Origin of the sequence: Planococcus ruber (genome assembly GCF_022819085.1) — a bacterium.
Taxonomy (GTDB): domain Bacteria; phylum Bacillota; class Bacilli; order Bacillales_A; family Planococcaceae; genus Planococcus; species Planococcus ruber.
Genome location: NZ_JALHAG010000001.1, coordinates 1,404,720 through 1,462,390, shown reverse-complemented (window position 1 = coordinate 1,462,390; position 57,671 = coordinate 1,404,720). Strand labels below are relative to the sequence as shown.

Below are 57,671 nucleotides of genomic sequence, written 5' to 3'. Positions count from 1 at the left end.
TTCCCAATTCTTTCGCTAACTCTTTATAGGCTTTGAAAATATACAGCTGGCCATTGAGCACCGCCTCGTTGTTCGTCGAAATGCGCTCTCCCGAATGTTGGAAGAACAAGACCATCGAATCCTTTACAAAATCAAAATTTGTAATCTGCGACAAACGAAGATACAAATCCCAATCTTGGCAGCTGGGCAAAGAGGATTCAAACCCGTTAATTTCATGGAGCAATTCTGTTTTGACCAGAACCGAAGAAGTCGTATCAATGCAATTGGATTCCATAAGCATCGGCAAAATGTTGCCCCGGTAGCGGGGAACAATTTCCTTCAGTGTCTGGCTGTCATTGACCAATTTGACTCCGGTGTAGACGGCGCCGACTTCCGGATTGCTGCGAAATATCGCTAATTGCTTTTGCAATTTATCAGGAAGCCACTGATCATCGGAATCCAAAAAACCGACGTAATTTCCTTTAGCCAGCTTAATGCCTGTATTCCGGGCTTCGGAACCCCCTCTATTGATTTGGTGCCGAATGTACTTGATGCGCGGATCCTGCATTTCTTTCACTACCGCTTCTGTATCATCGGTTGAACAATCATCCACAATGATGATTTCCAAATTTTGATGCCGCTGGTGCTGGAGGCTATAGACGGCTTTCTTCAATAATTCAGAACGATTATAGGTAGGGATTACGACACTTACTTTTTCACTTGTTTTTCCCAATCGAGTCCACTCCTTAGCGTCTGTCTCCTCTTATAAATTGAACATACAATTTTTGGGTTTTTTATTGCACATTTAACTCTGATGCAGGATTAAGACAGAATTTGACTCGACAGCAGCCGTACAGTTCTTGTCTGTAATCTGATTTCTTAGTTGTCTGAAAATAGAGAATACTTTATATGGTGAAAAAGATGCAGAGCCCTCTTCCAGCAGCTCCGCATTTTACCTTAAAACTCTTTTGTGCTATATGCTTCTTGCTTTTCCTTGCCCAATAAACGCAAATCGTTTTTAACCATAATCTCAACCAATTCCTCAAACGGCGTTGCCGTAGGATTCCAGTTCAACAGGCGTTTCGCTTTTGACGGATCGCCGAGTAATTGTTCCACTTCGGCTAAGCGGAAGTAATCCGGATTCACTTCAACAACCACTTCTCCGGTACGTTTATTGATTCCTTTCTCTTCGACCCCTTCGCCTTGCCATTCGATTTCGATGCCCGCATGCAGAAAAGCGAGAGTCGCAAATTCACGCACCGTATGCATTTCTCCTGTCGCAATCACGAAATCTTCCGGCGTGTCGTGCTGCAAAATCAGCCACATGCACTCGACGTAATCTTTTGCATATCCCCAGTCCCGGCGGGCATCCAAATTCCCAAGCGACAGCTTTTGCTGTTTACCGCTGGCAATCCGGGCAGCGGCCATGGTAATTTTGCGGGTTACAAACGTTTCTCCCCGGCGTTCTGATTCATGGTTAAACAGAATGCCGTTCACCGCAAACATCCCATACGATTCCCTGTAATTTTTGGTAATCCAAAAACCGTATAATTTGGCCACTCCATATGGCGAGCGCGGATAAAATGGCGTCGTTTCTTTTTGCGGCACCTCCTGGACTTTTCCAAATAATTCGGAAGTAGAGGCTTGGTAAATCCGCGTTTTCTGCTGCAAGCCAAGGATCCGTACAGCTTCCAAAATTCGGAGCGTGCCGATGCCATCTACATCTGCTGTATATTCCGGCGTCTCAAACGACACTTTTACATGGGACATCGCAGCCAAATTGTAAATTTCATCCGGCTTAATTTCGCTGATCAACCGAATCACATTGGAAGTATCGGTCATGTCACCATAATGGATAAAGAAGTTTTCACTTGTTTTCAATTCTTCGATATAAAGGTGCTCAATTCTTTCTGTATTGAAACTCGAGCTTCGCCGAATAATCCCATGAACCTCGTAGCCTTTCTCTAAAAGAAAATCTGCTAAAAACGATCCGTCCTGGCCAGTGATCCCTGTTATCAATGCTTTTCTCATCGAATCCCCCATTATTTAACCGTAATAGTTTCATTGCTGATATTTTCCAAAAACCATTCATAAGCCAATTTCAGCCCATCGTCCAATGACGTCTGGGCTTTCCAGCCAAGATTGTGGAGCTTGCTCACATCTACGAGTTTTCGCGGCGTCCCATCCGGTTTCGATGTATTAAATCTGATTTCGCCTTCGTAGCCCGTAATGTTCTTGATTTTTTCAGCTAATTCCTTAATGGAAATATCCTTGCCGACACCGATATTCACCAGTTCGCTTTTGCTGTAAGTGTTCATTAAATACACAGCTGCATTCGCCAGATCGTCCGAGTAAAGAAATTCTCTCCTCGGCGTTCCGGTCCCCCAAACTTCAACGGTCGGCGAAGAATTTACTTTCGCTTCATGGAACTTGCGAATCAAAGCAGGCAGCACATGGGAGCTGTTTAAATCAAAATTGTCATTAGGGCCAAATAAATTGGTCGGCATGATGGAAATAAATTCAGTTCCGTACTGCTTATTGTAATACTCGCACATTTTGATTCCGGCTATTTTCGCAATCGCATAGGGCTCATTTGTCGGCTCCAGTTCTCCAGTCAATAACGAATCTTCCCTCATCGGCTGCGGCGTGTATTTTGGATAAATGCATGTGCTTCCTAAAAACAGAAGCTTTTTTACTCCATTCTTATGGGAGGCATCAATTACATTCGTTTGAATCATCAAATTGTCTCGAATGAAATCAGCAGGATAATCGTTATTGGCTACAATCCCCCCTACTTTTGCAGCAGCTAAAAATACATATTCCGGCTTTTCTAAGTTGAAGAATGCGTCAACTTGGCTGCGGTCTGTCAAATCTAATTCGCAATGATTGCGAAAGACAAGATTATGATAGCCATTCTTTTTTAAATCTCTGACAATAGCGGATCCTACTAGGCCCCGATGCCCTGCTACATATATCTTTGATGACACATCCATTTAAACCCCATCCTTTTCTATGGTCTCTGAAGAGAAGGCTTCCTTACTTGCATGCTGGCAAAGAGCCGACGCTGCCGTAATGCTGTTCTTGAAAAATAAGGCTTTTTAGACCCTCTAAAATTATTCCTGCATTTTTGTACATATTTACCAATACTAAATGCTTATCGTATGCCTTATTTTTATCATTTTAGCATACTTTAGACTTAATAAAACAGATTATTTAGATTATTTTATAAATTTGAGTATTTTTCTTTAAGCCAGCCTTTTCTCTGCCTTCTGGATAAAGAAACTTTTGACTTCCAGCAATAATTTTTTCTGGAACATCATCATTAAAAACCCATAGATGAGCAGGCCTGCACAAAAACTGATCAGAATGATGGCAATGTCATTTGTTTTTGCCAAGATGCCGATCAATCCCTGGAGCAACAAAATCATTACAACTGAATGAAAAATTGGAACAAAGATAGATTTCATCAATTCATTGAAGCTGTTTCCAATGATCAACCGGATTCTGCTGAAATAATTGATGAAGAATAAAACAAACCGCAAGAGGCCCATAGCCAATGCCACCATTGCCAGTTCACCAGTTAAACTTGAGAAATAGACAACGACCGGAACTATAAACAGCAGCCCCAACTGCCAGTAAAAGCTCCAGCGCACTTTCCCAACAGCAGTGAACAAGCTTCCGCTTGGATTTCCCAAGGCCCGGAACAAGGCATAGAAGCAAAGAATTTGAACAATCATTATTGCCTCTGTCCATTCTTTTCCTAGAAGAAGCGGCACAAGAAAAGGTGCTAACACAATAAGACCGGAAAAAAATGGTGCATTTAACGTCATAATCAGTTGAATGATAAAGAGGTAAGCTTTTTGCAGCCGCTTTTGATCCTGTTGAATTTTAGCGAAAACCGGAAATGAAACCCGGGTAATCATCGGGTTCAATTTCTGGATCGGCTGCATGATCAAGTTCATGGCCATGCTGTAAATCCCGAGAATTTGCGGCCCCATTAAAATTCCAATGATAATTTGGTCGATTTTCGTATTGAAGTAATTGGCCGTTGTCGTTCCGAGGCGATACAATCCGAAAACAATCAATTCTGTGATGCTTTTCCAAGAAAACACCAGTGCCGGCCGTGTTTCCGGATTTCTAAAACCGGCAACTGCCCAAGGCACCGTCCGCACAAGCGAACTGGCGATGTGGCCAAAAACAAGCGACCAAGCTCCCGCTGCCATAAAAGCTGCCAAGAAGATGGTCAGAGAAACCCCGATGAAAGAAGCGGCGATTTCATTCTTCGTAATTTGGCTGAACTCCAGATTTTTGCTGGCAATCGTTTGGAACTGCAACCCAAAAGGGATAATGACAAAGCTGATGCCCACTACTTGAATCATCCCTTTTAGTTCTGCATGGTCAAATAAGCTGGCGAGAAGCGGTGCCGCAAAAAAGAGAAGAATAAAGATTCCGATCCCCGTAAAAATTGAAACCCAGTAAAGGCTCGATAATTGAATTTTGCTGATTTTCTCCTTCTGAATGATGGCATCTGTCAATCCCATATCCATATACATTTGGGCAAATTGGATAACGATCTGCACGAGCGCCAAAATGCCATAGACGGCAGGGCCGAGAATGCGTCCCAGAACCACTAACTGGACAATCTGCAGAAGGCTCGTGATTAGCATGGAGAGTGATGTGAGTTTCATGCTGGCGGCCACTTTCTTTTTTAAGGACGACATCGCTTCAACTCACTCCCATCTCAATAAAGGATTTTTTTCCACAGATCTTTTCGGCTTTTCAGATCGATGCCATACGGGATGTCCGCCATGAAATTATCGGGATATCCGATAAAATCAAAAGATTCATCAATTGTTTTCGGCTTGTGATCGTATTTATACAAGAACTCAAAATCGATGATCCGCGGCCCTTCTTTGGTCATTAAAATATTTCCGGGATGGAAATCGATCAACGCAAAACCTTTTTCATAGAAAAAACGGCTAATGCCCAATATTTCTTCTTTGTATTTTTTCAGCATCCATTTCTTCACCCGTTTGTTCTCGGCAATTTTCAAGGTATCCAGCAACGGAACAATCAAGTAGTTATCGCCGCTGTCGAGGAGTTTCGGGATAAACTCGCATTCTTTGCTAAGTTCTCCGTACACATAGACTTCACGTTTCAGAAAACGTTCTTTTCCTGCCTGATAGGTTTTTTTGACTGCTTTTTTGCCTCGGTATTCAATCACTTCTACCTTTGCCCGCCGCCGGTTGCCGGACAAATCTTTATAGACTTTCTCTTTCGTGACATAGGCTTTATCCCATTCCCTGATAGTATCTCGGACATAGGACATGATTTCTGGAACAACCATATTGATGTAATCCAGCGCTTCAATTTCATCGTCCGAACTATGGATCGGATTTGTCTTTTCCTCGGGCTCAAGATTTGAATTGATTTCTCTCCGGACTTCTTCTTTAAAGAGATAATGTTCGTTCGACACATGCGGATATTTCTTTTTAAATTTTTCTTTTAGAGGATTTGGATGATAATCATACATGACTAGCAAAACAGCAGGCTCTCCTCCATTTACCGGCCAAGGCCCCTGCCCCCAATTTCCTCCGCGCAGCCGTTGGGATGCCTGCCTTTTTTGTTCGCGATTCAATTCGATGGCTTTCACCAGATTCAATCCGCTTTTTTCCAGCCAATTGATGATAAATCCTGTCAGCCCTCTTTTATAAGCCCAATCCCTTATGACGAATACCATCACTTCTCCTGATTTTTCAAAGTCATCGGAGGAACGGGCAATGGTTTCTTTCAGCCAAGACGCATTCTCATCCGGCAGCTTTCGAATCGTATCGGTCGCCGGTGCCCAGCCTTCTGCTGCCAATAAGTGATGGAAGTACATGAGATTAAGCTCTTTTAGTTCCATTTCATTTTTCTTAGCCAATGCTTGTAAAATATTCAAATATTCATGATCCGCTAATTCCTGTCGGGCGAAGCTTCCGTCTCGAACCGGAATTCCGGACTTTATCCCTTTATGGTAAACCGCGTGATAAAGAAGGCTTAAAAAGTAATGGCGTTTATCCGGAACAAAGAACCGATTTTCCCAAAGGGTCCTGGCAGACAGGATTTTTTCAGCCAAATTCGGCGGATAATAGGCCATATTTTTGAAGCTGCTCCCAGGCAAGCCGCTCACGCTATAAAGGTCAAAAGGCAGAATGCCTACTTTTTCATTTAATGCTTGTTGGACTTTATGGATGTCTTCGTCGGCTACCAGGAGATCGACATCTTCCTGAATGTCCGAGAATGGAATTTTATCAAACCATCGAAGGACGACGTATCTTAACCGTTGCTCATTAAAGCGCTTGAAAAGCGAGTCAATGGGTGTCTCTGGAGATAGATAATGGCGTGCTTTCTTTTCTTTTTTATATTGGCGTTTAAATAAGATGCCTCTACTGAATTTCCCGTTTTCTTCAGCGAACACCTTAAAGCTCATTTCCCATCTTCGCTTCCGGGCATATTTATATGCCCACACGGCCAAAAAACTGAAATTATTCACTAAGTTGCTTGGTTTAAAGACAATCAATTCTGCTGAAGAATTGAACGCTTTTTTAATATCATCGAATCCTGCTTTCCCCAAAATCAGGACATCTGCGTTGTTTTTATAAATGACATCATTGCCGTTTACCGGATAAGCATACCCGCCGAAAGAATGGGAAATATCTGAAACGACTGCTAAATAATTATCATAACCCGCTGCAGCGAGCTCCATTTTCAATCGGTCGTCTTCTGCGTTGTAATGCAGGATTTTCACTTTTTTCTTATCGCTGTTAAGTTCTCTCAAATAATCGCTGACGCGCATACTATTCTCCATTACTGCACCTCCCCGCTTTTCATAAACTGCTGTATAAATCAAAACAGAAGAGCCCCATCCAATTGTCTTCTAAAGGATGATGCCCTTTGAAACGATATGGCTTTCTTTTTCCTTATTTGCTGATGGGCTCCAAATCCGGTTTCGGCTGGCGCTGCCGTTTTAGGATATGTTCCCACCAATCCCGGTTCTCCAAATACCATTGAACGGTTTGCTGTATGCCGCTGTCGAAACGATACATCGGCTTCCAGCCCAGCTTTTCTAATTTGGAAGGATCGATGGCATAGCGCCGATCGTGGCCAAGGCGGTCGGGTACGTATTGGATTAATTCTTCGGTTTTTCCTAACGCGTTGAGAATCGTCCGCACCACGTCTAAATTGGATTGTTCATTATGGCCGCCGATATTATAGACTTCTCCAAGTTCCCCTTTATGCAGAACCAGATCAATTGCGGAACAATGATCCGCCACATGCAGCCAATCCCGAATATTTTTGCCATCTCCGTAAACCGGCACCGGCTGGTCTTTCAAAACATGGGAAATGGCCAAGGGAATCAATTTTTCCGGAAAATGATAAGGGCCGTAGTTATTGGAACAGCGTGTAATATTGACCGGCAAGCCGAAGGTTTCAAAATACGAACGGACCAGTAAATCCGAAGATGCTTTGCTTGCACTATACGGGCTATTCGGCTGGAGCGGCGTCTCTTCTGTAAAAAACGTAGAAGGGTCAAAATCCAACTCTCCGTAAACTTCGTCAGTAGAAATATGGACAAACTTTTGGACCCCAATGCGTTTTGCCGCTTCCAAAAGAATTTGCGTGCCAAGTATATTGGTCGTGATAAACACTTCCGGCTCCCGGATTGACCGGTCAACATGGCTTTCCGCAGCAAAATGGACCACATAATCAAACTGTTCCTTTTCAAAAAGCTTATGGATTTCCAGACTTTTCGTAATGTCTGTATGAACGAACGTATAATTGCGCCTCTTTTCAATTTCCCGGTGTTTCGTTAAATCTCCGGCATAAGTTAAAGCATCCAGATTAAAAATATGGTATTCTGGATACTTTTCAACCATATATTGAACGAAATTACCGCCGATAAACCCGGCTCCACCCGTAACCAACACTTTTTTCATCAGCAAGACCTCTATTCTCAATTGTTTAATTGAAAGGATTTTTCTGCTGCAATATCAAGCAGATATTTTCCGTAATCGGTTTTGATCAATGGCTCTGCCAACTCCATTAATTGCGCGCGGGAAATATAGCCCCGGCGGTAGGCAATCTCTTCGATGCAAGATACGTATAATCCCTGTCTTTTTTGGATGGCTTCGACAAAATTGGCCGCCTGCAGCAAGGCTTCATGGGTTCCGGTATCCAACCAGGCGAGCCCGCGTCCCATAAGGTTGACGGTCAATTCACCTCTTTGCAGATAGACATCGATAATCGAAGTGATTTCCAGCTCTCCCCGCTCGGAAGGCTCTATGCTTTTGGCGATTTCAATCACCTGATTATCAAAAAAATACAAACCTGGAACTGCAAAAGAGGATTTTGGTTCTTTCGGCTTTTCTTCAATTGAAAGGACTCGGTTGTCATCTCCAACTTCCACTACGCCGTACGCTCGCGGATCAGCAACATGGCAGCCAAAAATAATGCAGCCCTGCTCCAGTTCAGATGACTCGATTAAGCGGCTCCCAAAATCCGAGCCGTAAAAGATGTTATCCCCGAGAACCAGGGCCACTGGCGAGTCCCCGATAAAACTTTCCCCAATGGTAAAAGCTTCTGCTAATCCTTTTGGCTCTTCCTGAATGGCATATTCCAATTTGATGCCAAGTTTTTGCCCATTGCCCAGAAGGCTTAAAAATCCGGCAACGTCCCGTGGAGTTGAAATGATCAAAATTTCTTTAATGCCCGCAAGCATCAATACCGAAAGCGGATAGTAAATCATCGGCTTATCATAAACCGGCAGCATCTGTTTCGAAATGGATTTTGTCAATGGATAAAGGCGCGTCCCGGATCCTCCGGCTAAAATGATCCCTTTCATAACCAATCCCTCTTTTCTTAGATTCGAGTCAAAGCCTTTGAGCTTTGCTGAAGCTCTTTGATCAACTGGCAAATTTGATTGACGGCTTCAAGCGGCAATTTGCCGTAATACGGCATAGATAAAACTTCCTTCACTGCTTTTTGGGCCTTCGGCAAATTTTCCGGTTTGGCAGATTCAAGCTGCCGATACCATTCAAAATCACTGCATAGCGGATAAAAGTATTTGCGGGTATAGACATTGTATTTCTCCAATTCCCGGTGCAGCCAGTCCCTCGAAAAGCCGAATTCCTGTTCATCCACTTCGATGACAAAATACTGATAGCTGCTCTCTTCCCCTTCGAGAACCGTAATCGGACGGATGCCTGGAATTTCCGCCAAGTTGTGCTCGTAAAGCTTCATCAATTGATGCCTTTTCGAGCGTTCTTCTTCTACAAGTTTGAGGACTTCGATGCCGATTCCCGCCTGGACTTCGTTCATTTTGGCGTTCAGTCCTGAAAGCACCACTTCTTCGGGATTTAAGATTCCAAAGTTTTTCAAAAGATTGAGCTTCTTCAGCACGTCTTCACTTTTGACTGATAGAGCGCCGCCTTCGATCGTATTGAATAATTTGGTCGCATGGAAACTGAACATTGTCATGTCTCCAAAGTCGCTGATTGGCCGGCCATTTAGTTTTGCACCAAACACATGCGCTCCGTCGTAGATAACTTTCAGCTTATATTTTTCGGCAATCTTTCCAATCTGTTCTACATCGCACGGATTTCCGAAAACGTGAACCGCTAGAATAGCGCTGGTCCTTTCTGTAATTAATGATTCAATTTTTGACGCATCGATATTCAAAGTAATCGGGTCAATATCGCAAAAAACAGGTGTCAGGCCGTTCCAATCCAACGCTTGAACGGTAGCCGGAAAAGTAAAAGGCGTCGTAATAACTTCCCCTGTGAGGCCAAGCGCCTTTAAGCCAAGCAATAGCGCCAATGTCCCGTTGTTGAACAACGAAAGATGCGGGGCTTGCAAATAGGCTTCCAACTGTTCGGTCAATTCTTTGTGCTGTTTCCCGTTATTCGTTATTTGGCCGCTTTCCCAAATTTCACTGATTTTATTCGCTGCATCTTCTGCATTCGGAAGCAATGGACTGGTAATATAGATCGGTTTTTCAAACGGATTTGCCATATTCTTCATCCCCCACGATCACACTTTTTTTATATCGCTTGATTTGGCAAAGCTGATTTTCTTTAGCATCGGCTTTAGCAGATCGAAAATAATCGTTAATTCCTGGATTCTTAAAAGCTTGCTGATTGCGATGTATAAGGCAATGCCCAAACTGATTTGGAACAGCAGTTTCCATAAATCGCTTTCAAATAGGTATTCGCCGGCCATGTAAACAGCGAAGCCCATTGCAAGGGAAACGAGATACATCGGCAGCAAGTCTTTTATCTGCTCTTTTATGGAATAGGAAATTTCACGGGCAGAAAAGTAAGTATTGAAATACAGAGCCACATACGAATCGAGGACGATGACCCCGACAAGCCCCATAATGCCAAGTTTGAACCAAATCGCTAAAAAGATGAGAAGCGACAAGACCACCATTTTGGCTATTTCCAAGTACAGAAACAAATCCGAGCGACCGCGTACTTGAAGGATATTTAAATTCAAGGCGTGGATGGGATAAAGCATTCCAGCAATGCACAGCAGCTGAAAATAGATCACCATCCCTGCCCATTGCTCTCCCAGCACCAAATGGATGAGCGGCCCGGCTATGGCAGCAATTCCTGCCATGATCGGGAAAATAATAAAACCGGATAATTTTATAATTTTACGGAATGCTTGCTTGATCCGATTCTCATCCTCTTGCAGGCTGCTGAGGACCGGATACGTCACTCGCTGCAAGGTGGCTGTCAAAGTCTGGGCAGCGACATCACTGAATTTGGAAGCGTTCGTGTAAAATCCAAGGCTTCTGGCGGAATATTGTTTCCCGATGATCAAGAAGAAAATATTGTTGTAAATCGTATCGATTAATCCTGAAACCAATAATTTCCACCCGAATCCGAATAATCGCTTAAATGACTTCCAGCTAAATGCAAGGGAAGGCAGCCATTTTCTTGACAGAGACAAAAAAAGCGATTGCACTGCATTCATCGTCAATTGCCGGATGACCAAGCTCCAAACGCCCAGTCCGGCAAAAGCCGCTCCTACCGCCAGGACTCCCGATGCGACACTCGCAGTTAAATTCACTTTTGCCTGGACTTTGAAATTCACTTCTTTCGTGAACATCGCCCTTGGGATGATGGCAAAAGAATTGATGATGACCCCAATCGAAAGCACCCGGATCAGCATAGTCAACTCAGGCTGGCTATAAAAAGAGCTGATGGCTGGCGCTGCCAAATACAGGACGGCATAGATAAACAGCGAAACGGCGATATTGAAGTAGAAGACCGTGGAATAATCCGTTTGCGTCACTTTCTGCTCCCGGATCAGTGCCTGGGTAAATCCGCTGTCGGTGATGGAATTGGAGATGGCCACAAAAATCAAAATCATGCCAATCAGCCCAAAGTCTTCCGGCAGCAGCATCCGGGCCAATACAATTTGGATGATAAACTGTCCCCCTTGGTTCCCCACCAAGTCGCCAAAGCTCCAAAGCAAACCGCTTATTGTCTTTTTCTTTAAGGAATTTTGCTTTTCCATAAGCTGGCTCCAATCAAAATAAAGTGGTGTCCCTCTTATTTACGTAATCAGCTTCCATTTCACAGCCTTTAACACACGGGCAATCCGCGGAAATGAATGCTTCACTTTCAAGGCAGTTATTCTTTTCAACCCTAATTCCTTGTAAAGCTCGCTGTATTCCGGTTTTTTCACTTCTTCTTTTTCACCCATTTCAATCAACAGGCAAAGATGGTTTTTCCTCTTTGTCCGGTTGATTACCTTATCGTATTGAAAATGGGTGTAGGCATTGATTTCGTCCAGCATCGATGCAATATCATAAACATGCTGTGTTTTTTTGCTCAACGTGCCGAGCTCCCTGTCTGTCCAAGAACCATTTACACCGATGCGGTAGGCGGACATGATTTCGTCTATATAATAGACACTGCCTTTAAGGGCCGCGTAAATCACTAGAGGGTAGTCGCCCACTACGGCATTCAAGTAGAACTGCGGCATTTCCCCTACCTTTTCACGGGCAATCATGATTGAATTGGTCGCAACAAAGTCGCCTCCGCCTTCAATCAATTCTTCTACGGTAAAAATTCTGCTTTCCGTGCTCGGCCGCACCTTCGCTACTGCCTTTTTCCGGCTCGATGATACTTTGTAGGCCGCGTGCACACACATGCTGCACTCCGGGTGGGCTTCCATATAATCCACTTGCTTCTGGAGCTTGAACGGATCCGTCCAGTAATCGTCGCCTTCACAAGTGGCTGAATATTTTCCTTTGGCCCGGCTCGTATTGATCAGTTCAACATTGACACCTTTTGAATATTGATTCTCTGTTTGGTAGATCGGCTTTATAATGTCTGGATATTTCCTCTCATACTCTTTAATGATTTCTGCCGTTCGATCAGTTGAAGCGTCATCATGAACAAGGATTTCAAACGGAAAATCCGTTTTTTGCATGAGAAAACTTTCAAGTGCATCTGCTATATATTTTTCATGGTTATAGGCTTCACAGGTAATGCTCACCATTATCTCTTTTTCCATCCTTATATGGCTCCTCTTCAATTAAATTCTTTCTAGTAAGAGATCGCTTCTATCAGGCCATTTTCTTTCTGGCAATTTGATAAATGCTTTTATCATTCTTCCTTTCATCTAAAATCCACTGCAGCTATTAAGAGCCATTAGTAACGGCTTTGTTAAAATAATCCTTTTTGTTCGGAATAATACTAATACTTTCTACTTAAGTGATTCTATTTAATTTTCATTCTATCATAGAATGCACCATAAGTAACAGATTATTTAGATTATTTTATTTATTTAGAAAACTAAAACCCTTTTCTTCCTGTATGTCTAATTTGTTTATCCTACGGAGGAATCTCTTACTTCCTCTTTATTTTTCTGAATAATCTGTTTTATTATTCACTTTTCCTTTCCCTCTTGCTATAATAAATTTTAAGATTCCCTGATTCAGGAATTTTTAGGAGGTTTTTAGTGTCATTCGATTCGCTTTCTTTGAAAACAATAAAGATAAAATAAATGGATTGAGGTGTATGCATTCGTGGATATATACTATAAGAAAAATTACGGGCTCTTGTATGAACAGATTGAAAACGGCACATGTGAAGTATTTGATTTTAAGAGTTCCACTGGTTCAGTCAGGCATCTGTTCATCAAGAAAGAAATTCCCCTTCTGCTAAACGGCAGCCAATACTTTGATATTTCTTCCCCGTACGGCTACGGAGGACCGCTGATCACATCATGCCAAGAAGGAAAAAGAAATTTACTTGCCAAAGAGTTTGAGGCAGCATTTTCCTCCTACTGCGAAGAGCAGCAAATCGTCAGCGAGTTCGTACGGTTCCATCCTCTATTCTCCAATGCCCGGGATTTTTCAGCCTGCTATGAACTTGCTTTCAAAAGTTTCACTACCGGCACGGCATTAGCCCCTTATCAAGACCCGATCCAACATGAATTTTCAAAATCCACCAGAAAAACAATACGCAAAGCGCTGAAAGCCGGCGTCACCTATCGAATTACAAAAAATCCCGATAGCCTGGCTCCATTCCGAACTATGTACGTGGAAACCATGAAAAGAATCGGTGCCCACGACATCTATTTTTTTGATGATAAGTATTTTGCCAAATGCCTGGAATATTTCGGCGATCAAATCATCCTGGCCGAAGCCATGTACGAAGGAAAAGTGATCGGCATGGAACTTCATTTCCATTTCAATAAGTGGATCCACACCCACCTCTCGGCCACGATAGAAGAATTCCATCATCTCGCTCCCGTATACGTCCTGACCTATGCCATTGCAGAATGGGGCAAATCGAACGACGCCGAATTGATCCATTCTGGAGGCGGCAAAACGAGCGATCCGGATGATAGCCTCTACCTCTTTAAGAAAAAGTTCGGGCAGAATACGCAATTTGAATACTATACCGGCACGAGGATCTGGAACGAAAAAATCTATAGCCGCCTATGTGATGAAAATGGTTCGATGGAAAGTGATTTTTTTCCCGCATACCGCAGCCCTGCCGGAACCATTTCCACTGTTTAATCAATTTAATAAAGCTAAAAAGCTGCCAGCCCTACAAAGGGACGGCAGCTTTTCACTTTTATCGTTCGACGGCGATTGAATCATTCAGCTCTTTCTTTAATAGACCCGCCATGTATTCCATATCTTCCAAACTGTAGCGTTGGTCGCATGGAAGCGGCAGGATATTGGCTGTGTAGCGGTTCTCGACAGACGTTTCCTCCGTATCCGCCAAAACATTCGGCCATAGCGTCGGAATGTAAATTTTTTGCCCAGCTAAAAGCTTTCTAATTTCAGGTCCGTTTTCGCAATAGAACGGGTAGGCAAATGCACCGTCTGGAGAAGAGATATTTAAAGGATTCCATTCCTGAAATTCATTTGCCAAATAACTGAAATTGCGGCTGCGCGCTTCTCTCGCTTTTTCATAATCGACAGCGCCCATGATATTCTGCGTCAGTTTCGACATATGCTTCAACGGCTCCAGATCAAATAATTCGTTGACTTCATGGTATTCCTTATAATAATCCGAAGCTTTCCCTTCAAATCGCCCTAACATGTATGGATACCGGTCTTTAGAAGCGTCCATAGCCAGTTCTTCATCCAAAACCGCATCCGTCGAAAGGTAAGCGCCATCCGGCACACCAAAAAACTTTCGGCAGGAGTAAATGGTATCGATTCCCGGGAGCGGCGGCTGAAAAAAAGCATGGGTATTGTCGACAATAAGAGGGCCGTACAGCGACTCAAATTTTTTGATTGTGTCATTTGAATGCTGGCCATAATGATTGACAATGTATAGGTAAGCCCCGTTTTCCAGCTGATGATCGATTTTCGGCATAAAATCCTGGTCGATGTGGTAATAGCTGAAATCGTATTGGTGATTTTGCAACGTATCCCGTATGCACTCGCATAAATAATAAGGAATGTATATTTTTTTGATTTTTCTCGCTTTCATGACATATAACAAAGCATTCCGCGCACTGTTCAAAGCCAATAAATCCGGATAAAATTCATGCTGCACTAAATTCTCAAGCTCAAAATATCCCCCGATTTCCTTCACACCAACACCCCTTCATCTCTTTGCCTACTTTTCATTAAAGTCAATCCACATAAAAATTTTGCTTTTCATATTTCGCAAACATGTCTGAATCTGAGATGATTAAATTTCCTTTGTTTACGGTATTGCCTGTAATGACATGCCCTTCTCCGATATCGACGAAAATCCCGAAATGCGAGTCGCCTCGCGGGTTGGTCGCAAAATTATTGGTGATGACAATGTCATGGCTTGGCGTCAAAAGGTTTTCGCCGCCGTCTCCCGGGCGGATTGCGATATTGTATTCGTTGTCAAAAACGTTATTGGAAGTGATGATATTCCATTCAGCGCCATTTTTGATATCAATGCCATAATAAAACCCGTTGACGGTATTGTTTTCAATGCGGCTGTTTTTTTCGCTTTCGACTGTAATCCCTTGTTCAATTGTGTGGTCCGGCCGGTCTTCCGTGACTACGCAATTGACTACGGTATTGTTTTCGCCGACCCCATACAAGGAAAGATGGCCATCGCTTGAATTCCTTACCGTGCAGGAATCAATGATGTTATTGTTGGATGAGAAATTAATAATGCCGGAGCCGTAGTTGTATTCCGAAGTGACGTTTCGGATTAAATTATTGTCCGCATCATGCAAATGGATTCCTTGCGAGTGGTTTTTCGTGTACGTATTTTCAATCGTACTGTTTTGTGTTTCATGCAAGAGCACCGCGATATTCGAAGTCAATTCGGCATCATGCGGAAATTTATCCCCGATGAGCGCGCCCCCCTTCAAATGGACATCCGCCGTATCATGGATCCAAAAGATCCCGTATCGCCCGTCCGTTTCCGATTGGATTGTCACTTCATCCATTTCAATTGTGAGAGGCTGGGTGATTTCAAGTGCAAAGTGGCTTTCCCCGTATCCCGTGACAGCCTTTAAAGCTGGATTCCGGCTCACTTTATAGGTGCCAGCAGGCAATTTCAGCGTCCCTCCCGGCGGCACAGCATCAATGGCTGCTTGCAGCGCCGCAGTATCATCCGCTATACCATCTCCTACTAAACCGTTCTTATCCGCCACCGCCTTTTCATCCTCCGGTTCCTCCGTACCTTCCGAATTATTCAAGTTCATATAAAGCAAATAACTAACTCCCATAATTCCCAAAAAAACGACCATCCACCTCAACCATTTTGCATTCTCCAATTGGATCCTCCTTCGGCTTTGAATAAATGATGTTCTTTAGAACAGTTGCCATTTTGTTTTAGGAGAATTCCCACGCCCCTCTTAGTAAATATCATATATTTAATATTATCAGAGAAATGCATAATTTAAAATATATTATTTGAATTTTCTAATATTTAAAGGCAATAGAAAAGCCGTTTGCCAAAGGAGGTGGATTTCCTTCCAGCTGCGGCTTCCTACGGCTTTTAATATTGATAATAATAAGTTTCTTTCGTTGGAGTAAAATTATTAAGGACGATTCCCAGAAGTTTGCTGCTTGTCATTTCAATCATTTCCTTCGCTTTCAGCGCGCCGCGTTTTTCAGTGGTGCCCGAATTGATGATTAAAACCGTGCCTTCACAATGGTCCGCAATCAATTTCCCATCCGCTACGGATAAAATCGGGGGCGAATCAAAGATGACCAAATCGTAGGATTTCCCTAAATGCTGAATCAGCTGAGCCATCGTTTCTGAAGCCAGCAGCTCAGCCGGATTAGGAGGAATCGGTCCGCATGTCAGTAAATGCAAGCCGCTGATCGGCCCTTTTTTAATCGCTGCCTCCACCGGCAAGCGGCGAGTCAATACGCTTGAGAGTCCGACGGTATTGCGGATTTCAAACGTATGATGCATCGTGGGTTTTCGCATGTCGCCGTCGATCAAGAGAACTTTCTTGCCTTCCTGTGCAAAAACGACGGCCAAGTTGGCGGCAGCGGTGGACTTGCCTTCTCCCGGAGCTGCGGAAGTAATCGCAAGCGACCGGATTTCTTTGTCCGGCGTTGAAAAATGAATATTCGTCCGGACATTCCGGAATTGTTCTGAAACGAAGCTTTTCGGCATCGTATACGCTACAAGCTTTCTGCCAGTCCGATCTACTTTCTTTTTCGATTTGCTCATGCTCTAAACGCCTCCTTTTCCTTAAGAGATATTTGTTCAATCTTTCGGACTTTATGGCTGTCATTCATCGGAGATACGACGCCAAGTATCGGCAGTCCGAGCAATTCCTCCACATCTTCCTCGCTTTTCACCGTAGTGTCTAAAAAGGCCAATAAGAAAGCGATGCCGAGGCCGAGGACAAGCCCGCCTGCAGCGGCTGCTGCAATATTCATCACCAGATTAGGCTCAACCGGTTCCGGATTTTCACTCAGTGTAGCAGTTGAAAGAATATTGACATTGTCTACATTCATCAATTCTTCGATTTCCGCCTGGAAAACCGTCGCAATCATATTTGCGATTCTGACGCCTTCGGCCGCATTCGCATCTCTTACTGAGATATCGATGACTTGAGACTCGGATGCGGAATTCACGGTTATTTTATTTGTCAATTCTTCCGCTGTCACCGTTAAGCCCAAGCGTTCGATGACCTGGTCCAATATAAAAGGCGTTTTAATGATGACGCTGTACGTATTGATCAACTGAAGATTTGTTTGGATGTCTGTATTGGTAATAGGCATCGTTTCGCTTTGCTCGGAATTGATGAGAATCTGGGTCGAAGTCTGATAGATGGGCGTCACAAGATAAATGGTCGCTGCCCCTGCCAATACTGCAGCTAAAATGACCAGGCTGATAATCATCAAAATCCTCTTTTTAATAATTCCATATACCGTGCGCAAGTTTATTTCTTCAATCATACCGCTGTCCCCTTTGCTCCTAAATTTCTTTTTTAGTTTATATAGGCCAATAGAATCCCTAAATCTTCATTTTCAAAATTAAATCTAATAATTCAGATTATTTAAGAGGTTAGCATTCTCCTCATATAAAGGATCTTTGGCGAGATGGATCATCAACGAAAGCTTCTCATCCCAGTCCTGCTGCTTCGCTGTTTTTTGCCTTTCTTGAATCAAACTATCCGAATTTCTCAGCTTAATGCTTTTGAGGCATTCAGAAATAAACTCCAAATCGCTCTTTGCATAGGAATAGACGCCCGCCTGCTGATACTTTTCAGTAGTGGGCACCCCAATGCCGACTACCGGAATTCCAGCCGCTAAGTATTCGAACATCTTTAACGGACTGACAGCTTGATTGTATTCGATTTTCTTGTAAGGAAGCAGGCCGACATCCATGGCTTTTATATATTCCGGAACTTTGGTGTATTTCACGCCGCCCAGGCTATGGACATTTCTCAAAGACAACAGCTTATCGAGCGATTCATTTTTTTCTTTCGCTGCGGGCCCGACAAGTACAAGCTGGACTGACGGCGCTGTAATCGCCAATTCGTAGAGAAGCTCAAAGTCGAGTTTGCTTTTGATGCCGCCTATGAATCCGAATCTCGGCGAAGGAATTTCCGCCAATTCAGCAGTGGCGGCATTGGCAAAGTCATTGTATTCCACTCCATTTTCAATAATGGCAGCCGGTTCGCCTGTGATGCGCTCGATTTTATCCCCCAAAAATTGCGAACTCGCAAAGCGGACAGCACTGCTCTTCGCCACTCTTCTCTCGGACAGCTGGATCATTTTTTTTAAGACAGCCGGTTTCACTCGTTTCAGGCCCCTCGGCTGTACCCACGTGCTCCCCCAGGAATCACTGCAATCGTAAACAATGCGATTCCATTTTGCGGCAGCCGCCAAATCGCTGAAACCCGGATAAGTGAACCAGAGAATCCGTTTCTCTGCCCTGCTGACTTCCTTAACAATTTTTTTGAAAGTAGAAAGCGCCATTCCGCTTTGTAGAGTGATGATATTTTTATAGTCATTGATTTTCAGCTCTACCAGTTTTTCTGACTGGTCCACTCTTCTCCAGCGCTTTTCTTTCCTGAAAAGTTCTCCTTTATTGCCTGTCTCTATCGGCGAGATCCAGAAGACTTTCCCCGTATCCGGATCCCCCAGCAATTTTTCGACGAGCCGGTGCCTTCTATACTTTAATGCGTCATCTCCAATGCCAGACGGCGCTACCACAAAATGATCAATTTGCATCTCCATCACTCCACTTCCCAATGCTTAGGTGAATTGCAAAAGACTGCTTCTACAAATGATTTGGTTCATTATAAAGAAAATATGGCTGAATGGACATAGGTTTTATTGCTAATAAAATCATTATAATACGAATTTAACTGAAATAACTAATAATTCTGAAAATATTTGAAATAAATTCATCTTTTTATAGTTAGAAGGACTAAAATCGTTTCATACGAAAGGAGCAAGAAGGGGGTGTAAGAAAAAACAGCCTGCCCTTTTATAAGGGTAGACTGCCAGATCCATTGAAAAGTTTCTTTCGGCTCGATTAAATTTGGCGATTATAGCTTTTGCTGTGCCAAGCCCAAGCGCTCTGGATCATTTCTTCTAAATTGTATTTCGGGGTCCAACCAAGGATGTCCTGAATTTTTTTGGAAGATGCGACCAATACGGCAGGATCGCCGGGGCGGCGCTCAGTCCATTCAACTGCTGCTTTTTTGCCGGAAATCTGCTCGCAAAGACCGATCACTTCTTTTACGGAATAGCCGGAACCATTGCCCAAATTGAAAATCTCATTCTCCACTTTCCCCTTGACCAATCCTTCGTAGGCTAAAATATGCGCATTTGCTAAATCAGTGACATGGATATAGTCCCGGATGCAGGTGCCGTCCGGCGTCTCATAATCGGTGCCGAAAACCGAAATCTTTTCGCGTTCTCCAAGCAGATGCTGCAAGATAATCGGGATTAAATGGCTTTCAGGATCGTGGCTTTCTCCAATTTCTCCAGAAGCATGCGCGCCTGCTGCATTAAAATACCGCAAAATGACGTACTTGAAATCATGCGCTTTCGCCGTATCTGCAAGAATCCGTTCAACCATCAATTTCGAACGGCCATATGGATTGATTGGACGGACCGGATTTTCTTCTGTAATGATTGCGCTGTCCGGAATTCCATACGTCGCTGCCGTAGAAGAAAAGATGAATTTATCCAAGCCGTATTCCACCATTTTTTTCAAGAGCGTAATCGTAGACCCGACATTGTTTTCATAATATTTTAAGGGCTGCGCGACAGATTCGCCTACCAGGCTATTGGCTGCGAAATGGAAAACCGCTTCGATGCTATGCTCTTGGAAGACTCGGTCCAACGTTTCCTCATCGCCTAAATCTCCATGAATGAAGGTCGCTTTTTCATCCAGCAGGACAGGAAACCCTGTAGTCAGATTATCGAGTACGACGACCTCATAATTGCCGATTAATTCTTTTACCGTATGGCTGCCGATATAGCCGGCGCCTCCACAAATCAGAATAGACATCAAATTCCCCTTTATTTTTCAGACGTTTAGTTTTTACAAAATATGTGAAAAGCATAGCATATTTTGGGGCGGAATGGGCAATTCCTCTCGAATAAGGGGCAGCGTGAACCCACTGCCCCTCCCAACCATTCAGATTTAAAAAGCTTTATCCAACTCCCGCCCTAAAAAGGAGGCCGCAGGATGCATCGATTCTTTATAGCCAAAGGGATTTTTCGCCTGCCAGTTCCAGGAATCGCGGCACATTTGCATTAAATCTCTTTCCGCTTTCCAATCTAAGACCGATTGGGCTTTTGAAGGATCTGCCCAATAGCAGGCAGCATCTCCGCTCCGTCGGGGAGCAATTTGATAAGGCACATCAATGCCCGTTGCTAAAGAGAAGGTGCGGATCAAATCTAATACGGAATAGCCTTTTCCGGTCCCTAAATTGAAGATTTCAAGCCCTTCATGCGTCTCTAAATAATCCAGCGCTTTCACATGCCCTTTCACCAGATCGGTAACGTGGATATAGTCACGGACTCCGGTGCCGTCATGGGTATCGTAATCGTCGCCGAATACTTGCACCACTTTCCGCCTTCCTACAGCCACTTGCGTAATGAACGGCATCAGATTGTTCGGCTTGCCTTTCGGCTCCTCTCCGAGCAGCCCGCTTTCATGCGCTCCAATCGGATTAAAATAACGAAGCACCGCGATGCGCCATTCAGGATCCGAGACGAGTAAATCTTTCAGGACTTCTTCCGTCATCGATTTGCTGCGCCCATACGGATTTGAAGCAGCGAGCGGCGATTCTTCGATGAGCGGCGTATCATCTGATACATCGTAAACCATCGCCGAGGAGCTGAAAATCAGTTTTTTAACCCCGTGCCTCTTCATGATTTCACATAAGTACAACGTACCCGCTAAATTATTTCGGTAATAAGCGAGCGGATCCGCCTCGGATTCCGCCGCCGATTTCAGCCCCGCAAAATGCATGACTGCCGAAATGGGATGCAAAGTGAAGATTTCGTTCAATTTCTTATAATCCAACAGATTGACTTGATAGAAAGGAAAGTCTTTGCCTGTGATACTTTTAATGCGCCGGATGGCTTCGCTCTGGCTGTTGATCAACGTATCCGCCACAACAATTCCATGACCCGCTTCCAGCAATTCAACTGCCGCATGGCTGCCAATGAATCCCGCTCCGCCTGTTATAAATATCATAGTGGTCCTCCTCCTGCTCCAAGGATTTCTAATGACTTCCTATACTAAATGGCTTAGGTTAAATTAAAGTTAAATAGCCGAAATTATCTAATAATTTTAAATTCTTTAGGTTATTGGACGGTTTCTGCTGTAAATAATAGAAAAAATATTTAATGTAAAAAATCGTCCCTTAACAGGAACGATTTTTTTCAAGAGGAATTCAATTTATGGAACGGGAATCCCGCTTCGGGAAAAACCATCTTCGGAAGAGCCAAAACAGCAGGAGGCCAGCAGCTGCTCCTGCACTGTCGATTCCGACGTCCCGCATTTCACCGCTTCTGCCCGGGATAAACAACTGATGAAATTCATCGGTTAGGGCATATCCCGCTGCTATGCAAAACGCAAATGCATAACTGCGGAATCCAGCTGCACCGCTTTTTCGAAGCGCATTCAGCGCTAAAATGCCCAGCAGGAGATAAGCTGCAAAATGGGCGCTTTTGCGGACTATTGTATGCAGCTTTTCTACAGAATACCCGAGCGCCGGCGAAATCTGTTCAGCTGCAGCAATGATTTTTTCCGTAATGGCGGAACTTAGTTCACCTGATTCGCTCCCAGGTTGATGGGACAAGAAAAAAATGACGGCCATCCAGATCAGGACAGCCGCCCAAGCTGCTTTTGGTATGTTTTTCATCAATCGATTAGCCTCTTTTTCCAACAGTTTTGGCTCCATTATACCATTTCAACGGTTCTCTTTCCCATCAACTCATTGTCTTTTCAGTTTTTGCGGCAAGCCGGTAAGCAGGCAAGATGTCTCCGCTCATTTCTGTCCCCGCCTTTTCACATAAAAGCCCATATACTTCGGGATTCCAGATGCGGTGGCCAGTAAAATAATCCAGCTCTGCACTTTTGCTGAATTTCTTTTTAAATTGATAGAGTTTGTCGTCTTTTTCCCCAGTTCTCCCTCCGCCATGATGGATCCGTTCGTAGCCATGTTCTTCTCCCCATAAGGCAAGGGCGTATTGCAGCACATAGGCTGGCGCTAGCCGGTGGTATTCTTTCAGCGTCCCGGTGAGATGGGCATGGATCGCGTCGCCGCAAGCAAAGCTGATACTCATGCCGATTGTCTTCCCTTCATACATCACTTCCACTGTGACCAGATATTCACCCAGCAGTTTCATGCAGTTTTCAAAGTATTCATCGTCAAAATAGTAAATGGAGTCTGCATCATTCCGGTTCATCGTCGAATAGTAAATCTTTTTAAAATCATGAAGATCGTCCGGGTTTTGAACAACCTGGAATTCCACCCCCGCTCTCAGCGACTGCCGAATGTCTCGTCTGCAGGAAGAGGAATATTCATGCAGAATCAAATCATCCCATCCTTTCAACCAGGTCTGGATGGTTTTTCTTTTGAAACGGATCTCGTAGCATTCTTTGAAATCCGCTGCATTATTGAAAAGCGGATGAAATCGGACAAATTCACACACCACATTGTTTTCATTACAGTACCGCTGAAAAGCCGCTTCGTATGCTTTTGCGAGCCCGTCTCTATCGCCATTTTTGCAGTCGAGAATGATCGGGCCACCGTACCCGTAGGGAGTCGTCAAGTCATAATACGGACCGCCTTCAACTTCAAGCGGAATTTCTCTTTTGATAAATAGATTTTTAACGGTTCCTTCTGGCCCCTCGTAGCAAAACTCTTCCGCTGCGCCGCCCTCGATTTTTTCATAGAGCCGCGCATAATCTTTTTTAAAATAGATATCGTTCATTTTTCAAAACCTCTTTTCTTCTCTCTCTTTATATAAGCGCTCGTCCCAACCGTTACCCACGATATGCGGGAAATAGCCCGGATGTTTAATTCCTTCCTGCGCTTTTTTTGCTTCCGATAATTGATCATAGGCTTCCGGCATACGGATTTTCTTCCCCATAAGCAATTCTAATGGAGGAGCTTTTGTAAAGTTCCGTTTAAAACGGTAAAGGTTTTCATCCGATCCGGCCCCTCCAAGGTGGAGTTCCTTTTTGCCGTTTTCGACTCCCCAGTGGCATGCTTCTGAAATGACCAGGCTGTTCCCTGCTAGCGGATAGGCGGAAGGGTCATTTGCCGCCAGATGGTAATGCATATAGTCCCCGTGGTGAAGAATGAACGAAGAGGAAATGTAGCTGCCTTCATGAGTCGCGTTTATGAAAAATTGCTTGCCTTTGAACACCTCGAACGATGCATGCAAAGATTCCAAACTGAAAAGAAAATAGTCCTCAATGTTATTTTTTTCGGGCCGTCATATCATAGAGCCGGTGAAATTCAGTTCGATGGACACATTGTTCTTAACCGCTTTTCGCACTTGCCTTCTGCTCGAAGAAGAGAATTGCTCCATAAAATAATCTTCCCCTGTCAAATCGATATAGAGCGTATGCCCGTTGTCGCGAAACTCATAGTAATCTTCAAAATCAAGCCGATTCCGCAGCCACGGATTAAAGCGGATGTATTCACTGACAATCCGCTGCTCTTCGCAATATCGCTGGAATTGCTCCTGAAACTCTGCAGCCAGCTGCTGCCGCTGCCCTTCTTCACATTTCAAAATGATTGGTCCGCTAAATCCGTACGGCGTAATAATATCGGAATAACGTGCCCCGTCTACCTGGACCGGCGTTGGCCTGACAATGAATTGATAATAGACATGCCCTTTTTCATTTTTCATCTCAAATACACGCCATTCTCCGCCCGCCTCTTTCGTCTCAAAAAACTTCCCCCATTCAGGCAAAAAATAAATGTCCGGCACTTGCACATTCATTCCTCCCTTATTTCCTAGAACTAATTCAGGATAATTAAGCTATATCTAATCAAATATTTTCTAAAATATTTGAAAAGAGTATATCATAAGGACCTATAACAAATACAGATAATTCTGAATTCAATATTGATAAATTAAGAGAAATCAATTTAAATAGAACTGTGCAGCTTAACCTGATCCATTATTTTGAGAAACGAGGGTGATTGGATTGCCAGACATCTATTTTGAAGAAGCATACGGAAAACTTTATGAAGAAATCGAGGGCGGAGTCTGCGAAACTTTTGAGTTCACCCATTCGCTTGGCAGCGTCAAACACCTCTTTATTAAACGTAAAATTGAAATCGAACTGGACGGTGCTGCCTATTATGATCTCACTACCCCATACGGATACGGCGGACCGCTCATGTTCTGTGAAAATATAGCCGATCGTCCCGTATTGGCAAAAGAATTTCAGAAGGCTTTTCAGCAATACTGCCAAGACTGCAATATCGTCAGTGAATTTGTCCGTTTCCACCCCGTCTTTTCCAATGAACAAGATTTTGGAGAAATGTATGAAGTGGTTTGGAGAAGAAAAACGGTCGGCACCAACCTCGCTGATTTTGAAAATCCGGTTCTAAGTGAATTTTCAAAATCAGCGAAAGAGAACATCAAACGGGCCCTGAAGGCTGGAATTGAGACCCGCGTGACCCGGCATCCCAAAAGTTTAAAACTGTTTAAAGAGTTCTACTACAAAACGCTGCAAAAAAATCAGGCTGAAGAGGTCTACTTTTTTACGGATGAGTATTTCGAGAAATGCCTGGCTCTTCTCGGCCCTTCCATTTTACTCGTTGAAGCCCTCTATAAAGGAGAAGTGATTGGAATGATCATGAATTTCGTCCACGGAGATTATGTGCATATCCACCTGTCCGGCACGCTTCAGGAAACGATTCACTTGTCGCCCGTCTACATCATGATGCAAACACTCACCATCTGGGCAAAGGAACAGAACAGGAAGCTCATCCATTCTGGCGGCGGGAGAACAGCAAGCCCGGACGACAAGCTGTTCCAATTTAAAAAACGCTTCGGAAAACATACGGAGTTTGACTATTATTTCGGCTACAAAATTTGGAACCCAACTGTTTACGAACGGCTGACGGCCGCAGTTGGAGCGGTTCCACCCAATCCATGTTTTCCGGCTTATCGGGCTCCGGCAACGAAAGAAGTCGGATAAAAAAAGGCGCAGATGGGGAGAGTTCCACATCTGCGCCTTTTTAATAGGGCTGGCATTTAAACAAGCTTTTCTTTATTGACCTCTTCCATTTTCCTGTCGTATTCTTTCTGGATCACGCCTGAGAGGAAATGGCTAAAAACAATCGGGACCGCCATCATGAACACGGCTGCAAGAAATAAATTCAGGCCAAGATGTGCATGAAGAATGCCGAAGATCACAAAACTGAATGGCGCGACTCCAAAAACAGTGGCAAGCGACAAAAACAATTTCATCGACTCGAATTTTCTACGTTCCCGCTGCGCCGAACGCGAATATGTATCTTCCGGGTTCTGCACTTCGCTTACGGATAAGTTTTTCGCGTATTTCTTTTCAATCATTGGCAAGAATGCATCTCTGTTCATCAATACTCCCCCTTTGTCGGTTTTACTCCAGTGACAAGCTCTTTTTGTAAGATGAGGCTGAGGCTAAAGAAACTAAAAAAATATTTCCTAGTTCTATGATATCATATTGTTTGAAAATTAGAACTACTTTATTCAGTGTATTTCTTTCTGTTCCATAAAAAATGTTACTTATCTGAATTTTCAGTATTATTATTCCGTGATTTTGTATATACTAATAGTTAATATGCTTTTTCAATTGTAAAGGAGCGAATACATGACTTTAAAAGATATTTATTTTGAAAAGCCTTACGCCCGTTTATACGAAGCCATTGAAAAAGGATTTTGCGAAGTATTCGAATTTAAGCACCCATTAGGTTCAATTAGGCATCTATTCATTCGGTGCGAATTGGAAACAAAACTAGAAGGGCACACCTATTACGAACTTAAAACGCCTTACGGCTATGGCGGACCGATGATTTCGGATTGCCTCGAGCGCGACAAGCCGGTGCTCGTTAAAGAATTCCAAGCCGCTTTTCAAAAATACTGCGTAGAGCAGCGAATTGTGCGCGAAATTGTGCGCTTCCACCCTGTTTTTTCAAACGCCGAAGATTTCAGAGGCTGCTACGATGTTTCTTTTAAGCGGAAAACGACCGGCACCAACCTGGAGTTATCGGAAGACCCGGTCCAAAGCGAATTTTCGAAATCGTGCCGAAGGAATATCAAAAAAGCTTTAAAAAGCGGTGTCAGTTTTAAATTGACTCTTCAGCCAGACAGCCTCGGAAATTTTATGGAACTTTACTACGAAACCATGAAACGCAATCAAGCCGAAGATATTTATTATTTTGATAAAGCTTATTTCGACAAATGTCTAGCTAATTTGCGTGAACATATTCTCTTGACCGAAGTAATTTATGAAGGAAAAACAATTGGGATGGGGATCAATTTTCTCTACGGCAAACTTATCAGCACGCACTTGTCGGGAACATTCGAGGAATACCATCATCTTTCTCCTGCTTCGATTCTGCAATACGCATTAACAATATGGGGGAAAGAAAACAATTTCACTTTGATCCACGACGGCGGCGGAAGAACAAGCGACCCAGAAGATTCGCTGTTTCTTTTCAAAAAGCAGTTTGGAAAAAATACCGAATTCTCCTACTACACCGGATATAAAATTTGGAATGAAAAAATTCACCGGGAATTGAACAAATTCGCTCAACTCACCCAGACTAACTAATAAAGACGATTCCAAAAGGCAACATGAGCCATTTGGAATCGTCTTTTCTTCTTTTATGTATACGTATTCATTTTATGTCCAAACACATCGGTAGCGCCCTCGCTCATCCACTTGGATATCATATAAGCGAATCAATTCGCACATGCAATAAAATACGTTTAAATTTTCCATCGAGAAATCTTTTATTTTCTCATCATCTATGTAGGTGACGAGGTTATCGTCTTTTCGGTATATGTATCTTTTTTCTGTGTATAAAGATTCGTTATAGATCGACGCCCCTTCTTCCAGAGAGGTCTGGAACTCTGACCATTTATAAATCGACCCTTCAATATGGTCAAACTCCCAGGAAAAAATCAGGACGAGGTCATATTCTTCCAGAAAATACACTGTCTCCTCCCGAGTTTTTAACATTTCCTCTACGGTTTCCCCTACAATTTTCTTGAATTTGCTTGTATCGAATTCCTCTACTACCGGTTCTCTTTTGAATATAAACATTAATTCCTCTCCTGTGTAAAAATATTTTCTTTTAGAAAAGCATTGCAATTTATCAATACAGGCTTTGGCTGTTGAAGTCTCCTAAATCATTGGCAAAAATTGACTTGAAGTAATATACAATAAAATAACCCTTTAGACTTTTTATTTTTTCTTTATATTAGGTATTATATACCTTCAATTTATTTTTTAGAATAGACTTAAATGCTCATAATTATTATTTCTGAAAAATTCTTACTATTCTCTTGCGATAATCGTTTATTATATGATAAGACAAATTATTGTCATCTTAAAACGAACCTTTAATCAGGGTTTGAGAACCTTATGATTCATATAGACTATTATTTTTAGCTTCTTCCTGTATCCATGGGGTGTAAAATCGATAAGAAGGTATATAGGTTTACTCGCAATTCGAGATTTATGAGTTGAAGTGTTTTTCTTGGCTTTGGAATTTTTGATACCAATAAAAAACCATCCCCCAAATACATTTGGGAGATGGTTATCACACAATTATTTTTATTTTGCTGCCTGTTCTTCAACGGGCTGTTTTTTTGAAAGATCTTCAAACTCACGGGAGATCCGCTCCAAGGCTTCCTGGATCAACGGGCGCGGAGACGGGATGCAGATTCGCTGGTACATTTCCCCTTCCTCTCCGAACATATTGCCGTCTTCAAGCAGGACATTGGCTTTATTGAAAATCCGGTCATGGATTTCCTTCGCGCTAATGTTATAGCCGCTAAAATCGAGCCACATGACATACGTGCCTTCCGGAATGACCACTTTCACTTCCGGCATGTGCTGAGCCATATAGTCTTTGACCATCTGCATCGTGCAATCGATATAGTCTTTTAGCTGCTCAAGCCAATCTTCGCCGTCGTTGTAAACGGAGATCAACGCAGACACTGCAAACGGCGACGGCAATTGCATGCCCATTTCCGTTGCAAACGTCGCACGCAAATCTTCATTCGAAATGATGACGTTTGTGCAGTGCAAGCCAGCGACGTTAAAAGTTTTGTTGATGGCCGTGAACGTAATGAGCTTATCCGTAAATTCCGTAGCTTTCGCCATCGGGACGAATACTTGGTCTTTGCGGATCAAGTCGCCATGGATTTCATCAGCCACAATCACCACATCATGGCGATGGCAAATTTCCGCCATGCGCGCCAGTTCTTCCTTCGTAAAGACGCGGCCGGTCGGGTTATGCGGGTGGCAAAGGACGAACATGGTCGTTTTTTCGTCTTTTGCTTTTTCTTCAAAATCCTCAAAGTCGATTCCGTACTGGCCATCTTCGCCTTTGACCATCGCATTGTTGACAACTTTCCGTCCGTTCCCTTCAATCGCGGAAGTGAACGGCGGGTAAACCGGACGCTGGATGATGATGCCATCGCCTTCACTTGTCAAAGCCTTCACCGCTACGTTCAAGGCATGAACTGTGCCAGGGCTGTAGACGATTTCCTCTTTGGCAATCTTCCAGCCATGGCGCGTTTCGAACCAGCGCTGGATCGCTGTATAATATTCTTCTGGAAAAACAGAGTAGCCGAAAATGCGGTGATCCACTGTTTTGTGGAGCGCATCGACAAGCGGCTGCGGCACCGGCAAATCCATATCCGCTGTAAATAACGGAATGGTGTCTTCATCATAGCGCTCGGTCAAACCAAACTCTTTGATCATGTCGCCGCCGTCCCATTTCATCGAATAAGTGCCTCTTCTATTTACAAATTCATCGAAATTATATTTCATTCCACTACTTCCTTTCTGTTCTACATCTAGTTTGGCATATGGACGCGCAACTCGTCTAATCATACACATTGCCACTTAAGCTATTCTTGAAGCATAAGGTGAAATCCTGCTGAGATAAGTCCGCCTCATATTATTTGTTTGAAAATTAACAAAAGAAAATGCTGTATCCGTCTTTAAGAAGGATACAGCATTTGGGTATAGCTTAGAAATTAAACGTTTCAGGATCTGCACCGCTACGGCTGTTGATATTTAAGCCGTTGATTTCTTGCATATCTTCTTCTTCCAATGAAAAATCGAAGATATCTGCATTTTCAATGATTCGATGTTCTTTAATTGATTTGGGAATGGTTAAGACATTATTTTGGATGTCCCAGCGTAAAATAATTTGCGCGGGGCTTTTTTGATGCTTTTCAGCAAGCCGTTGAATAACCGGGTCCCCTAGCAATTCGCCTTTTTTCAATGGAGACCACGCTTCTAACTGAATGCCTTCACGTTCACAGAATTCTCGTAGCTCCACTTGCGTCAGATGTGGATGGTATTCAACTTGGTTGATCACTGGCTTAACTTCGCCTTCTCTCAGAATATCTTCTAAATGATGAATATTAAAGTTGCTGACGCCAATCGCTTTCACTTTCCCCTCATGATACAGCTTTTCTAGAGCTTTCCATGTTTCAACATATTTGCCTCTAACTGGCCAATGAACCAGATAAAGGTCCAAATATTCCAATCCTAGTTTCTCTAAGCTGATATCAAAAGCTTTTAAGGTGTTTTCATAACCATGGTCGCTATTCCAAACTTTTGTGGTAATGAATAAATCTTCTCGAGGAACGCCAGATTCTTTAATTCCTTTTCCTACTCCTGCTTCGTTATCATAAAACGAGGCTGTATCGATGCTTCGATAGCCATTTTGAATAGCCGCTTTAACTGCCTCTGTTACAACATTTCCGTCTTCCACCTTAAAAACTCCAAGCCCCATAATCGGCATCTTAACTCCGTTATTAAGTGTTACGGTATCTTGTAAACTTTTATACATTTCGTAGCCTCCAATTTTATCAGTTCATTTTTGTTTTGCCATGTCTTTTAATTCTTTGACTAGATTTGGCGGATTTTGCCCTGTAACTCCTGCTACTAAATTATGCGCTGCCGTCATAGCCATTTTGAATCGTGTCGCTTCTGTAGCGGAACCCATGTGCGGCATAGTCACCACATTATCCATTTTTAGCAAAGGATTGTCTTTATCCACAGGCTCTGTTTCATATACATCAAGGCCAGCTCCTTTGATTGAACCGGTCTGCAACGCTTCGATCAATTCTGCTTCTTTCACAATTTTTCCGCGGGAGCAATTGAAAAAGAAAGATGTTGGCTTCATCAAATCAAATTCTCTTTTGCCAATTAGCCCTTCTGTTTCTGGACTAAGAGGAAGCATGACTAAAACAAAATCCGCTTTTTGAAGTAGGACGTCTAACTCTGTATAGACTGCTCCATACTTTTCTTCTGCTTCCGGACGCCTAGAGCGATTATTGTAAAGTACCTGCATATCAAATCCTAAGGCTGCCCGTTTAGCGATCTTTTCACCAATATTGCCCATCCCAATAATCCCTAAAGTGGCATGGTGAACATCTTGCCCTAAGAAATCTTCGTCGTCTAAACGGGACCAGCTTCCGTCTTTTACGTATTGATTCAACCGCCCTAACTTTCTAGCCGTCATCAAGATTAGTCCCAATGCCAAATCGGCAACACTGTCATCCAGAACATGAGGAGTATTGGTGCCTAGCACATTTCGTTTTTTCATCAGTTCATAATCGAAGTTTTCATAACCGGCTGCGACATTGCTGAAAATCTTCAATTTTGGTGCATGATCCAAGAATTCTTCTGAGACTTTCCATTTCGAAATCATTAATCCGTCGACATCAGCAATCTCTTCATATAGAACGTCTTGGGGAATCGCTTCTTTTTTATCCCAAATTTTATACTCGCAGTACTGGGCAATATATTCTTCTACTTCAAGCGGAATCGGTTTAGCAATATATACTTTAGGCTTCATCTTTTCCCCTCCCATTTACCACTCGGCAATGCTGCCATCTTGATGACGCCAAACTGGATTTTTCCAGTTATGGCCGATTTCACTTTGCTGTCTCACGTAATCTTCATTTATCTCGATTCCAAGACCAGCACCCTGTGGAATTTTCACATAACCCTCTGTATATTCAAATACAGAAGGGTCTTTAATATAGTCCAGGAGATCATTCCCTTGATTGTAATGGATGCCCAGACTTTGTTCTTGAATAAAAGCGTTGTGCGCGGTCGCATCTACTTGCAAACAAGCAGCTAAAGCAATAGGGCCAAGTGGACAGTGCGGGGCGAGGGCCACATCAAATGCTTCTGCCATCGTAGCGATTTTTTTGCATTCAGTGATGCCTCCAGCATGAGACAGATCTGGCTGGATAATATCCACATAGCCTTCTGTAAGAATCTGCTTAAAATCCCAGCGAGAGAACATTCGCTCACCCGTCGCAATCGGAATTGTCGTATGTTTCGCAATTTCTCTCAACGCTTCATTATTTTCTGCTAGTACCGGTTCTTCGATGAACATCGGCCGGAATTGCTCAAGTTCTTTGGCTAAAATTTTTGCCATCGGTTTATGTACACGCCCATGAAAATCGATGCCGATGCCAACATAAGAGCCAACTGATTCTCTGACCGCCGCAACTCTCGCAAGCGTTTGATCAATTTTCTCATAAGAGTCAATGTATTGGAGCTCTTCGGTGCCGTTCATTTTAATCGCTGTAAATCCAGCATCCACAACTTTTTGTGCAGCTAACCCAACATCAGCTGGACGATCGCCGCCAATCCATGAATACACTTTAATCGAATCGCGGCAAGCCCCGCCGAGCAATTGGTAGACAGGGGCATCAAAATACTTCCCTTTAATGTCCCATAGCGCTTGATCAATACCGGCAATTGCACTCATCAGAATTGGACCTCCCCGGTAAAAACCTGAACGGTATAACATATTCCAATGATCTTCAATTCGTAAAGGATCTTTTCCAATCAAGTACTCCATCAATTCATGGACGCAAGCTTTGACCGTAGATGCTCGACCTTCAATTACCGGCTCTCCCCATCCGATAATTCCTTCATCTGTTTCAATTTTTAAAAACAGCCACCTCGGTGGAACTTGAAACAATTCATAGCTGATGATTTTCATTTATGATTCTCCTTCCGTCGTCGGTTTTTTCACTTTTCTAGTCAACAGCGGAGAAAATAATGTTATAACCGCCAAGATGAGCAAGACCACTGTAATAGGTCTAGTGATAAAGATGTCAAAGCTTCCTTGAGACATTACTAAAGCCCTTCTGAAATTACTCTCCATTAATGGCCCCAGTATAATCCCTAAAATTATTGGAGAGGCAGGGAAGCCGTAGCGCATTAAGAAGTATCCCGCAATTCCTGAAATCAACATGACGAGAACATCAAAATAATTATTTCCAAGAGAATACGCTCCAACTACACAAAGCACTAAAATAATCGGTGTTAATACAGTGGTTGGCACCAGTAATATTTTTGTGAAAAGCCGGATTCCAAATAACCCGACAATCAGAATCATTAAATTTGCAACCAACATCCCGACAAATAATGTATAGACGATCGGACCGTTATTTTCGAACAACATCGGACCCGGCTGAATTCCTTGTACCATTAAAGCACCTAATAGAACTGCGGTAACGGCATCACCTGGAATGCCCAAAGTCAGCAAAGGAATCATTGCGCCGCCAGTCACACCATTATTTGCTGCTTCTGGAGCTGCCACACCTTTCATTTCCCCTTTGCCGAAGCCGTCTTTATTTTTCGAAAAACGTTTTGCTTCGTTATAGGCAACAAAAGCGGCAATGTCTCCGCCCGCTCCTGGAATCATTCCGATAAATGTTCCGATAGCCCCTGAACGAAGGATTGTACCAATTAAAATTTTAAATTCAATCCATTTCAACTTTACTTTCTCAACTACAATTGTAAGTTTTCGTGTCGAGAAAATACTCCCCATCGCCCTGAAAGCTTCCGAAGCAGCGAACAGCCCAATCATTACTGGTATCAAATTAATACCGCTTGAGAGATTGACATTGTCAAAAGTAAAACGTGGGAAGCCACCAATTGGATCGATACCGATAGTGGCAATTAATAATCCGATAAAACCTGCAATCAGGCCTTTGACCATAGACTTACCAGCAATGCTTGAAATAATGGAAATTCCGAAGACTGCCAATGCAAATGTTTCCGGAGCACTGAATTTCAAAGCGAACGTAGCCAGCTGCGGTGCGATAAAAATTAAAACAATGACACTTAATATACCGCCAATAGCCGAAGAAACTGTTGATACGGTTAATGCTTTATGCGCTAAACCTTTCTTTGACATCGCATAGCCATCTATTGCAGTAGCAGCAGAAGATGGAGTTCCTGGCGTGTTGATCAGAATGGCTGTGATGGACCCGCCGTATACGGCTCCGAAATAGACTCCAATCAATAAGAGAATTCCGGTAACCGGCTCCATTCCAAAAGTGACTGGCAAAATCAGCGCCACTCCCATCGTAGCTGTCAGCCCTGGAAGTGATCCAATTGTGATACCAGCAATAATGCCCATTAAAAGGATGAGCAGTACATTTAATTGAAATACACCTGTTAAACCTTCTAATAATAAGTCCAAACTATTCACCCCTAATTAAGAAAATAACGTACCCATCGGTATCGATACTTTCAGCAGAATCTGGAAGAAAACGAAAATGAAGAGACTGGTTCCAACCGGTATCGTAATAAGCAGGATTTTGTTCTTAACTTTAGAGAACAGCAATAATCCTAACACCAGCAAAAAAGTCGAGATATAAAATCCGATATATGGAATGACAACAACATACAAAATAACAAACAACATGGCTCCGATTGAATATTTCATTGTATTCTCTTGTTCATCCGATTCTTCCTTGTTACGAAATGTCTGAATCAGAAGAATGGAACCTAAAATAATCAACATAACGGAATATACACGCGGCATAAATTCTGCGCCGATTAATTGGTTTTCCAATTTTGGAAAATTGAAAGTTAACGAATAGAAAAAGCCAGCAATAATGATGATGATCAGTCCACTAATGTAATTGGGTTTCTTCACGCATTTCACTCCTTAAAGAAGGGGCTTGACAAATGTCAAGCCCCTTTCATGACAATCGTCTGGGTAATGTTCTTTAAATTTTTCAGCGGATTTTAGTTAAGCCCTAATTCACCGATGATTTCACCGAAATCCTGTTCATTCTGCTTCATGTAAGCTTCAAATTCTTCAGAACTTTTCAATTCAATTCCTAAGCCGTTCGTTTTCATGAATTCTGCAAAATCTTCATCTTCTGCAGCTTTCATGAAACCTTCTTCAAGCTTCGCTACCACATCATCCGGCGTATCTTTTGGAACAGTCAATCCTCTCCAAGTACCTGTTGGATTGATTTCAACTCCCGCTTCAGCGAATGTCGGAACATCCGGGATAATATCGGATCTTGTGTCTGCCATTACCGCAAGAGTTTTCACATTTCCAGCTTCAAGCTGTGTTTTAACTTCTGCCGGGCTGACAGTAACTGCATCAATATGGCCGCCTACTAGAGCCGTTACTGCTGGAGCTGCACCTTCGTGAGGCACGTGGTTGACTTTAATTCCTGCCGCTTTTTCAAGGCTCGCTGCAGCAATATGCCAAATCGATCCTGTTCCTGAGTTGCCGACACTCACTTCGCCCGGATGATCTTTCGCATAAGCGATAAATTCTTCAAGCGTATCGTATGGAGCATCTGCTGCTACAGTTAAAGCTGCTGGATCGAAGTTAATCATTCCAATCGGCTTAAACTGGTCATAAGTCAGCGGCGATAAACCTAGGTGTTTAAACATCGTCAACTCAACGAAAACCATCGTCACTTTATAGCCATCAGCTTTTGCATTGGCACCTTCAGACATGCCGACTGAACCGCTTCCGCCTGTCTTATTTAATACACCGATGGATTGTCCAAACACGTCTTCCGCTTCATTTGCCAGCGCACGAGCAGTGGCATCCGTCCCGCCTCCAGCAGCTGCTGGAACAATAATTTCAATAGATTTCTCTGGGAAATTAGAAGCGTCGTCTGAACTCGCTCCCGAACTTGCTCCGCATCCCCCAATAGTTAATGCCAACACGGATAATGTCACTGCACTCAAAAATTTCTTCATCATAGAACCCCCTGTTTTGTTTTAGTAATCGCTTACATTCAGTTCATTGCCTGTCAGATAAACTGATGCGACTTCTTGTGCTCCGAAGACCATAGAAGCAGCCACCTGCTGATCATTTGCTTCGATAATGCGCCAACCATTTCCTAAATACTTTAATAAATGCACAAACATTTTTCGCAAAGGATCTGACCCCCCGACGATAACCCAATCCACTTCATTGTGTTCAGTTGTCTGCATCAGGGCTTTAATATCGTCGTGAATGACAGCTCCGACAAAATAATTAGCACGCTGATTCTCATTTAAAGTTGAAAACATCTGTAATAGCCGAATATGATAGAAACTTCTTGTAAATCCATATTTTTTTGATGCTTCGTATCCTTTTTCTAACATTTCTATATCAATTTCCTCCACAAGGCTAGTTGTAAGAGACTTTGATAAAATTGTCTCTTTCTGGATAGCGTGAAGAATTTCTCCTCCTAGAGTCGAAAGGCACGACTGCAGATTTTTTTGGTTATCGACTGCGACGTATTTTGTGTGGGAACCCGGCAAAACCATAATCCCATTCCCTTGGACCTCAATCTGTTTTAATAAGCCGATTGTTTCAACTTCTTCTCCCCTCATCACATCATAGTCATTGATAAATGCCAGAGAGTCTGAAATATCCTCAGTATTATTCTTCATTCCCGGTACGAAAATACAAGGAATCGAGAGGAATTCCTCAAGTTTGATAACTACGGATTTTCGGGCAAAATCATCGAAGCTGGCCGGACTGGTAATGTGAGGAACCTCATGGACGCCTAAATCAGAAGTAATCATTCCCGAAGCAACCATGTACCGAATATCTTTCGACGCCAGCGAATTTCTTTCCAGAATTTTTTCAATAGCATCTTTCAAGCCACTCTTTAACTGTTCATTATGGCCATCTATTGCCGTGTTTCTTACGCCGATATTTATTTTTAGTTGATCTAAGATTTCACTGCTGCCTCTATCTACGAGACGAAGCCGTGAATTCGTTGTCCCTGAATCTATTAATATCGTTTTCATCAAATCCACCACTTTTTATAATTTCTTAGACAATTCAAATCGATTGGCTAACTCGACAAATTCTCTAGCACGTTTCTCAATTTCATCAAAATCTCCTTGTTTAACTAACTTATTATCAACGAGAGCGCTGCCGATACCTAAAGCGGAACTGCCAGCTTCCAAAAACTCTTCTGCATTTTCAAGAGAAATTCCACCAACAGCCATAATATCAAGATGTGATAAAGGCCCTTTGAGATCGGTGATATATTTAGATCCAACTGATCTAGCAGGAAAGATTTTAATCATGCGAGCACCATATTCATAGGCTGTTAATGCTTCTGTTGGTGTTAAAACTCCGGGCACGATAAAAGTGTTATATCGATTGGCCATTGCAATTGAACTTTCTTTCAAAGTTGGAGCTAGTAAAAAAGTGGCTCCGGCCAGTATGGCCTGACGGGCACTTTCAGGATCCAAAACTGTTCCGGCTCCAATGGCCAAGTCAGGATACTTTCCTTGAAGTGAAGTGATTCCTTCTAGCGCTCCGGGTGTGTTCAATGTTATTTCAACAATCCGTATGCCTCCTCGATACAAACTTTGGACTGTTTGTTCCAATTCATTAATTGAATCTGTCCGGATAATGGCTACAATTTTATGCTTGTTGACTTGGCTGATCACATTTATCATTTCCTGCCCCCTTTGTTCCTTAATAAGGAACTTCGTTTCACAAATAATTTTTATTTTTGGCGTTCCTTACTAAGGAACGCCGTTTTGTTTAGTAGATTCTTTTTCAGTATATTTAATAAAGAAAGCGCTGTCAATGAATATTTTGAATTTTCTTTATGCCCCTAATAATTTTGAAAGTTCATTAGAAACGCGCAGTACTTCTCTAGCCATCATCTCTAATTTTTCTTCTGTTACCCTCATGATCGGACCAGCCACACTAATTCCGGCAATCACTTCTCCATGATGGTTAAATATTGGTGCTGCAGCGCATTTAATGCCCGCCTCATGTTCTTCGTCATCAATCGAGTAGCCTCTTTTGCGAATCAGTTGAATATTTTCTAACATTTTTTCTTTGGTCGTTAAAGTCTTTTCCGTAAATTGGCGAAGGCCGGCTTCATTGATAACTTCTTCGATTTTCTCATCAGGCAGAAAAGCAAAAATGGATTTGCCGATCCCCGTACAATGAATCGGGGCTCTCTTGCCAATATTTGAAAACATGCGTATTGTCGCGTTGCTTTCCAACTTATCAATATAAACGATTTCGTATTTGTCCATAATTGCCAAATGGGCAGTTTCTCCTGTGATTTCAGTCAATTGATGCAAATACGGAGAAGCAAGTTTTCGAATATCCAAATTATCCGTGACCACTTGCCCGACCTCAATAAACTTCAAGCCAAGCATATACTTTTCCGTCTGATGATCTTGTTGGACAAACCCTTTGTTGTATAAAGACATTAACAAACGGTGTGCTGTACTCTTAGAAACGTCCAGGCGATGTGATAATTCAGTTACCCCGAGCCCTTGTGGAATTTGCTGCAAAATCTCAATAATTTGTAAAGCCCGGTCAACAGACTGAACGGTAATTGCATCTTTTTTCATATATTTTCCTCCTGCAATATAACAATCATCTAATAAAGATTCTTCCTAAATTCTATAGGATAGCCTCCTAAATTCATACAATAAACTCTATCCGTTTGTTTCGGTAAGTAACCTCTTTAAAAATTGTTTAGCTTGCAGCTCGGTAGAATGGGCATTTTCATTCTCGTTTGTCCGTACTTCTATAGAAATCCGAAATGGCTTTGCAGCAAAAAGCCCCTGCATTTTTACTTTTTCGAGAATGCTTACAGCTCGTTCATAAGTTAAAAAACCAGGTGCCCCTAAAGGAATATGATGATCTCCATAAAGTGGATCTACCGGATTTAAAACAGCATTCGATAGATGCAACTGGTTAATAAGCGGACCAGCCAACTCAATTGCTGTTTCAATTTCTTCTTCATTTAATGCGGCGTGGGCCGTATCAAATGCGTAGCCAATATTGGGATGATTTTTTTTAACAGTTGATAAAATATTATAAGTGTCTTCTGTAGGGCCAAGAAACATTTTTTTATGGGCATGCCGGTCCAAAGGTTCTACAAGCACTTCTAAGCCATAAGATTTCGCTTCTGCACAAATTGATGAAAGGCTTTTTATCAAGTTTTCTCCTGCCTTTTTTCGCAGTTCCTCTCCTGGATCCGGTCCAGTTACCAATGCGATATTTGAGGCTCCCGCTTCATTAGCCCATTCAATATTTTTTATGATTTCTTCCACCGCATACTGTCTTTCTTTTTCATCAACAGCAGATAAGTTCAATCCTTGCTCCGTAATAATAGCCGTCATCCATTGCGTAACAATTAATTGTGAAGCAGAAGTGACTTCACGAATTTGCTTTCTTTTTTCTTTATCATGAATGCTTGCAATTTCAATTCCTCGATAGAAACCTTCTTCTGCAATCTCCTCGATTTTTGAAACGAAAAAACTTTCATCTCCAGTAAATGGGCGATAAATTTCTGGCATAAGAATGGTTGGCAAAAAATTCATCGACTTTTCCATATTATTTCTCTCCTCGGCTTATCGGTTTTAGATTCGACTTTACGTATTTGCTAATATCGACTACTGCCTGTTTCGGGTTTGCAGTAGATTCTTCAGTTTCTTCTTCAACCATGATCCAGCCGTCATATTCCGAATCCGTTAGCAGTTGGACAATGGCCGGAAAATCAATGTCCCCAGTCCCCATCTTTTTCCATTGAAAATCTTTAGCAGCATCTTTGAAATGGACATGCTTGATGAAAGGCAAATACTTTTTAAAAATTTCCAATGCATCCATCCCGCCGAATACAATATGTCCGGCATCAGGCGTATAGCCAATATAATTAGTATCCAGCCCTTCAAATAGAATTTCATAATCTTCCTTTAAACGGAATACAGAGCCTGCTGGTGAATTTGGGTGAAACGAACAAAGCACTCCTTGTTCATGCGCTCTCTTAGCTAACTGATTTGCACAACGAATGATGTTTTGCTGCCGCGCCACTAAGTTTTCCCTCAAGTTTCCTGTTCTTGGCGCCACATTTAATAAGGCATTAGGAAAATGCTTTATGTATTCGATATAATAATCGGCCAATTCTTTTTCATCATCTGTTTCTTGCGGTTCCAACCAACTAAACGGAATCGTTAAAGCAGCCAATTGAAGGCCACGCTGATCTAGTTCTTTTTTTAATGCACTTGGATTCTCTTTAAATCTCCCCAGTAAAGAGACTTGAATGTCCACTCCCTGAAATCCCGCATATTCAACTACATCTGCTATTTCAGGGAAATAATCCGATTCTTTATCGTAGTCCAATTCCCAAGTTGATCCATGACAACCATATTTAATAGCCATTATTTCGCCTCCTAAATTTTCAGCTTCGTTCCACTATAAGGAACGATGTTTCATTAATTGAATCTTTCATCAATTGTAGGCAAAAAAGAAAGCGTTGTCAATTTCATTTAATTATTATTTTTCTCTTAATGCTTTCATAAAAATAAAAAAACCAGACACAAAGTGCCTGGAAAAGAACGACAGATTAACTTGTAGTAGGGGCAAATCGATAGGCCGGAAAGGATTCGGCCGTTTCTTCCACGTGCAGCATACGGCATAAGCGGCGGTAAATTTCCGGATTCCAAATTTTGCGGCTGACATAATAGCGGAAATCCGTATTCCTGCCGAACTGTTTTTTCAACAAGTAGAGAGGATCATCCAAACCTTTGCCTTTTCCACCGCCTTCGTGGATCAGTTCCGTTCCCTGCTCTTTTGCCCATAATGCCAGTGCATACCGCATAACAAAGGCAGGAGAAAGATGGCGGTAGTCAAAATCCATTCCGGACAAATGCGTATGAATCAGCTTGCCATAGACAAAATTCAAACTCATTCCAATCACTTGGCCATCGTAGAGAACTTCAACAAGCAAAATGTGTTCGCCCAAGTCCCGGAGCAGCTGGTCAAAATACGCCTCGTCAAAATAATAGACGGCGTCCGCTTCTTTCCGATCCATCGTCCGTTCATAAATCGCTTTAAAACCTGTCAAGCTCGAAGGGTTTTGAGTGATGCGGTATTCTACACCGGCAGCTAAAGCCTTCTGAATGCTTTTCTGTTTGGATTTCGAGAACTCGGCTTGGATCGGGTTTTCAAAATCCCGTAAATTGGTGCCGGTCGTATAGCGCTGCAGGGTCAACTCATAACAATTGCAAAAATCCTCGGCATTCATTAAAATCGGATGGAAACGGACGAACTCACAAATGATGTTCTGGTCCAGGCAATGCTCCTGGAAGGCACGTTGAAAAGCCTCCACAAGACGTGCTTTTCCCGCTTCTTTTACTCGGATGATCAGCGGCCCGCCATACCCGTAGGGAGTTACCAAATCATAGTAACCTTCACCCTCCAACCGAAATGGAATTTCCTTTTTGATATACAGATGCCGAACTTCCCCTTCTTCTCCTATATAATGAAAGACTTCACATTTGCCATTTTCAATTTTCTCGTATAACTGGCCGTAAGCTGTTTCAAAATAGATATCACTCAACTGGAAAACCTCTTTTCGTAAACTGGAGCGTCCTTTGGAAAGCATTTTTAAATTTTTGCCGTGTATTTCATTACTAAATGCAGTGCGGTTGTATCAGAATTAAATTATTCTAATAATTCAGATTATAGTTATTTATTTTAGCTGTTAATATTCAAAGCGTCTAGTGGTTTCTCGTAAAAAATGTAAATTTGATGGAAATAAAATTAAAAAAGTTCCTCCTATAAAAAAAACCTGAAATCCTGGCTTAACAGGATTTCAGACCATCAAATTTTCTTCCATTGTTACAAACTTTTAATTTCTTTCGTCAACTCATTGAATCGGCCATCCAATAAAGCATACTCCTTATCGTTCGGCGTCATGAAACTCAATTTCCCAAGCACCGCTTGGCGTTCCGTTTCTAGTTTCAGCCGCAATTCATCGATGGCTTCCTGCTCCGGCGCCATTTGCTCCAATTGTTTATGGATTCCCCCGTCTTTGATGACCAGTTTGGCAGACGTTGTTTCTTCGATAAAGGTTTTATCGTGCGATACCACTAACATCGTTCCTGGATATTCCGCTAGCGTCGCTTCCAATTGCTCACGCGACTGCAAATCCAGATGGTTGGTCGGTTCATCCAAAATCAAGACGTCTTTTTCTTCCAATATATAAACCATCAATTTGCATTTGATGCGCTCACCCATGCTCATCAATCCGATCGGCTCCGTCCACTGCGCTGCGGTAAACCCAAGATGCTTCATTAAGTTTTGAACTTTGCCTCGCGCTGCGAATGTCTCTTTATAGAACAATTCCTCCGGTGTCTTCTCTAGCGGCAGGTCGAATACTTCTTGAGTCAGATAGCCGATATCTGCTGAAGGAGAAAGCCAAATCTCGCCTTCCGTTTCCTCTTCTCCCATGATTATTTTCAGTAAAGTCGTTTTGCCGCTGCCGTTGGGCCCTTCGATGGAAACCTTTTCACCGTGTTGAACGGTGAAGCTAGCGCCTTCGAATAGCGTGCGATGTCCAAATGCCTTCGATAAGTTCTTTGCTTCCAAAAAGCGCTTGCCAACTTTTTCATTGGCCTTCATGGAAAACGCGACTTCGTATTCCGCTTCCGGCGGCGCTGCTTGATGCTTCTCCAATTCTTTTTCAAGGCGTTTCTGCTTCGACTTCACTTGTTTGTCCATGCGCTTCGCTTTCTTCCGGTAATATTCTTTTGCCCCTTCCTGCTTCGTGGATTCCGCATGCGCTTTATGGGACCAGGATTTAAGTTCTTCCATATGGCCTTCGATCCGCTCCACCATCTTCTGCTGCTTTTCGTAATCGCGCTGCTGCGATAACCGCTTTTGCTTTCTTTCTTCTACATAGCTCGTGTAATTCCCAATATGCTCAATCAGTTTTTCGTGTTCAATCGACCAAATTTTTGTCGCGATCGCATCCAGGAATGTCCGGTTATGCGAAACTAAAATGATTGTTCCTGGGTAGTGTTTGAGTTGCTCCAGCAATAATTCGATACCTGACTGGTCAAGATGGTTGGTCGGTTCATCTAGCAATAGCAAATTGGCCCCTTTGGCGATCCCTGCAGAAAGCCGGGCCTTCAATTTCTCGCCACCGCTCAAAGAAGAATAATCGTGTACCGGTACCTGCCATTTCTTCAATAAAACCTTTTCCACTGAATCAATTTGATCCACTTCATGCGATTCCGCTTCCTGTTCGACATATGCGATTTCCAGGCGATCCGCTATGCGGTGAATCTGCCCTTTGCTTGGTGCCAATTTGCCGGCTATCAATTCAAGCAAAGTCGATTTTCCAGCGCCGTTCTTGCCGATGATCCCGATAATCTCCTTTTGTCGGACACTTGAATTCACCTCTTCAAAAATCACCGTATCTTCTATTTCATAACCGACTTGCTGCAATTTCATTAATTCTTTCATCTAACCATTCCCTTCTGAATAAGGGAGAATTAAAAAATCCTCCCAAAAATTTCTTGGAAGGATTAGCCGGTATTTGCCTAACTTAAATAAGCCATTTCGATAAATGAATAGCTCGACAGTTTTATAAGTGGGCAGACTAATCCTATTTCACGTGATTTGAAATATCCATTTCAAATGAAGAAAATAAGATTAGTTACGCATCGTCCACTCATCAGCCTTTCTATCGCTTAGTTGAAGTGATTATAGCATAAATACAAAAGAAAATAAAAGAAAATTGAAAAATTAGAACATTTGTTCTTTTATTTTTCACCAAATGGTAGTATACTTTTTTCAAGAGCTGCACAATAATCCAAACGAAAGGTGAGGATTTTAGTGGATGCAAATCGGACGAGGGAAACAAACGCATGGGCCATTGAAGCGAAAGGGCTCGTGAAAGTATTTGGGAAGCACCGGGCCGTCGATGGTGTGGATTTAACGATTCAGGAAGGGACTGTCTATGGATTTTTAGGGCCAAACGGCGCAGGCAAAACGACAACGATCCGCATGCTTGCGACATTGTCAAAGCCTGATGCCGGAACTGCACGGATCTTCGGATACGACCTCGCCACTGAAGGAGACCGCATCCGAAGCCGCATCTCATTGACGGGACAATACGCCTCTTTGGATGAAGATTTGACTGGCCTCGAGAATTTGGTGATGATGGCCGGCTTGATGGGCTATGGCCGAAGGGAAGCCAAAACGCGCGCCAAAAAATTGCTCGCTGCTTTTGGCTTGGAAGATGCGGCGAAACGTCAAGTGAAGAATTATTCTGGAGGTATGAGAAGACGCATCGATATTGCCGCAAGCTTAGTGGTTACGCCGGATCTGCTATTTTTGGACGAGCCGACTGCCGGACTGGATCCCCGGAGCCGCAACCAAGTTTGGGATATCATCCGTACATTAGTGGCTACAGGAACCACCGTCCTTTTGACCACACAATATTTAGAGGAAGCTGACCAGCTGGCAGACCGCATCGCTGTGATCAACCAAGGGAAAATCATCGCTGAAGGCACAAGCAGCGAATTGAAAGCTTCGGTCGGCACAGGAACGCTCACGGTCCAACTCGTAAACGCCGAAGACCGTGGCCGGACCATTGAATTGCTGAAGCGCAAGCTTGGGGTCGGCATCCATACCGGCGCAGATCCGACGATGCTGACTGCCCAAGTAAACGACCCTTCCATAGTTGCAGAAGCATTGGGGGATATCGCTCAAGAGAGGATTGCGATCAGCGACTTTTCCCTCGGACGCCCGAGCCTTGACGAAGTTTTCTTGACGCTTACCGGACACGCCGCTGAAACAGAAAACGTTTAGCAAGGAGGAAAACTCATGATTGACTCTACGGAACTTCGCAGACAAGTTACAGTAGATGAACGGTTGCAAGACGCAATTTCTTCCACTAGCCGACCAAAACGTCCGAGCGCCGCTTCGTCAACGATGGTTTTTGCCACTCGCGCCTTGCTGCGCATCCGCCATGTCCCGGAGCAAATGTTTGATGTGACGCTTTTCCCGATCATCTTTTTATTGATGTTCACGTACCTGTTCGGCGGTGCGATTGCCGGATCGACTGCCGATTATCTCCAGTTCCTGCTGCCTGGGATTTTGGTCATGACCGTTGCACAGATTACGATGTATACGGGGATCGATTTGAATAATGATATCCGCAAAGGCATTTTCGACCGTTTCCGGACCTTGCCAATCTGGCTGCCGTCCGCATTGATCGGCGCTCTTTTGGTCGACGTCATCCGCTATTCCATGGCTTCTTTCATCATGATTGGACTGGGACTCGCGCTTGGCTTCCGTCCGGAAGGCGGACTTTCTGGTGTACTGATGGCCATTGGGATGATCTTAATCTTTTCATTCAGCCTTTCTTGGATTTGGACAACCTTAGGATTAATCGTCCGTTCGGAGAAATCTTTAATGATGCTCAGTTTCTTGGTCATGATGCCACTGACTTTCGTCAGCAATGTTTTTGTGGATCCGAGCACTTTGCCTTCATGGCTTCAAGGATTTGTGGAAATCAATCCGATTTCCATTTTAGCCACTGCGGTCCGCGGATTCATGCACGGCACGGCAACATTCGAACAAGTGATGTGGGTGTTGATTGTCTCGTTGCTATTTGTTGCAATTTTTGCACCACTGACCATGTATCTCTATCGGAATAAGAAATGAGCTCTTTAATGAATTGAATGGCAAACGAAAGAGATTGACGGCTTGATCGCCATCAATCTCTTTTTCATTGGACTTCCAGCACTTCTCTTGCTTGCTGCAATGCCCAGACGATTCGGTTCTGCCCGCGCTTTAAATGGTTCTTTAACACGTTGAATTCGTGGGAGCCTTCTGTTAATCCATCAAAATTCAACGCTGGGGCAATATCTGGCAGCGGCGGAACATTTAAAGCTGAATCATGCCAGAACTTTCCTTTTGTCGTGTAATTGATCGGTATGAGAATACGCGAAAGCTTTTCAAGCGCCGCATTGGCTTTTCTCACTTGTGGGTTTGTTACTTCCACCGTTTCCAGTTGCTGTAGTTTTTGATAGAAAGACTGTAAGGCATTGCGCAATTCTTTCACTTCTTTTAAAGCCGGCGCAAAATCAAAATGGCTTTTCGCCGCTTCTCGGTAGTTAAAGATGGTTTGTTCAAACTCATCCGTCGTATGCACAAAATTGAACGGGTGAATCGGTGCATTTGCAGCTCGAAGCACACCGGTCAAATAGATTTTAATGTCTTTTAGTAGGATGTCCATATCAGCTACATGCATCCAGTCTTCTTCCGTATGCCATTCAATATTGCCGCCGCATCCGCCTACGGGATAAAATCCCTTTTCTTTTAACAAGGATTCCGGAATGGTCGACGAAAGCATGAAGAAAGAAGTGATTCCAATGTTGTTGAACGAGTAATCTCCCGCTCTTAATGGCCTTCCGCCTTTTGATGGCAAGTTTACCGCATCTTTCACCACGTCGGTGCAAAATGCATCCACTTCACTCATCCACATCATGTGATCATAGGAAGTCGCCCACCTACAGCCGGGGGAATCACAATTTACAGAAGCGATGCAATTTTTTTCGAGATCCAATCCGAATTCGTCAGCAAACCACGTTGATCCCCCGTAGCGACCTGTCGAATGCCCTGTCCATATAGCGACTCTGACACTTCGTTTTAGTTTGCTTTTATTCGTATGTAAAATCCGCACCATTTCGAGCAATGCCGCATTTCCGGTGGCATTATCGCCAATTCCTTCATGCCAAGAATCCAAATGTCCATGCAAAAGCACGTACTTTTCCGGTTCCTCCGTGCCTTCTATGAAAATATCGATAATCGGGCACGAGAACCATCCTTTTTCCAGATTCGTTTTGAATGTTACGTGTACAGCTCCCTGTTCACAAAGCACACTCAATTCTTGCCCGTCCGATTTATTGATCGCCATCACGGGAATGCCCGGCTCATCGTGGATGTTGGTTAAGTCAGGCGCTCCCCAAATGGTTGTGCATATCCCTTCGTGAATATTATTTCCCGGGCTAATAAACAGCATGGCAGCAGCACCTTTGTCGGTAAATTCCTGAACTTTCCCTGGCATCGGAAATCCTTCCGTCAAAATCACTTTGCCAGCCAAATCTCCCATATCTTGTGGATTATCTGCCCCAAAAATATCATTGATTCCTTTGGCGTAGCCTGTAGGAATGTAGACAACTTCTCCAGTAATCGCTTCGTCTCCTGTTATGACTGAAAAAGATGGAGATTTGATGCGGTATTCTTTTTCTATCGGAGCCGTTACGTGCAAAGAGGACTTTTTGGGCACACTTAAATAAAGATCAGGTGTGTGGATCTGATGCGGAACATCCCAGTCCTTTAAAAATCCAGCCAAGTAATCGGCAGCGATTCTTTCATCTTCACTGCCGGATTCCCGAACCAATGTGCTGAATCTTTCCAGAATCGTGAGAGGCAATTCGGAAGTGATTTCAGCCAGCAAGGCTTTTTCGACAGATACATCTACTTTTTGATTCATTTGCTCAACCTCCTTTTATTCGTATTGATCGTTTTTCACGATGGCTTGATAATAATCTTTCCAAAATGTTTTCGTTGGTCCAACTCTTCTTCTGCCGCTGCAATCTCTTCCAGCGAATAAACAGCGTGGACTTGCGGATGCAGTTTTCCTTGCCAGATGGAATCGGTCACTTGCAAGAAATCTTCCCAGTTCCCCATCGGTGCCCCAAGAATTTGGCGATGCCATTGATAAATTTCACGGATGCTGATTTCCGGAAAATCTCCGGCTGTTGCACCGGACAACACCATTCTTCCGTTGAAATCCAAACAATTAAGGCTTTTACGGAATGTCGGCTTCCCTACTGAATCCAGCACGAGGTCGACGCCTCTTCCATCGGTCCATTCCAGGACTTCCGTTTGCCAATCTCCATGCGAATCAAAGACCGCTTTCGCACCGATCTTTAAACATCTTTGCCGTTTCTCCTCGCTTCCCGCTATCGCAATAACCGTTGCGCCTGCAGCCACCGCAATATCCAATTGAGCAGAACCAAGGCCGCCTGATGCCCCGACAATGAGTACGACATCAGAAGTTTTCACTTTCCCGACAGTTACTACGCCTCGCCAAGCTGTTGTATAAACAGCTGGAATAGCAGCAGCGGTTTCATCCGAAATTTGATCAGGAATCGCAATAATGTTTTTCTCGGGAACCACAACAAATTCTGCAAGGCCGCCCCATCGATGTTCTCCGATAATTTGGTAATCCCTGCACATGCTCGGTTCACCTGCACGGCAAGCTCTGCAATTTCCACAGCCGTATGCCGGATTGACCAATACACGGTCTCCTATTGAAAAGCGGTGAACATGCGCATCCTGTCCCGAACCGTAAGCAGCCACTCTTCCCGCAATATCCACTCCTGAAATATGGGGCAATGTCAGTTTCGGAACACCTGGTCCTTTTAAGCCTTCGCGTGCAAATACATCCAGATGATTCAGCCCGACAGCTTTCACTTGAATAAGCACTTCTCCTGCTTTTGGCCGGGGAGTCGATAGTTCTTCTAATTGAAGAACTTCTGGGCCGCCATGTTCCCGAATTACGACTGCCCGCATCTTTTCAGGGACATTCCTTTTTAAAGAATTTACTGAGCTCTCTTTTTCTGCCATTCGGATTCCGCCTTTCCAGCTTATTGGCATCAACTGAAATCATTGGGTGCTTTATTTATTCACAGGAGCCGACACTTTGTTCAGGAATTTCCTTACCAATGCCAAATAATCTTCGTTTTCCTCTTGCTGCGGCGAATGTCCGCTGTTTTCAAAAATGACCAGTTGGGCATTCGGTACTTTCTCTGCAATCAACTCTGAACATTCGACTGGCGTAATCCAGTCGTGCCTGCCCACCGTTACCAGCACTGGAACTGAAATCTTATGGAGGTCATCGTCCAAGTCGAAATCCGGCTTGTTGTAGCGGAATGCATAATTATGGGTTTCGTAGCGGTAGTAAATCGAATCGATGCGGCTTTTGACGGCTTCTTCATCGTATTTCACCGTATAGAGCGGTTGAATGGCTGCGAACATTTCTTTCAATTCTTCATTCGATTCCGTTTTGCCGTCGAACAAACGGCGTATCCCATCTTCTTTAATCCCTGGAAGATTGCTTTGAAGAGCCCGGTCTACAGACAGGTGATCGAATTTATTATTCGATCCCGTATCTCTCAGCAGGACATGCGTGACATTTTCGGGATAGCGGAGGACATATTCAAGCGTCAAGAACCCGCCGTAAGAACCGCCAAGGATTTTAATCGGTCCATCAACTAAGCGCTTCCGCATTTCTTCAATGTCGGCAGTCCATTGTTCATGTGTAAAAGGCGGCTTTCCTTCTGAACGGCCAGATCCGCGCATATCCATGAAGACCAGCCGGTATTGGTCTCCCAGCGGCGAAAAAGCTTTAATATCTCCTCGGCAATCCCCGAGACCCGGAGCTCCGTGGATGAAAAAGATCGTTTCCCCTTCCGGGTTCCCATGAATTTCGTAATAGAGTTCATTGTCGTTAATGGTAATAAACAAATTCCATCTCTCCGTTTCATTTTTTATTTTTTAACAAATTTCGGGTCCAATGCATCTCGGAGTCCATCGCCTAAGAAATTATAAGCAAGAACCACGATAGTGATCGCTACACCCGGCAACACGCCCAATACAGGGGCAGTCCAGATGTATTGCTGAGAATTTTGGAGCATATTGCCCCATGTTGCAGTCGGCGCTTGAATTCCCAATCCCAGATAACTGATGGCACTTTCCGTCAAAATCGCTGCAGCAATCGTTAAAGTTCCGGAAACGATAATGGACGGAACAATTTGTGGAATGATGTATTTTGTTAAGATCCGGAATGGCGTAGCACCTGAAGCATTGGCAGCTTCGACAAATTCGTATTCTTTCCATTTCAGCGTTTCCCCGTAGACCACTCGGGCAATTTCCATCCAACCCGCTAAAGCGATCACCAGGATTACCATAGCCGGGCTTGTGCCAAGAACCGTTAAGGCGACTAAAATGAAGAAAAACGTCGGGATCGCCATCATCGCTTCGGTGATTCGCATTAAAATGGATTCAACCACTTTCCCAAAAAATCCAGCGCAAGCACCGACTACTGTTCCAATCAGCAATGAAAATAACATCGCTGCTAAACCAACGATCAATGTCACTCGGCCGCCATGGAGCATGCGGGCGAAAACGTCCCGGCTTAAATCATCTGTCCCAAAAGGATGCTGCAAGGACCAGCTTGCCAACGAACCTGCATCCTGCAAAGTGTCTGGATCCGTGGTCCAAAACAGCGGCCCTAAAAATACGACAGCGTGTATAACGACTAAAAACCAGAACGAACCGTAGGCGACTTTATTATTGCGAAGCGCCTTCAAGACACTCGTTTTGCCTTGACTCGGCTTAACATCCAAATCTTCAGTCAGAATTGGTTTCGTAGATACTTCCATTTCCCCTCACCTCCTGCTTATACGTTTTTAACTCTCGGATCTACTCGGGAATACAAAAGATCCACGAGCAAATTACAAACAACTACGACAATCGTGATGACTACTGTCACTCCCATAACCAACGGATAATCACGGCCTCGGGCAGCTTCAATAATCAATGTACCGATTCCCGTCCATCCGAATATCGCTTCGGTAATGACGGCTCCGCTCAATAGCCGCGGAATCAGCATTCCGATGATGGTGATTATCGGGATCAATGCGTTCCGGAGTGCATGGACATAAAGCACAATCGATTCTTTCGCACCTTTTGCCCGGGCAGTCCGGATGTAGTTTTGCGAAATGACTTCAAGCATTGAAGATCGGGTAAAGCGGACAATATTCGGCAATACCGTCGTAGTCAAGATGAGCACAGGTAAAATCAGATGCGATACGTAGCCCCATAAACTAAATTCCTCTCCCCTTGAACCGACGCCAGAAGATGGCAGCCAGCCAAGATTGATGGAAAAGAGCAAGATCAACATTAAACCAAGCCAGAATGCCGGCACCGACAATCCGACGACACTAAAGAAATTTATCACGTGGTCTTGCGCTTTCCCGCGTTTAATGGCGGATAAAACGCCTAAGAAAATCCCGAGGATGACGGAAATCAAAATGGTGAAAATAGTCAATTCAATCGTATAAGGCAGCCTCTCTAATATCCGCTGCGTAACCGGTTCACCCGAATTAAAAGAAGTCCCTAAATCGCCTTGAAATGCATTGCCGATCCATTCGATATAGCGGACCATGACAGGTTCATCCAATCCCAGTTTCTCGACCATTGCTTGCCGCTCTTCGGCAGTCGCGTCCATCCGCATCGTACTGGATGGGCCGCCTGGAGCAAGGTTAATCAAGAAAAAGGTTATGATGGTGACAATCAATAGCAAGATAATGCTCTGTCCGAGACGATTCATTAAAAAACGCAGCATTTCATCTCCTCCTTCCGCTTTATTGAGGAATGGAAGTGTACCCGTGAGCACACTTCCATCAAGTTCCTGTCTATTCTTCGATATACCATTTGTGGATATGGTGCAAGGCATCGCCAAATGCCAGATTTGGTACACCTTTCAAGTTGGTTGCACGCACTTGCGCTTCTTGTGGGTACCAAAGGAAGATATACGGCAGCTCTTCTGCCATCAATTTCTGGGCATCCACGTAAATTTCTTTCCGTTCTTCTACATCACTCGTTTGAGCTCCGGCATCCAGCAATTTATCCAGTTCGGGATTTTGATATGCAGGAATATTGTTTCCGGCTACGCTGCGCGAATGCATATAAGCGGATAAATCAGGATCAGCTGGGTATCTCCACCAGTTCAAGCTCATTTCATAATCACGGTTTACAACGACTTCCTGAATCATTGAATTCCATTCCATTGCATTCAAGTTCACGTCAAAGCCAGTCTTCACTAAATACTGCTGCACCATTTGAGAAATGGCTTCCAAATCTCCTTGAAGACCGATTTCGAAATCAATCGTAAATGGTTCTCCGTCTTTATCTACGACACCGTCGCCATCGGTATCTTCCCAGCCCGCTTCAGCCAATAACTCTTTCGCACGTTCCGGGTCGTAATCGTAGCGGGTTACATCGTCTGTATAATAATCTTTGAGCGCTGGGGCAATCCCTGCGTCTGCAATCGTGCCGTATCCTTTTAAGACGGTATCAATGATGTTTTGGCGATCGATTGAGTGAAGAATCGCCTGTCTCACTCGTACATCCTGATACTTTTCAACTTCCTGGTTTGCAATGATCCAGAAGAAACGTGGTGTTTCGCGAGCTTCAACCGTTACATTTTCAGCACCTTCGATACGATCGATGGCCGAAAGATCGTCTAAAGCGAAGATAGAAAGTTCGCCGCTCAACAGTTGGGCTACGTGCGTATTGGCATCTGCCAATACTTTGTATTCGACTTCATCCAATAATGCGATATCTCCGTAGAAATCTTCATTTCGCTCAAGCACTACATTTTGCCCTGAAGTATAGCTTTTTAATTTAAATGCGCCGGTCCCTACCGGATTCTCTTTGTTGAAAGAAGTCAGATCCCATGGATCTTGCCCAGCAAAGATATGCTCCGGGATAATTTCTGTGTTAAAGCTCAAGTATGCCGGCAATGCAGCTACTGGACTTTCCATGATGAACTTAACTGTATAATCATCAACAACTTGAACTTCTTTCAATTGGCCGAAATAAGAAGTATTGTTCGCGCCGAGTTCTTCATTCAAAACAATTTCATTGAATGTGAACGCCACGTCATCGGCTGTAAACTGCTCGCCGTCATGCCACAAAACATCGTCTCTTAAATGGAAAGTCCATTCCAACTCATCTTCTGATGTTTCCCATTCCTCCGCTAAATCCGGAATCGGCTCCAAATTTTCGCCGGTTTGCGTCAAGCCGGAGAACAACACCCGGTTAACGACATTCGACTCAGCATACGCATTCGGATGCCACGGGTTAAACGTTGGATCGGCGACAATCGGAATTGAAACTTTTCCGCCTTTTTTCGGTTCCCCTTCTGCTGCCGGTTCTCCGTCGCCTTTAGCGCCTTGCGTAGAATCATCAGCCCCGTATGAACAAGCAGCTAAAAGCAGAATTCCCATCAATAATGTGAACAAACCCAGCCATTTCCTATTCTTCATCTTCAATTTCCCCCTTTTAGTTTATTTTGCCCAAGTCGCTTCAAGAACCCTAAAGATGTTGCCGCCCGCCACTTTTCTAATGTCTTCGCGGCTATAGCCTTTCTTAACTAACCAACGGATAATGTTCGGGAAGCATTCTGCAGGGTTTTCCAGTCCTTCCACATATTCCACTCTTTCCATATTGGCCATTTGTGCACTTTTAATGGAAAGCTTTCCAGATAATAATTCATGTGTGCCTACGTGGTCGCCGAATAAGGTATCCGGTCCGAAAGCGACATGATCGATGCCGACAAGATTAGCGGTGTATTCAAAATGCTCCATGAACGATTCGATATTATGTCTTGGATGATTCTTCGTAATAGTAGAATGCGGAGCCGCCTCAATCGCAATGACGCCGCCTTTTTTCGCACATTCGATAATGACATCATCCGGCTTCATCCGTTTTGTATCCCATAAGCCGCGTGCTCCGGCGTGGTTGATTGTCACCGGCTTTTCACTTGTTTCAATCGTATCCAGCGAAGTTTTATCGCCGGCATGCGAAACGTCAATCGTAATGCCCAGTTTGTTCATCCGTTGAACTGCTTGCTTTCCGAATACTGTCAATCCTCCGTCGCTCGGCTCTCTCAAACCGGCGCCAAGTGCATTCGCTTCCGAATAGACGATTCCCATTGTCCGGATGCCGAATCCGTATAAAATATCCAAGCGATCAAGTTCATTTTCAATCATCGTAGAAGATTCCAGCGCGCCGACAAAAGCGATTTTGCGTTCTTTTTTCGCCCGGTACAGATCTTCAATCCGCTCTGCTTTGATGATCATATCCTGATGGGCAATATCGCTGAAGCGGATGCCGATATCATGGATGACATCGGACCATTTCCAGCCTGCTTGCGAAGTGACCATTGCCGTTCCATCCATAAAGTTTTCAAAAATAACATCGAGTCCGGACTGGCTCAACGCTTCATAAGCTGTCCAATCGCGGCCTTGTCGGCGGAACTCGTAGAATTCCTGTAAATTCTCCGGCATGATAAATGTATGTTCATGCATCGACACCATGTAATCTTCTTCCATAATCGTACGGACTTGTTCTTCTTCGTCTTCCGATACCGGATAAACAAATTGAGGCACCCGATCATTTTCTTTCGACAGTTTATATTCTTTGTAGTCTGTGCCAGCTTCTAAGTATTGGAAAGATTTATAGCCATCGTAGATTTTCTTATTTAATTGGTTTTGGATTTTATTTGTCATATTTACACTCCTTCAAATTGGGTTTTCAGTTTCTGATAGGATTCGCTACACTATTGAGTGACAGGTTGACGGCTTTGTTCTAAGGATGTGATTGCTTCTTTGAGAGTTTGGCCTTTTTCTAGGGGGTAGTGGCATGCAGCAAAATGGTTATCTCGAACTTCCGCGAGTTCCGGCCTTTCATTGGCACAGCGCTCTGTGGCTAGAGGACATCTGGTTCTGAAATGGCAGCCGCTTGGCGGGTTCGCCGGAGAAGGAACTTCTCCTTTTAAGACAATACGTTCTTTTTTCAATCGAGGATCTGCTTCAGGTACGGTGGACAGCAGGGCTGCGGTATAGGGATGCGCCGGATAATCGAATATATTATCCGTTTCGGAAAGTTCGACAATCCTTCCTAAATACATGACACCTACACGATCTGAGATGTGGCGGACGACATTCAATCCATGGGCGATGAACAGCATCGTCAAGCCCAATTCTTCTTTTAGTTTCATTAACAGGTTGATAACTTGCGATTGAACCGAAACGTCCAATGCGGAAACCGGCTCATCCGCTACTACAAATTCCGGATTTAATGCCAACGCACGGGCAATGCCGACGCGTTGCCGCTGGCCGCCAGAGAATTCATGGGGATAGCTGTGGTAGCGGCTTGGATCTAATCCGACCAGTTCAATCATTTCTTTTACTTTCTTTTCTTTTTCTGCGCCTTTCGCAACGCCATGAATGTCGAACATCTCGCCAATAATTTCACCTACTGTAAATCGGGGATTCAGCGAACTGAATGGATCTTGATAAATGATCTGCATCTGCCTCCGCAGTTTTCGCATTTCGTGGCTGCGGTAGGCCAAAATGTCGTTTTCTTTAAAGAAAACTCTTCCTTCTGTCGGCTCTTGCAGCCTTAAGATATTTCGGCCCAGTGTGGATTTTCCGCAACCGGATTCTCCAACGAGCCCCAATGTCTCGCCTCTGTAAATTTCAAAGGAGACGCCATCGACTGCTTTGACAACTTTCTTATTGCCTTTAAAATAACCACCTCCTTTAATGGGGAAATATTTCTTCAGATTTTCGATCTTCAATAGCGGTTCGCTCGGTTCAATAGGAGAGTTCTTTAACTCCTGATTCATCCATTCCACCTCCTTTTATTTCGTTCTTCAAGGATTCATCTTGCAGCAGCCGGTCGACGTGCCAGCAAGCCACTTGGCGGTCGCCTCTAGCTTCAAGCGGCGGCATCTCCGTATAGCATTTTTCGGTGGCATACGGGCATCGCGGCGAAAAACGGCAGCCTTTAGGCACTTCATTCAACCTCGGAATTGAGCCTTTAATGGAGTTGAGCGGCACTCCCCGCTCCCCATCCATTCGCGGAACCGAATCCAGCAGCCCTTTCGAATACGGGTGCAGAGGCTGATCAAACAGGTCTTGCGTTTTTGAAATTTCCATGATTTTTCCGGCGTACATGATGATGATGCGGTCAGCCATTTCAGCGGCGACGCCAATATCATGGGTGATGAGCATGATGGACATATTGCGGTCTCTTCTTAATGACCGAAGCAACTCCAGTATCTGCGCTTCAATTGTCACATCCAGCGCCGTTGTCGGTTCATCTGCAATGAGCAGTTCCGGCTCGGAAGCCAGGGCAATCGCGATCATGACCCGCTGCCGCATACCGCCTGAAAGTTCATGGGGATATTGCTTTAAACGCGCTTGCGGATCTGAAATGCCGACCATTCTCACCAGCTCTTCCGCTCTTCGGTAAGCCTCTTTTTTGCCGACTTTATGATGGAACAGAATGGCTTCGGTAATTTGCTTTCCTATCGTGAATACCGGGTTTAGCGCGGTCAATGGTTCCTGAAAGATCATGGAAATTTTGGATCCGCGTATTTTCCGCATTTCTTCATTGCTTTTCTTGGCAAGGTCTTCACCGTTGAACTTAATGGTGCCTTCTTTGATCGTGCCGTTTTCGAATTCGACCAACCGCATGATGCTCATCGATGTTACGCTTTTCCCGCTTCCGGATTCGCCGACAATGCAAACCGTTTCTCCTCTGTTCAAATCAAAGGAAACCCCGTCGACCGCATGGACGAATCCTTCTTTTCCTTGATAAGCCGTAACTAAGTTATCGATTTCCAGAATTTTATCCATCAACTTCACCTCTTTTTCATATGAACTTTTTGGTTAAATAATTTCTCCGGGAAGGAAAATTGACTTTGCTCAAAATGGAATTCAGCTTTTCTACATTTTCGAGTAAAGCCGGCAGCTTCTCTTCTCCTTCTTGTTGAGAAAAGCGATATTTGGGACCGGCGATGCTTAACGATCCTAGAATCTGATGCTTGCTGTCGAACAGCGGAACCGAACAAGCAGCGACGTCATCGAAGGTCTCTCCTTCACTGAAACACCATCCTTCCCGTTTGATGGTTTCCAGCCTCGCCATCAATTTTTCTTTTGAAGGGATATGTTTGGATTGGCTTTCAATTCCTTCATCTATAATCTTGTTTTGAAGCTCTTCCGGCAAATGCGCCAAAATAATTTTATGGGAAGCTCCGATATAGAGCGCGCTCCTTTTTCCAACAGATTCTGCGAATCGCACCTTCTGTTCACTTTCAACTATCTTCACGAAAACGCCTTCCTCTTCATCCAGTACAGTCAGCACTACACTTTCGCCAGTTTTCACTGCTATTTCTTTCATAATGGGCTGGATCATCGTAGATATATTCAAATGCTCTTCGACGACATTATTCAGTTCGATGAATTTGATTCCCAACTCATATTTTTTGGTTTCCGGGTTGCAATACAGATAGCCTTTATCTTCAAACGTCGTTAAGATGCGATGAACGATTGTATGATTCATATCCAAATTCCGTGCTAATTCTCGCAGCCCCCACGTAGGGGTTTCCACTGTAAAAACATCTAGAATGCTAAGTGCTTTATCGACTGTCTTAGAACTCATTTTTTCCCCTGCCTTCCGTGGTTCTATAATCGAACCACTGATTCGAATAATAACTCTTTTTAATAAATTACCATTATTCACGAAATAATCAATAGGTTTTGACAAATTAGTTAGACTATTTTGAGTTTTTATTTAAATAGTATAAAAACTCATTCATATTTATAAAAATTAGCAAAATTATTCAAATGAAAAGCGCTGGCTTATTTCTATGTATAATTGGGTACAGTGTTTTATAACTAAAACTTTTTAAAGGAGAGTGGAAAATGAATCATGTGATTGCGTTCTTCATTAAATTCGTGATGATTACTGCTGTTTTACTGATCGTATTGACGTGGATCTTCGATGTATCCTTTGTCGACACCTTGATTATCAGTTTGGGACTGACCGCGATTGCCTACTTGATGGGCGATTTGCTGATTTTCCTAAATGCCGGCAAAGCGGATGACCAGTCGACGCGCAATACGATTGCGACCGTCTGCGATTTTGTTCTAGCCTTTCTCGTAATCTGGTATGTTGGCCAATTGATCAGCGGCACCATGGCCGAAATGGTG

53 protein-coding genes (2 of these 53 cut by a window edge) are annotated in these 57,671 nt (G+C 43.5%); 6 read left to right on the top strand and 47 right to left on the bottom strand.

Annotation, left to right across the window (positions count from 1 at the left end):
- From MTR82_RS07245 to MTR82_RS07200, 10 genes are all read right to left on the bottom strand, one after another.
- Positions 1-712, bottom strand: partial view of a glycosyltransferase family 2 protein gene (locus MTR82_RS07245; protein ID WP_052650842.1) — the 5' portion only. Its footprint begins 245 nt before the window's first position; the window shows 712 of its 957 coding nt (coding positions 1-712); its start codon is at positions 710-712; the stop codon falls past the left edge of the window.
- 224 nt (positions 713-936) lie between these two features.
- Positions 937-2,010 carry a GDP-mannose 4,6-dehydratase gene (gmd, locus tag MTR82_RS07240; RefSeq protein ID WP_052650841.1) on the bottom strand — a complete coding sequence of 358 codons (1,074 nt, stop codon included), beginning with the start codon at positions 2,008-2,010 and terminating at the stop codon, positions 937-939.
- An 11-nt stretch (positions 2,011-2,021) separates the two neighbouring features.
- On the bottom strand, positions 2,022-2,972 hold the full coding sequence (gene fcl / locus MTR82_RS07235; RefSeq protein ID WP_052650840.1) for a GDP-L-fucose synthase: 951 nt from the start codon (positions 2,970-2,972) through the stop codon (positions 2,022-2,024).
- Between the two features lie 252 nt (positions 2,973-3,224).
- Complete coding sequence (locus MTR82_RS07230) at positions 3,225-4,700, bottom strand: MOP flippase family protein (protein ID WP_279576980.1); 1,476 nt, start codon at positions 4,698-4,700, stop codon at positions 3,225-3,227.
- A 20-nt stretch (positions 4,701-4,720) separates the two neighbouring features.
- Positions 4,721-6,829: a hypothetical protein gene (locus MTR82_RS07225; protein ID WP_246808489.1), complete on the bottom strand. Its 2,109-nt coding sequence runs from the start codon at positions 6,827-6,829 to the stop codon at positions 4,721-4,723.
- Between the two features lie 112 nt (positions 6,830-6,941).
- Positions 6,942-7,958 carry a dTDP-glucose 4,6-dehydratase gene (gene rfbB / locus MTR82_RS07220; RefSeq protein WP_246808488.1) on the bottom strand — a complete coding sequence of 339 codons (1,017 nt, stop codon included), beginning with the start codon at positions 7,956-7,958 and terminating at the stop codon, positions 6,942-6,944.
- A 17-nt stretch (positions 7,959-7,975) separates the two neighbouring features.
- A complete protein-coding gene (gene rfbA / locus MTR82_RS07215; RefSeq protein ID WP_246808487.1) occupies positions 7,976-8,863 on the bottom strand; it encodes a glucose-1-phosphate thymidylyltransferase RfbA in 888 nt (295 codons plus the stop codon).
- Positions 8,864-8,880: 17 nt separating this feature from the next.
- Positions 8,881-10,032: a DegT/DnrJ/EryC1/StrS family aminotransferase gene (locus tag MTR82_RS07210; protein ID WP_246808486.1), complete on the bottom strand. Its 1,152-nt coding sequence runs from the start codon at positions 10,030-10,032 to the stop codon at positions 8,881-8,883.
- A gap of 18 nt (positions 10,033-10,050) precedes the next feature.
- Positions 10,051-11,544, bottom strand: coding sequence for a lipopolysaccharide biosynthesis protein (locus tag MTR82_RS07205; RefSeq protein ID WP_052650834.1), 1,494 nt, complete (start codon positions 11,542-11,544; stop codon positions 10,051-10,053).
- A gap of 39 nt (positions 11,545-11,583) precedes the next feature.
- Entirely contained in the window at positions 11,584-12,549 is a 966-nt protein-coding gene (locus tag MTR82_RS07200) for a glycosyltransferase family 2 protein (RefSeq protein ID WP_246808485.1), read from the bottom strand.
- A gap of 514 nt (positions 12,550-13,063) precedes the next feature.
- Between MTR82_RS07200 and MTR82_RS07195 the strand changes: the two genes are divergently transcribed.
- Positions 13,064-14,062, top strand: coding sequence for a GNAT family N-acetyltransferase (locus MTR82_RS07195; protein ID WP_052650832.1), 999 nt, complete (start codon positions 13,064-13,066; stop codon positions 14,060-14,062).
- A 58-nt stretch (positions 14,063-14,120) separates the two neighbouring features.
- Here MTR82_RS07195 and MTR82_RS07190 read toward each other — a convergent pair whose 3' ends face one another.
- The 11 genes from MTR82_RS07190 to MTR82_RS07140 form a co-directional block, all read right to left on the bottom strand.
- Entirely contained in the window at positions 14,121-15,095 is a 975-nt protein-coding gene (locus MTR82_RS07190) for a hypothetical protein (protein ID WP_246808484.1), read from the bottom strand.
- Between the two features lie 40 nt (positions 15,096-15,135).
- On the bottom strand, positions 15,136-16,266 hold the full coding sequence (locus tag MTR82_RS07185; protein ID WP_246808483.1) for a right-handed parallel beta-helix repeat-containing protein: 1,131 nt from the start codon (positions 16,264-16,266) through the stop codon (positions 15,136-15,138).
- Positions 16,267-16,490: 224 nt separating this feature from the next.
- A complete protein-coding gene (locus MTR82_RS07180) occupies positions 16,491-17,177 on the bottom strand; it encodes a CpsD/CapB family tyrosine-protein kinase (protein WP_279576979.1) in 687 nt (228 codons plus the stop codon).
- Positions 17,174-17,911, bottom strand: a complete 738-nt coding sequence (locus tag MTR82_RS07175; RefSeq protein WP_246808482.1) for a YveK family protein — start codon at positions 17,909-17,911, stop codon at positions 17,174-17,176. The genes MTR82_RS07180 and MTR82_RS07175 overlap by 4 nt, the downstream gene beginning before the upstream one ends.
- An 84-nt stretch (positions 17,912-17,995) precedes the next feature.
- Positions 17,996-19,198 (bottom strand): glycosyltransferase, encoded by a 1,203-nt coding sequence (locus MTR82_RS07170; RefSeq protein ID WP_246808481.1) that lies wholly within the window; start codon positions 19,196-19,198, stop codon positions 17,996-17,998.
- A 301-nt stretch (positions 19,199-19,499) separates the two neighbouring features.
- Complete coding sequence (gene galE / locus MTR82_RS07165; protein ID WP_246808480.1) at positions 19,500-20,483, bottom strand: UDP-glucose 4-epimerase GalE; 984 nt, start codon at positions 20,481-20,483, stop codon at positions 19,500-19,502.
- A 135-nt stretch (positions 20,484-20,618) separates the two neighbouring features.
- Entirely contained in the window at positions 20,619-21,680 is a 1,062-nt protein-coding gene (galE, locus tag MTR82_RS07160; RefSeq protein WP_246808479.1) for a UDP-glucose 4-epimerase GalE, read from the bottom strand.
- 199 nt (positions 21,681-21,879) lie between these two features.
- A complete protein-coding gene (locus tag MTR82_RS07155) occupies positions 21,880-22,350 on the bottom strand; it encodes a VanZ family protein (RefSeq protein ID WP_246808568.1) in 471 nt (156 codons plus the stop codon).
- A gap of 67 nt (positions 22,351-22,417) precedes the next feature.
- Positions 22,418-23,425 (bottom strand): GNAT family N-acetyltransferase, encoded by a 1,008-nt coding sequence (locus MTR82_RS07150; RefSeq protein WP_246808478.1) that lies wholly within the window; start codon positions 23,423-23,425, stop codon positions 22,418-22,420.
- Positions 23,426-23,428: 3 nt separating this feature from the next.
- On the bottom strand, positions 23,429-23,890 hold the full coding sequence (locus MTR82_RS07145) for a GNAT family N-acetyltransferase (RefSeq protein WP_246808477.1): 462 nt from the start codon (positions 23,888-23,890) through the stop codon (positions 23,429-23,431).
- Between the two features lie 42 nt (positions 23,891-23,932).
- Positions 23,933-24,445: a hypothetical protein gene (locus MTR82_RS07140; RefSeq protein WP_246808476.1), complete on the bottom strand. Its 513-nt coding sequence runs from the start codon at positions 24,443-24,445 to the stop codon at positions 23,933-23,935.
- A gap of 208 nt (positions 24,446-24,653) precedes the next feature.
- On the opposite strand from MTR82_RS07140, the gene MTR82_RS07135 reads away from it, so the two are divergent.
- Positions 24,654-25,655, top strand: coding sequence for a GNAT family N-acetyltransferase (locus tag MTR82_RS07135; protein WP_246808475.1), 1,002 nt, complete (start codon positions 24,654-24,656; stop codon positions 25,653-25,655).
- A gap of 56 nt (positions 25,656-25,711) precedes the next feature.
- Here MTR82_RS07135 and MTR82_RS07130 read toward each other — a convergent pair whose 3' ends face one another.
- Positions 25,712-26,056, bottom strand: a complete 345-nt coding sequence (locus tag MTR82_RS07130; RefSeq protein ID WP_246808474.1) for an acyltransferase family protein — start codon at positions 26,054-26,056, stop codon at positions 25,712-25,714.
- A gap of 253 nt (positions 26,057-26,309) precedes the next feature.
- On the opposite strand from MTR82_RS07130, the gene MTR82_RS07125 reads away from it, so the two are divergent.
- The gene (locus MTR82_RS07125) at positions 26,310-27,272 is read left to right on the top strand and encodes a GNAT family N-acetyltransferase (protein ID WP_246808473.1); all 963 of its coding nucleotides are present in this window, start codon (positions 26,310-26,312) and stop codon (positions 27,270-27,272) included.
- A gap of 72 nt (positions 27,273-27,344) precedes the next feature.
- On the opposite strand, the gene MTR82_RS07120 is transcribed toward MTR82_RS07125, so the two are convergent.
- The 15 genes from MTR82_RS07120 to abc-f all read right to left on the bottom strand — a co-directional run bounded on the left by MTR82_RS07120 (position 27,345) and on the right by abc-f (position 43,266).
- Positions 27,345-27,767, bottom strand: coding sequence for a hypothetical protein (locus MTR82_RS07120; protein ID WP_246808472.1), 423 nt, complete (start codon positions 27,765-27,767; stop codon positions 27,345-27,347).
- Positions 27,768-28,280: 513 nt separating this feature from the next.
- Positions 28,281-29,504, bottom strand: a complete 1,224-nt coding sequence (locus tag MTR82_RS07115) for a MalY/PatB family protein (protein ID WP_246808471.1) — start codon at positions 29,502-29,504, stop codon at positions 28,281-28,283.
- A 202-nt stretch (positions 29,505-29,706) separates the two neighbouring features.
- Entirely contained in the window at positions 29,707-30,537 is an 831-nt protein-coding gene (locus MTR82_RS07110; protein WP_246808470.1) for an aldo/keto reductase, read from the bottom strand.
- A 24-nt stretch (positions 30,538-30,561) separates the two neighbouring features.
- Positions 30,562-31,548, bottom strand: a complete 987-nt coding sequence (locus tag MTR82_RS07105) for a 2-hydroxyacid dehydrogenase (protein ID WP_246808469.1) — start codon at positions 31,546-31,548, stop codon at positions 30,562-30,564.
- Between the two features lie 15 nt (positions 31,549-31,563).
- A complete protein-coding gene (gene dgoD / locus MTR82_RS07100; protein WP_246808468.1) occupies positions 31,564-32,712 on the bottom strand; it encodes a galactonate dehydratase in 1,149 nt (382 codons plus the stop codon).
- Positions 32,713-34,212 (bottom strand): tripartite tricarboxylate transporter permease, encoded by a 1,500-nt coding sequence (locus MTR82_RS07095; protein ID WP_425023839.1) that lies wholly within the window; start codon positions 34,210-34,212, stop codon positions 32,713-32,715.
- A gap of 6 nt (positions 34,213-34,218) precedes the next feature.
- Positions 34,219-34,662 carry a tripartite tricarboxylate transporter TctB family protein gene (locus tag MTR82_RS07090; RefSeq protein WP_052650813.1) on the bottom strand — a complete coding sequence of 148 codons (444 nt, stop codon included), beginning with the start codon at positions 34,660-34,662 and terminating at the stop codon, positions 34,219-34,221.
- A gap of 92 nt (positions 34,663-34,754) precedes the next feature.
- Positions 34,755-35,735, bottom strand: coding sequence for a tripartite tricarboxylate transporter substrate binding protein (locus MTR82_RS07085; protein WP_234398931.1), 981 nt, complete (start codon positions 35,733-35,735; stop codon positions 34,755-34,757).
- 21 nt (positions 35,736-35,756) lie between these two features.
- Complete coding sequence (locus MTR82_RS07080) at positions 35,757-36,779, bottom strand: 2-dehydro-3-deoxygalactonokinase (protein ID WP_246808467.1); 1,023 nt, start codon at positions 36,777-36,779, stop codon at positions 35,757-35,759.
- Between the two features lie 15 nt (positions 36,780-36,794).
- Positions 36,795-37,442 carry a bifunctional 4-hydroxy-2-oxoglutarate aldolase/2-dehydro-3-deoxy-phosphogluconate aldolase gene (locus tag MTR82_RS07075; RefSeq protein ID WP_246808466.1) on the bottom strand — a complete coding sequence of 216 codons (648 nt, stop codon included), beginning with the start codon at positions 37,440-37,442 and terminating at the stop codon, positions 36,795-36,797.
- Positions 37,443-37,595: 153 nt separating this feature from the next.
- On the bottom strand, positions 37,596-38,360 hold the full coding sequence (locus MTR82_RS07070; RefSeq protein ID WP_246808465.1) for an IclR family transcriptional regulator: 765 nt from the start codon (positions 38,358-38,360) through the stop codon (positions 37,596-37,598).
- A gap of 87 nt (positions 38,361-38,447) precedes the next feature.
- Positions 38,448-39,350 (bottom strand): sugar phosphate isomerase/epimerase family protein, encoded by a 903-nt coding sequence (locus MTR82_RS07065; protein WP_246808464.1) that lies wholly within the window; start codon positions 39,348-39,350, stop codon positions 38,448-38,450.
- Position 39,351: 1 nt separating this feature from the next.
- Positions 39,352-40,176 (bottom strand): sugar phosphate isomerase/epimerase family protein, encoded by an 825-nt coding sequence (locus tag MTR82_RS07060; protein ID WP_052650807.1) that lies wholly within the window; start codon positions 40,174-40,176, stop codon positions 39,352-39,354.
- Between the two features lie 184 nt (positions 40,177-40,360).
- Positions 40,361-41,356 (bottom strand): GNAT family N-acetyltransferase, encoded by a 996-nt coding sequence (locus MTR82_RS07055; RefSeq protein WP_246808463.1) that lies wholly within the window; start codon positions 41,354-41,356, stop codon positions 40,361-40,363.
- A gap of 281 nt (positions 41,357-41,637) precedes the next feature.
- Positions 41,638-43,266 (bottom strand): ribosomal protection-like ABC-F family protein, encoded by a 1,629-nt coding sequence (abc-f, locus tag MTR82_RS07050; protein ID WP_246808462.1) that lies wholly within the window; start codon positions 43,264-43,266, stop codon positions 41,638-41,640.
- A 372-nt stretch (positions 43,267-43,638) separates the two neighbouring features.
- On the opposite strand from abc-f, the gene MTR82_RS07045 reads away from it, so the two are divergent.
- Both MTR82_RS07045 and MTR82_RS07040 read left to right on the top strand, forming a co-directional pair.
- The gene (locus tag MTR82_RS07045; RefSeq protein WP_246808461.1) at positions 43,639-44,616 is read left to right on the top strand and encodes an ATP-binding cassette domain-containing protein; all 978 of its coding nucleotides are present in this window, start codon (positions 43,639-43,641) and stop codon (positions 44,614-44,616) included.
- A 15-nt stretch (positions 44,617-44,631) separates the two neighbouring features.
- The gene (locus MTR82_RS07040; protein ID WP_246808460.1) at positions 44,632-45,474 is read left to right on the top strand and encodes an ABC transporter permease; all 843 of its coding nucleotides are present in this window, start codon (positions 44,632-44,634) and stop codon (positions 45,472-45,474) included.
- A gap of 64 nt (positions 45,475-45,538) precedes the next feature.
- Here the strand turns inward: MTR82_RS07040 and MTR82_RS07035 are convergent, their stop codons facing one another.
- The 10 genes from MTR82_RS07035 to MTR82_RS06990 form a co-directional block, all read right to left on the bottom strand.
- Positions 45,539-47,308: a M28 family metallopeptidase gene (locus MTR82_RS07035; protein ID WP_246808459.1), complete on the bottom strand. Its 1,770-nt coding sequence runs from the start codon at positions 47,306-47,308 to the stop codon at positions 45,539-45,541.
- 35 nt (positions 47,309-47,343) lie between these two features.
- Positions 47,344-48,447 (bottom strand): zinc-binding dehydrogenase, encoded by a 1,104-nt coding sequence (locus tag MTR82_RS07030; RefSeq protein ID WP_246808458.1) that lies wholly within the window; start codon positions 48,445-48,447, stop codon positions 47,344-47,346.
- Positions 48,448-48,498: 51 nt separating this feature from the next.
- Complete coding sequence (locus tag MTR82_RS07025) at positions 48,499-49,347, bottom strand: alpha/beta fold hydrolase (protein WP_246808457.1); 849 nt, start codon at positions 49,345-49,347, stop codon at positions 48,499-48,501.
- Positions 49,348-49,370: 23 nt separating this feature from the next.
- On the bottom strand, positions 49,371-50,264 hold the full coding sequence (locus tag MTR82_RS07020) for an ABC transporter permease (RefSeq protein WP_246808456.1): 894 nt from the start codon (positions 50,262-50,264) through the stop codon (positions 49,371-49,373).
- Between the two features lie 17 nt (positions 50,265-50,281).
- Positions 50,282-51,229, bottom strand: a complete 948-nt coding sequence (locus MTR82_RS07015; protein WP_246808455.1) for an ABC transporter permease — start codon at positions 51,227-51,229, stop codon at positions 50,282-50,284.
- Between the two features lie 70 nt (positions 51,230-51,299).
- Positions 51,300-52,934 carry an ABC transporter substrate-binding protein gene (locus MTR82_RS07010; RefSeq protein WP_246808454.1) on the bottom strand — a complete coding sequence of 545 codons (1,635 nt, stop codon included), beginning with the start codon at positions 52,932-52,934 and terminating at the stop codon, positions 51,300-51,302.
- A 21-nt stretch (positions 52,935-52,955) separates the two neighbouring features.
- Positions 52,956-54,179 carry a dipeptidase gene (locus tag MTR82_RS07005; RefSeq protein ID WP_235196949.1) on the bottom strand — a complete coding sequence of 408 codons (1,224 nt, stop codon included), beginning with the start codon at positions 54,177-54,179 and terminating at the stop codon, positions 52,956-52,958.
- A 50-nt stretch (positions 54,180-54,229) separates the two neighbouring features.
- Complete coding sequence (locus MTR82_RS07000; RefSeq protein ID WP_246808453.1) at positions 54,230-55,300, bottom strand: ABC transporter ATP-binding protein; 1,071 nt, start codon at positions 55,298-55,300, stop codon at positions 54,230-54,232.
- The gene (locus MTR82_RS06995; RefSeq protein WP_246808452.1) at positions 55,269-56,315 is read right to left on the bottom strand and encodes an ABC transporter ATP-binding protein; all 1,047 of its coding nucleotides are present in this window, start codon (positions 56,313-56,315) and stop codon (positions 55,269-55,271) included. The genes MTR82_RS07000 and MTR82_RS06995 overlap by 32 nt, the downstream gene beginning before the upstream one ends.
- Before the next feature lie 16 nt (positions 56,316-56,331).
- On the bottom strand, positions 56,332-57,120 hold the full coding sequence (locus tag MTR82_RS06990; RefSeq protein WP_246808451.1) for an IclR family transcriptional regulator: 789 nt from the start codon (positions 57,118-57,120) through the stop codon (positions 56,332-56,334).
- A 263-nt stretch (positions 57,121-57,383) separates the two neighbouring features.
- On the opposite strand from MTR82_RS06990, the gene MTR82_RS06985 reads away from it, so the two are divergent.
- On the top strand, positions 57,384-57,671 hold the 5' portion of the coding sequence (locus MTR82_RS06985) for a DUF2512 family protein (protein WP_235196952.1). 111 nt of this gene lie beyond the right edge of the window; only the first 288 of its 399 coding nucleotides appear in the window; the start codon lies at positions 57,384-57,386; the stop codon falls past the right edge of the window.

Coding starts and splice junctions, on each gene's coding strand:
- MTR82_RS07150 (WP_246808478.1), bottom strand. CDS start 23,425: ATGAACGATATCTATTTTAAAAAAGATTATGCGCGGCTCTATGAAAAA.
- galE (WP_246808479.1), bottom strand. CDS start 21,680: ATGATATTTATAACAGGCGGAGCGGGATTCATTGGCAGCCATGCGGCA.
- MTR82_RS07115 (WP_246808471.1), bottom strand. CDS start 29,504: ATGAAATATAATTTCGATGAATTTGTAAATAGAAGAGGCACTTATTCG.
- MTR82_RS07170 (WP_246808481.1), bottom strand. CDS start 19,198: ATGGAGATGCAAATTGATCATTTTGTGGTAGCGCCGTCTGGCATTGGA.
- MTR82_RS07085 (WP_234398931.1), bottom strand. CDS start 35,735: ATGAAGAAATTTTTGAGTGCAGTGACATTATCCGTGTTGGCATTAACT.
- MTR82_RS07125 (WP_246808473.1), top strand. CDS start 26,310: ATGACTTTAAAAGATATTTATTTTGAAAAGCCTTACGCCCGTTTATAC.
- MTR82_RS07020 (WP_246808456.1), bottom strand. CDS start 50,264: ATGGAAGTATCTACGAAACCAATTCTGACTGAAGATTTGGATGTTAAG.
- abc-f (WP_246808462.1), bottom strand. CDS start 43,266: ATGAAAGAATTAATGAAATTGCAGCAAGTCGGTTATGAAATAGAAGAT.
- MTR82_RS07180 (WP_279576979.1), bottom strand. CDS start 17,177: ATGAGCAAATCGAAAAAGAAAGTAGATCGGACTGGCAGAAAGCTTGTA.
- MTR82_RS06995 (WP_246808452.1), bottom strand. CDS start 56,315: ATGGATAAAATTCTGGAAATCGATAACTTAGTTACGGCTTATCAAGGA.
- MTR82_RS07005 (WP_235196949.1), bottom strand. CDS start 54,179: ATGACAAATAAAATCCAAAACCAATTAAATAAGAAAATCTACGATGGC.
- galE (WP_246808480.1), bottom strand. CDS start 20,483: ATGTCTATTCTGATTTGTGGAGGCGCCGGCTATATCGGCAGCCATACG.
- fcl (WP_052650840.1), bottom strand. CDS start 2,972: ATGGATGTGTCATCAAAGATATATGTAGCAGGGCATCGGGGCCTAGTA.
- MTR82_RS07040 (WP_246808460.1), top strand. CDS start 44,632: ATGATTGACTCTACGGAACTTCGCAGACAAGTTACAGTAGATGAACGG.
- MTR82_RS07130 (WP_246808474.1), bottom strand. CDS start 26,056: ATGAACAGAGATGCATTCTTGCCAATGATTGAAAAGAAATACGCGAAA.
- MTR82_RS06990 (WP_246808451.1), bottom strand. CDS start 57,120: ATGAGTTCTAAGACAGTCGATAAAGCACTTAGCATTCTAGATGTTTTT.
- MTR82_RS07140 (WP_246808476.1), bottom strand. CDS start 24,445: ATGAATGTGCAAGTGCCGGACATTTATTTTTTGCCTGAATGGGGGAAG.
- MTR82_RS07065 (WP_246808464.1), bottom strand. CDS start 39,350: ATGGAAAAGTCGATGAATTTTTTGCCAACCATTCTTATGCCAGAAATT.
- MTR82_RS07080 (WP_246808467.1), bottom strand. CDS start 36,779: ATGAAAACGATATTAATAGATTCAGGGACAACGAATTCACGGCTTCGT.
- MTR82_RS07205 (WP_052650834.1), bottom strand. CDS start 11,544: ATGGAAAAGCAAAATTCCTTAAAGAAAAAGACAATAAGCGGTTTGCTT.
- MTR82_RS07120 (WP_246808472.1), bottom strand. CDS start 27,767: ATGTTTATATTCAAAAGAGAACCGGTAGTAGAGGAATTCGATACAAGC.
- MTR82_RS07200 (WP_246808485.1), bottom strand. CDS start 12,549: ATGGAAAAAGAGATAATGGTGAGCATTACCTGTGAAGCCTATAACCAT.
- dgoD (WP_246808468.1), bottom strand. CDS start 32,712: ATGAAAATCATCAGCTATGAATTGTTTCAAGTTCCACCGAGGTGGCTG.
- MTR82_RS07225 (WP_246808489.1), bottom strand. CDS start 6,829: ATGGAGAATAGTATGCGCGTCAGCGATTATTTGAGAGAACTTAACAGC.
- MTR82_RS07010 (WP_246808454.1), bottom strand. CDS start 52,934: ATGAAGAATAGGAAATGGCTGGGTTTGTTCACATTATTGATGGGAATT.
- MTR82_RS07105 (WP_246808469.1), bottom strand. CDS start 31,548: ATGAAGCCTAAAGTATATATTGCTAAACCGATTCCGCTTGAAGTAGAA.
- MTR82_RS07070 (WP_246808465.1), bottom strand. CDS start 38,360: ATGAAAAAAGATGCAATTACCGTTCAGTCTGTTGACCGGGCTTTACAA.
- rfbB (WP_246808488.1), bottom strand. CDS start 7,958: ATGAAAAAAGTGTTGGTTACGGGTGGAGCCGGGTTTATCGGCGGTAAT.
- MTR82_RS07175 (WP_246808482.1), bottom strand. CDS start 17,911: ATGATTGAAGAAATAAACTTGCGCACGGTATATGGAATTATTAAAAAG.
- MTR82_RS07035 (WP_246808459.1), bottom strand. CDS start 47,308: ATGAATCAAAAAGTAGATGTATCTGTCGAAAAAGCCTTGCTGGCTGAA.
- MTR82_RS07075 (WP_246808466.1), bottom strand. CDS start 37,442: ATGATAAATGTGATCAGCCAAGTCAACAAGCATAAAATTGTAGCCATT.
- rfbA (WP_246808487.1), bottom strand. CDS start 8,863: ATGAAAGGGATCATTTTAGCCGGAGGATCCGGGACGCGCCTTTATCCA.
- MTR82_RS07230 (WP_279576980.1), bottom strand. CDS start 4,700: ATGTCGTCCTTAAAAAAGAAAGTGGCCGCCAGCATGAAACTCACATCA.
- MTR82_RS07000 (WP_246808453.1), bottom strand. CDS start 55,300: ATGAATCAGGAGTTAAAGAACTCTCCTATTGAACCGAGCGAACCGCTA.
- MTR82_RS07060 (WP_052650807.1), bottom strand. CDS start 40,176: ATGGCTATTAAATATGGTTGTCATGGATCAACTTGGGAATTGGACTAC.
- MTR82_RS07155 (WP_246808568.1), bottom strand. CDS start 22,350: ATGAAAAACATACCAAAAGCAGCTTGGGCGGCTGTCCTGATCTGGATG.
- MTR82_RS07015 (WP_246808455.1), bottom strand. CDS start 51,229: ATGCTGCGTTTTTTAATGAATCGTCTCGGACAGAGCATTATCTTGCTA.
- MTR82_RS07210 (WP_246808486.1), bottom strand. CDS start 10,032: ATGGCAAATCCGTTTGAAAAACCGATCTATATTACCAGTCCATTGCTT.
- gmd (WP_052650841.1), bottom strand. CDS start 2,010: ATGAGAAAAGCATTGATAACAGGGATCACTGGCCAGGACGGATCGTTT.
- MTR82_RS07030 (WP_246808458.1), bottom strand. CDS start 48,447: ATGGCAGAAAAAGAGAGCTCAGTAAATTCTTTAAAAAGGAATGTCCCT.
- MTR82_RS07110 (WP_246808470.1), bottom strand. CDS start 30,537: ATGTATAAAAGTTTACAAGATACCGTAACACTTAATAACGGAGTTAAG.